39 protein-coding genes are annotated in these 40,459 nt (G+C 72.0%); 14 read left to right on the top strand and 25 right to left on the bottom strand.

Annotated elements, in window-relative coordinates:
- The coding region (locus tag ACFFJG_RS00630) for a hypothetical protein (protein ID WP_378516680.1) at positions 1-859 on the top strand (859 nt) is incomplete at its 5' end.
- Here ACFFJG_RS00630 and ACFFJG_RS00635 read toward each other — a convergent pair.
- The 10 genes from ACFFJG_RS00635 to ACFFJG_RS00680 all read right to left on the bottom strand — a co-directional run bounded on the left by ACFFJG_RS00635 (position 860) and on the right by ACFFJG_RS00680 (position 8,766).
- Positions 860-1,258: a hypothetical protein gene (locus ACFFJG_RS00635; protein ID WP_378516681.1), complete on the bottom strand. Its 399-nt coding sequence runs from the start codon at positions 1,256-1,258 to the stop codon at positions 860-862.
- 16 nt (positions 1,259-1,274) lie between these two features.
- The gene (locus tag ACFFJG_RS00640; protein ID WP_378516682.1) at positions 1,275-2,057 is read right to left on the bottom strand and encodes an aminoglycoside adenylyltransferase domain-containing protein; all 783 of its coding nucleotides are present in this window, start codon (positions 2,055-2,057) and stop codon (positions 1,275-1,277) included.
- Positions 2,058-2,178: 121 nt separating this feature from the next.
- Positions 2,179-2,559: a metal-sulfur cluster assembly factor gene (locus tag ACFFJG_RS00645; protein WP_378516683.1), complete on the bottom strand. Its 381-nt coding sequence runs from the start codon at positions 2,557-2,559 to the stop codon at positions 2,179-2,181.
- Positions 2,556-3,011, bottom strand: coding sequence for a Fe-S cluster assembly sulfur transfer protein SufU (gene sufU / locus ACFFJG_RS00650; protein ID WP_378516684.1), 456 nt, complete (start codon positions 3,009-3,011; stop codon positions 2,556-2,558). The genes ACFFJG_RS00645 and sufU overlap by 4 nt, the downstream gene beginning before the upstream one ends.
- Position 3,012: 1 nt before the next feature.
- Entirely contained in the window at positions 3,013-4,248 is a 1,236-nt protein-coding gene (locus tag ACFFJG_RS00655; protein WP_378516685.1) for a cysteine desulfurase, read from the bottom strand.
- Positions 4,249-4,309: 61 nt separating this feature from the next.
- On the bottom strand, positions 4,310-5,068 hold the full coding sequence (gene sufC / locus ACFFJG_RS00660; protein ID WP_378516686.1) for a Fe-S cluster assembly ATPase SufC: 759 nt from the start codon (positions 5,066-5,068) through the stop codon (positions 4,310-4,312).
- Entirely contained in the window at positions 5,065-5,400 is a 336-nt protein-coding gene (locus ACFFJG_RS00665) for a non-heme iron oxygenase ferredoxin subunit (RefSeq protein ID WP_378516687.1), read from the bottom strand. The genes sufC and ACFFJG_RS00665 overlap by 4 nt, the downstream gene beginning before the upstream one ends.
- A complete protein-coding gene (gene sufD, locus ACFFJG_RS00670; protein ID WP_378516688.1) occupies positions 5,397-6,581 on the bottom strand; it encodes a Fe-S cluster assembly protein SufD in 1,185 nt (394 codons plus the stop codon). The genes ACFFJG_RS00665 and sufD overlap by 4 nt, the downstream gene beginning before the upstream one ends.
- A gap of 47 nt (positions 6,582-6,628) precedes the next feature.
- Positions 6,629-8,074, bottom strand: coding sequence for a Fe-S cluster assembly protein SufB (gene sufB / locus ACFFJG_RS00675; protein WP_378516689.1), 1,446 nt, complete (start codon positions 8,072-8,074; stop codon positions 6,629-6,631).
- Entirely contained in the window at positions 8,071-8,766 is a 696-nt protein-coding gene (locus ACFFJG_RS00680) for a helix-turn-helix transcriptional regulator (protein ID WP_378516690.1), read from the bottom strand. Before ACFFJG_RS00680 ends, sufB begins: the two co-directional genes overlap by 4 nt.
- Positions 8,767-8,974: 208 nt before the next feature.
- Between ACFFJG_RS00680 and ACFFJG_RS00685 the strand changes: the two genes are divergently transcribed.
- From ACFFJG_RS00685 to ACFFJG_RS00705, 5 genes are all read left to right on the top strand, one after another.
- Positions 8,975-9,724: a laminin G domain-containing protein gene (locus ACFFJG_RS00685; protein WP_378516691.1), complete on the top strand. Its 750-nt coding sequence runs from the start codon at positions 8,975-8,977 to the stop codon at positions 9,722-9,724.
- Between the two features lie 64 nt (positions 9,725-9,788).
- Positions 9,789-10,727: an ABC transporter ATP-binding protein gene (locus ACFFJG_RS00690; RefSeq protein ID WP_378516692.1), complete on the top strand. Its 939-nt coding sequence runs from the start codon at positions 9,789-9,791 to the stop codon at positions 10,725-10,727.
- The gene (locus ACFFJG_RS00695; RefSeq protein ID WP_378516693.1) at positions 10,724-11,503 is read left to right on the top strand and encodes an ABC transporter permease; all 780 of its coding nucleotides are present in this window, start codon (positions 10,724-10,726) and stop codon (positions 11,501-11,503) included. Before ACFFJG_RS00690 ends, ACFFJG_RS00695 begins: the two co-directional genes overlap by 4 nt.
- Entirely contained in the window at positions 11,503-12,429 is a 927-nt protein-coding gene (locus ACFFJG_RS00700) for a COX15/CtaA family protein (protein WP_378516694.1), read from the top strand. The genes ACFFJG_RS00695 and ACFFJG_RS00700 overlap by 1 nt, the downstream gene beginning before the upstream one ends.
- A 137-nt stretch (positions 12,430-12,566) precedes the next feature.
- A complete protein-coding gene (locus ACFFJG_RS00705; protein WP_378516695.1) occupies positions 12,567-15,209 on the top strand; it encodes a hypothetical protein in 2,643 nt (880 codons plus the stop codon).
- On the opposite strand, the gene ACFFJG_RS00710 is transcribed toward ACFFJG_RS00705, so the two are convergent.
- The 3 genes from ACFFJG_RS00710 to ACFFJG_RS00720 form a co-directional block, all read right to left on the bottom strand.
- On the bottom strand, positions 15,190-15,708 hold the full coding sequence (locus tag ACFFJG_RS00710; protein ID WP_378516696.1) for a class F sortase: 519 nt from the start codon (positions 15,706-15,708) through the stop codon (positions 15,190-15,192). The two genes, ACFFJG_RS00705 and ACFFJG_RS00710, sit on opposite strands and share 20 nt — an antisense overlap.
- Positions 15,708-16,706 carry a hypothetical protein gene (locus tag ACFFJG_RS00715; RefSeq protein WP_378516697.1) on the bottom strand — a complete coding sequence of 333 codons (999 nt, stop codon included), beginning with the start codon at positions 16,704-16,706 and terminating at the stop codon, positions 15,708-15,710. The genes ACFFJG_RS00710 and ACFFJG_RS00715 overlap by 1 nt, the downstream gene beginning before the upstream one ends.
- A 158-nt stretch (positions 16,707-16,864) precedes the next feature.
- On the bottom strand, positions 16,865-17,845 hold the full coding sequence (locus ACFFJG_RS00720) for a heme o synthase (RefSeq protein WP_378516698.1): 981 nt from the start codon (positions 17,843-17,845) through the stop codon (positions 16,865-16,867).
- Between the two features lie 229 nt (positions 17,846-18,074).
- Here ACFFJG_RS00720 and tkt point away from each other — a divergent pair, with 229 nt between their 5' ends.
- The 8 genes from tkt (at position 18,075) to ACFFJG_RS00760 (ending at position 27,350) form a co-directional block, all read left to right on the top strand.
- Positions 18,075-20,171 carry a transketolase gene (gene tkt, locus ACFFJG_RS00725; RefSeq protein WP_378519431.1) on the top strand — a complete coding sequence of 699 codons (2,097 nt, stop codon included), beginning with the start codon at positions 18,075-18,077 and terminating at the stop codon, positions 20,169-20,171.
- A 50-nt stretch (positions 20,172-20,221) separates the two neighbouring features.
- A complete protein-coding gene (gene tal, locus ACFFJG_RS00730; RefSeq protein WP_378516699.1) occupies positions 20,222-21,337 on the top strand; it encodes a transaldolase in 1,116 nt (371 codons plus the stop codon).
- Entirely contained in the window at positions 21,334-23,001 is a 1,668-nt protein-coding gene (pgi, locus tag ACFFJG_RS00735) for a glucose-6-phosphate isomerase (protein WP_378516700.1), read from the top strand. Before tal ends, pgi begins: the two co-directional genes overlap by 4 nt.
- The gene (gene zwf, locus ACFFJG_RS00740; RefSeq protein ID WP_378516701.1) at positions 23,001-24,527 is read left to right on the top strand and encodes a glucose-6-phosphate dehydrogenase; all 1,527 of its coding nucleotides are present in this window, start codon (positions 23,001-23,003) and stop codon (positions 24,525-24,527) included. The genes pgi and zwf overlap by 1 nt, the downstream gene beginning before the upstream one ends.
- Before the next feature lie 25 nt (positions 24,528-24,552).
- Entirely contained in the window at positions 24,553-25,470 is a 918-nt protein-coding gene (locus tag ACFFJG_RS00745; RefSeq protein ID WP_378516702.1) for a glucose-6-phosphate dehydrogenase assembly protein OpcA, read from the top strand.
- Complete coding sequence (gene pgl, locus ACFFJG_RS00750) at positions 25,467-26,195, top strand: 6-phosphogluconolactonase (RefSeq protein ID WP_378516703.1); 729 nt, start codon at positions 25,467-25,469, stop codon at positions 26,193-26,195. The genes ACFFJG_RS00745 and pgl overlap by 4 nt, the downstream gene beginning before the upstream one ends.
- 153 nt (positions 26,196-26,348) lie before the next feature.
- Positions 26,349-26,615 (top strand): type IV toxin-antitoxin system AbiEi family antitoxin domain-containing protein, encoded by a 267-nt coding sequence (locus ACFFJG_RS00755; RefSeq protein WP_378516704.1) that lies wholly within the window; start codon positions 26,349-26,351, stop codon positions 26,613-26,615.
- Between the two features lie 15 nt (positions 26,616-26,630).
- Complete coding sequence (locus tag ACFFJG_RS00760) at positions 26,631-27,350, top strand: type IV toxin-antitoxin system AbiEi family antitoxin (protein ID WP_378516705.1); 720 nt, start codon at positions 26,631-26,633, stop codon at positions 27,348-27,350.
- 82 nt (positions 27,351-27,432) lie between these two features.
- Here ACFFJG_RS00760 and ACFFJG_RS00765 read toward each other — a convergent pair whose 3' ends face one another.
- From ACFFJG_RS00765 to ACFFJG_RS00820, 12 genes are all read right to left on the bottom strand, one after another.
- Positions 27,433-27,792 (bottom strand): RNA polymerase-binding protein RbpA, encoded by a 360-nt coding sequence (locus tag ACFFJG_RS00765; protein ID WP_378516706.1) that lies wholly within the window; start codon positions 27,790-27,792, stop codon positions 27,433-27,435.
- Positions 27,793-27,823: 31 nt separating this feature from the next.
- Positions 27,824-28,063, bottom strand: a complete 240-nt coding sequence (gene secG, locus ACFFJG_RS00770) for a preprotein translocase subunit SecG (RefSeq protein WP_378516707.1) — start codon at positions 28,061-28,063, stop codon at positions 27,824-27,826.
- Between the two features lie 44 nt (positions 28,064-28,107).
- Positions 28,108-28,878 carry a triose-phosphate isomerase gene (tpiA, locus tag ACFFJG_RS00775; RefSeq protein ID WP_378519432.1) on the bottom strand — a complete coding sequence of 257 codons (771 nt, stop codon included), beginning with the start codon at positions 28,876-28,878 and terminating at the stop codon, positions 28,108-28,110.
- Positions 28,879-28,916: 38 nt separating this feature from the next.
- Positions 28,917-30,131 carry a phosphoglycerate kinase gene (locus ACFFJG_RS00780; protein ID WP_378516708.1) on the bottom strand — a complete coding sequence of 405 codons (1,215 nt, stop codon included), beginning with the start codon at positions 30,129-30,131 and terminating at the stop codon, positions 28,917-28,919.
- Positions 30,132-30,135: 4 nt separating this feature from the next.
- A complete protein-coding gene (gap, locus tag ACFFJG_RS00785; protein WP_378516709.1) occupies positions 30,136-31,131 on the bottom strand; it encodes a type I glyceraldehyde-3-phosphate dehydrogenase in 996 nt (331 codons plus the stop codon).
- Positions 31,132-31,356: 225 nt separating this feature from the next.
- Positions 31,357-32,343: a DNA-binding protein WhiA gene (gene whiA, locus ACFFJG_RS00790; RefSeq protein ID WP_378516710.1), complete on the bottom strand. Its 987-nt coding sequence runs from the start codon at positions 32,341-32,343 to the stop codon at positions 31,357-31,359.
- A gap of 69 nt (positions 32,344-32,412) precedes the next feature.
- On the bottom strand, positions 32,413-33,381 hold the full coding sequence (locus ACFFJG_RS00795; RefSeq protein WP_378516711.1) for a gluconeogenesis factor YvcK family protein: 969 nt from the start codon (positions 33,379-33,381) through the stop codon (positions 32,413-32,415).
- 1 nt (position 33,382) lies between these two features.
- On the bottom strand, positions 33,383-34,261 hold the full coding sequence (rapZ, locus tag ACFFJG_RS00800) for an RNase adapter RapZ (protein ID WP_378516712.1): 879 nt from the start codon (positions 34,259-34,261) through the stop codon (positions 33,383-33,385).
- A gap of 2 nt (positions 34,262-34,263) precedes the next feature.
- Entirely contained in the window at positions 34,264-36,246 is a 1,983-nt protein-coding gene (uvrC, locus tag ACFFJG_RS00805) for an excinuclease ABC subunit UvrC (protein WP_378516713.1), read from the bottom strand.
- 58 nt (positions 36,247-36,304) lie between these two features.
- A complete protein-coding gene (locus tag ACFFJG_RS00810) occupies positions 36,305-38,488 on the bottom strand; it encodes a hypothetical protein (protein WP_378516714.1) in 2,184 nt (727 codons plus the stop codon).
- Positions 38,489-38,564: 76 nt separating this feature from the next.
- Entirely contained in the window at positions 38,565-39,017 is a 453-nt protein-coding gene (locus ACFFJG_RS00815) for a Rieske (2Fe-2S) protein (RefSeq protein ID WP_378516715.1), read from the bottom strand.
- 91 nt (positions 39,018-39,108) lie between these two features.
- A partial coding sequence (locus ACFFJG_RS00820) for a UvrA family protein (RefSeq protein ID WP_512700161.1) occupies positions 39,109-40,459 on the bottom strand: 1,351 nt, incomplete at its 5' end.

Consider the following 40,459-nt stretch of genomic DNA (forward strand, 5'->3'; position numbering starts at 1 on the left):
CGACGCCACTGCCCCCGGGGACGCGCCGACGACCACTGCGAGCGGACTGGTGCTGCCGGCGCCCCGCGGCCGCGACGACTACTCGACCTCGGACCCCCCGCGCTTCCACGTGCTCGCCGCCGACGGGCAGCTCGACCTCGCGCCGTGGACGATCTGCTACGCCTCCGGCTGCGCGGACGGCGGGCCGTCGGACACCCCGCCGCCGGTCGGCGCCCCGCCGGAGCTCACCCTCGGCTTCGACCTGCCGGGCTGGACGTTCCAGGCGACGTTCCGCGAGCACGGGACCCGCGCCGGGTGCGGCCGCCAGGTGACGGTGCCCGTCGAGGCCACCGGCGAGCGGACCTTCCGCGTCCTGCCGGCGGGGCCGTCCGGCGACTGGGACGTCGACCTGTTCGGACGCGGGCCGACGGGCGGCGACGCGGTGACCACGGTGCGGTGGCGCACGCCGGTCGAGGGTGCCTACCCCGACGCCGCGACCGGCCAGGCGTCCGTGCTGGCCGACGACGACGGCGAGCTCGACTCGTACGGTCTCGAGCTGTTCGTGTCCGACCTCGACCGCGACCACCCGGAGGCGCGCGCCGAGGTGGTCGTCACGTCTGCCTCCGGCCGGTCGGTCACGCTGCCCCTCGGAGCCCCGGACGAGTGCCACTCCGAGGGCTTCCTGTCCTTCCGCGCGCCCGCCGCCCTCGGACGCAGGGCGACCGTCTTGGGCGAGGGACCGTTCGCGTACGAGGTGCGGCTGGTGCTGGCCGGCACCACGTACACCGGTCGGGGCACGTGGCCCGACGACACCACGGAGGAGATCACGCCGGCCGTCCCGCTGACGTGGACGCCGGCGCTCCCGGTCTACCGCGGCTGATCAGGCGCGGTGCACGACCCGGAACGACTCGACGACCTCGCCCCCGGCGATGACGACGTCGGTGACCTCGAGCAGGGCCCGGGGCACCCCGGAGCCGTCGCACAGGATGGACAGCGTGCCGGCGCGGGGCAGGTCGCCGTCGTAGTCGGCCTCGTCGGCGGTCGTGCTGCCTCCGTCCTCGGCCAGCACCTGCTCGACGAAGGCGTCGGACTCGGACGCGTCGCCCCACGCCCACGCGGGCGGCGGCACGGACTCGAGGGCCGTGGGACCGAAGTACGTCGGCGCCGCGTTGAGCTTGGCGCGCACCCGGGCGACGTCCCAGAACGTGCGCAGCTCCTCGTGGTCGAAGTCGACCTCGCCGAGGTCGACGTGGTCGGGGCCGGCCGTGGAGTCGCTCATGCCGCGAGCCTAGTCGTCAGGCGACCGACGCCACGTGCGCGGCGAAGGCGCGCGCTGCTTCCATCGACCCGGGCCGCGGCTCGGCGTGGGGGTCGAACCCGCAGTCGCGGTCGGCCAGCACCTGCTGGAGCAGCGGCCGCCAGCGCGGCTCCCCGTGCACCATCGACCACCGCAGGGCGTCGCGCTTGCTCGCCACCTCGCCGGTGCGCACCGTGTAGAGGCTCCGGGCAGCCTGCACGACGAGGTAGCGCTGGCACCACGCGATGCGCGGGGGGCACCACGCCAGCACGTCGTCGGTGATCGTGGCCAGGCTCGCACGGGCGTGCTCGCGCAGCACCTCGGCCGGCACCGGGTCCATCAGCTCGGCCGGGCACGGGCCGACGAGCGTGATGCCGTGCTCGCGCAGGATCCACCGGGTCCACGGCTGGTTGCAGTGCTCGGACCACTCCGGGGTGTCGGACCCGTGGTCGACGAAGAGCCACTCCCGGCCGAGGCCCGCGGTGGTGCGCAGGTCGGCCGCCACGGCGTACGAGCCCTCGAGGTGACGGTTCCAGTGGCCGTCGCGGCGGGGCAGGTCGTGGTGCAGCGCGCGCAGCGCGGCCTCCTGCTCCGCGTCGGGGCGCTCCCGCACGACCACGACGAAGTCGCAGTCGCTGTGCAGGTCGCCCGCGCCGAGCGCGAAGGAGCCTTGGAGGTACGCGCCGACGAACGCGTCACCCAGAGCCGCCTGCGCGCCCCGGACGAGGTCGTGCAGGACGCCGTTGAGCTCGGCGTAACGCGTGGGGTGGGGGTTGAGCACGCTGGGAGTGTGCGCTCGGCGGCCCCCCGGCCGCCACGGGTTATCGGGGCGTCCTCAGACGCCCGCCGGCGGTCTCCCCGGATGTCCGGGGATCTCGGGACGGCGCCGAGCGCCGGCGAGGTCAGACGTTGAAGCCGAGGGCCCGCAGCTGCTCGCGGCCGTCCTCGGTGATCTTGTCCGGACCCCACGGCGGCATCCAGACCCAGTTGATCGCGACGTCGCCGACGAGGCCCTCGAGGGCCGACTCGGTCTGGTCGGTGATCACGTCGGTGAGCGGGCAGGCCGCCGAGGTGAGCGTCATGTCGAGGACGGCGTTGCTGTGCTCGTCGAGGTGCACGCCGTAGACCAGGCCGAGGTCGACGACGTTGATGCCGAGCTCGGGGTCGACGACGTCCTTCATCGCCTCGGTGACGTCCTCCACCGTCACGGTGGCCGTGCCGCCACCGGATGCCTGGGGCACCTCGGGCAGGTCGGAGTGGTCGGGCTGCGTGGACTCGCTCATGCGGTCCCTCCTTCGGTCCGGGCCTGGCTGGTCGCGTCCTTCCACGCCATCCAGGAGAGCAGTGCGCACTTCACGCGCGCGGGGAACTTGGCGACGCCGGCGAAGGCGATCCCGTCCTCCAGGACGTCCTCGTCGGGCTCGACCTGCCCCTTGCCCTGCATGAGCTCGAGGAAGGTCTGGTGGATCGACATCGCCTCGTCGACCGGCTTGCCGATCACCAGGTCGGTGAGCACGGAGGCCGACGCCTGCGAGATCGAGCAGCCGACGCTGTCGTAGGACACGTCCTCCACCACCCCGTCGGCGAGGTGCACGCGCAGCGTGATCTCGTCGCCGCAGGTCGGGTTGACGTGGTGCACCTCGGACTCGAACGGGTCGCGCAGGCCCTTGTGGTGCGGGTTCTTGTAGTGGTCCAGGATGATCTCCTGGTACAGGCTGTCGAGGTCGGTGCTCATCTCAGTCCACCTTGAAGTACGTCCGGGTCGCGTGCAGCGACTCCACCAGCGCGTCGATCTCCGCCGGCGTCGTGTAGAGGTAGGACGACATCCGCGTCGAGCTCTGCACGCCGTAGCGCGCGTGGGCCGGCTTCGCGCAGTGGTGCCCGGCCCGCACGGCCACGCCGCGGGAGTCCAGCACCTGGGCGATGTCGTGCGGGTGCACGCCCTCGAGCTCGAACGAGATCGCCCCGCCGCGCTGGGTCGCGTCGAGCGGCCCCAGCACCGTCAGCCCGGGCACGGACTGCAGTCCCTCCAGGGCGTACGCCGTGATGGTCTGCTCGTGCCGGTGGATCGCGTCGAGCCCGATGTGGCCGAGGTAGTCGACGGCCGCGCCCAGCCCGATCGCCTCGACGATCGGCGGCGTGCCGGCCTCGAAGCGGTGGGGCGAGCGGGCGTAGGTCGAGCGGGCCATGGTGACCGTCTCGATCATCTCGCCACCGCCGTGGAAGGGCGGGAGCGCGTTGAGCAGCTCCTCGCGTCCCCACAGCACGCCGATGCCGGTCGGGCCGCACACCTTGTGGCCGGTGAAGACCAGGAAGTCGCAGTCAACCTCCTGCACGTCGACGGGCAGCTGCGGCGCCGCCTGCGAGGCGTCGACGACCGACACGGCTCCCGCCGCGCGAGCCCGCGCCACCAGGTCGGCGACGGGGTTGATCGTGCCCAGCATGTTGGAGACCCACGTGAAGGCCACGACCTTGGTGTGCTCGTCGACGAGCTGGTCGGCGTTGCTCATGTCGAGCCGGCCGTCGTCGGTCAGCCCGAACCAGCGCAGCTCGGCGCCCGAGCGCTCGCACGCCAGCTGCCACGACACGATGTTGGAGTGGTGCTCCATCTCGGTGATGACGACGTTGTCACCCGGGCCGAGCTCGATCGTGCGGGCCAGCAGGTTGAGCGCCTCGGTGGCGTTCTTGGTGAAGACCACCTCGTCGCGCGAGGGCGCGTTGAGGAAGGCCGCCACCTTGTCGCGGGCACCCTCGTAGGCCTCGGTCGACTCCGCGCCGAGCTGGTGCATGGCGCGCGCGATGTTGGCGTTGTGCCGCTCGAGGTGGTCGACCATCGTGTCGATGACGACCTGCGGCTTCTGCGAGGTGTTCGCGCTGTCGAGGTAGACCAGCGGCTGCCCGCCCGCGAGCGTGCGCTCGAGGATCGGGAAGTCCTTGCGGATCACGTCGAGATCCGGGAGCAGTCCTTCCATGGTCAGTCCTTTCCAGTCAGCCGTCGGTGGTCGAGGTGCGAGCGCAGAGAGCCGCGAGACCTCAGGCGTTGGCCTTGAGGAAGCGGTCGTAGCCCTCGGCCTCGAGCTGCTCGGCGAGCTCCCTGCCACCGGACTCGGCGACCTTGCCGTCGACGAAGACGTGGACGTGGTCGGGCTCGATGTAGCGCAGGATGCGGGTGTAGTGGGTGATCAGCAGGACACCCTTGCCCTCCTGCTGCCGGAAGCGGTTGACGCCCTCGGAGACGATCTTGAGCGCGTCGATGTCCAGGCCGGAGTCGGTCTCGTCGAGGATCGCGACCTTGGGGTCGAGCAGCTCGAGCTGGGCGATCTCGTGGCGCTTCTTCTCGCCGCCGGAGAAGCCCTCGTTGACCGAGCGCTGCGAGAAGGTGGAGTCGAGGTTGAGCCGCTCGAGCGCGCCGTTGACGTCCTTGACCCAGGTGCGGAGCTTGGGGGCCTCGCCGTCGATCGCGGTCTTGGCCGTGCGCAGGAAGTTCGCCACGGACACGCCGGGGACCTCGACGGGGTACTGCATGGCGAGGAACAGGCCGGCGCGGGCACGCTCGTCGACCGACATCGCGAGGACGTCCTGGCCGTCGAGGGTCACCGAGCCGCCGGTGACGGTGTACTTCGGGTGACCGGCGATGGAGTACGCCAGGGTCGACTTGCCGGAGCCGTTGGGACCCATGATCGCGTGGGTCTCGTTGTCGTCGATGGTGAGGGTGACGCCCTTGAGGATCTCCTTGGGGCCGTCCTCGGTGTCGACGGTGACGTGGAGGTCGGTGATGACGAGCTTGCTCATGCGGGGGTGACTCCGTTCAGGGTGGTCTCGGTGTCGACGTAGACGACGCCGTCGCGTACGTCGACCGGGAAGGTGGCGACCGGCTCGGTCGCCGGGAGGTTGGTGGGCTTGCCGGTGCGCAGGTCGAACATCGAGCCGTGCAGCCAGCACTCGATCTGGCAGTCGGCCACCTCGCCCTCGCTGAGGGCGACCTCGGCGTGGCTGCAGGTGTTCTCGACGGCGAAGACCTCGTCGCCGTCGCGCGCGACCGCGAGGTCGTAGCGGCCGAGGGTGACCGCCAGCGCCTGGTCGGCGGGCACCTCGTCGAGGGCGCAGGCGCGCTCGAAGCTCACGGTGCGAGCTCCTTGAGCACGTTCTTGGCGAGCTCGGCCTCGACCGTCGTGGTCAGCCGCTCCTCGATCGAGGGCACGCCGACCTTGCGGATGAGGTCGTTGAAGAACCCGCGCACGACGAGGCGCTGGGCCTCGGCCTCGGAGACGCCGCGCGCCTGCAGGTAGAACAGCTGCTCGTCGTCGAAGCGCGCGGTGGTCGAGGCGTGGCCGGCGCCCTCGATCTCGCCGGTCTCGATCTCGAGGTTCGGCACCGAGTCGGCGCGGCAGCCGTCGGTCAGGACGAGGTTGCGGTTCTCCTCGTAGGTCTCGATGCCCTCGGCGACCTTGCGGATCAGGACGTTGCCGATCCACACCGTGTGCGCGCCCTCGCCCTGCAGCGCGCCCTTGTAGACGACGTTGCTGCGGGTGTGGGGCGCGTTGTGGTCGGCGAAGAGCCGGTGCTCGATGTGCTGGCCCGCGTCGGCGAAGTAGAGGCCGAGCAGCTCCGCCGACCCGCCGGGGCCGTCGTAGGTGACGTTGGCGTCCATGCGGACCACGTCACCGCCGAAGGAGATCGCGGCGTGCTTGTAGGAGGCGTCGCGACCCACGAGCGCCTGGTGGTGGGCCAGGTGCACGGCGTCGTCGTCCCAGTCCTGGATCGAGACGACCGTGACGTCGGCGCCGTCACCGACCACGATCTCGACGACCGCGGCGACGGCCGCGCTGCCGGTGTGGTTGACCACCACGACGGCCTTGCTGTGCGCGCCGAAGCGGAACACCAGGTGGCCACCGGCGGTCTCCTCGACCCCGAGGCCGGCCACGTCGAGGACCAGCGGCTCGGAGACCTCGGTGTCGGCGGGCACGTCGACCAGGACGGTGGCCGGCACCTCCGCCAGCACGCGCGCCGCGAACCGGGTGTTGGGCACCAGGCCGCTCACGCCGCGCAGGGCACGGGCCTCGTCGCCGGTGACGACGGACACCGAGACGCCGGAGGGCTCGTTCCAGCTGAGCTTCGACGTGCGGCCCCCGAGGTCGGCGTCGGCGTGCAGGCCGTGGAGCCGCTTGAGGGGCGAGAAGCGCCAGATCTCCTCGCGCCCGGTGGGCACGGGGTGGTCGGCGACGTCGAAGGAGCCCACCGGGTTGAGGTGGCTCTCGATCTTGTCCTGCTCCAGCGCGGAGCGGACGGAGTCGGTGACGGTCAAGGTTCTTCTTTCTACGGTCGTACGTCGGTGGGGCGGGGCGACGGCGGTCAGCCGACCGCGCCCTCCATCTGCAGCTCGATCAGGCGGTTGAGCTCGAGGGCGTACTCCATCGGCAGCTCCTTGGCGATCGGCTCGACGAAGCCACGCACGATCATCGCCATCGCCTCGTCCTCCTCCATGCCGCGCGACATGAGGTAGAAGAGCTGGTCGTCGGAGACCTTCGAGACGCTCGCCTCGTGGCCCATCGACACGTCGTCCTCGCGGATGTCGACGTAGGGGTAGGTGTCGGAGCGGCTGATCTGGTCGACGAGCAGCGCGTCGCACAGCACGTTGGACTTCGAGCCGTGGGCGCCCTCGTTGACCTGGATCAGGCCACGGTAGGAGGTGCGGCCGCCACCGCGGGCCACCGACTTGCTGAGGATGGAGGAGGAGGTGTGCGGAGCGGCGTGCACCATCTTGGCGCCGGCGTCCTGGTGCTGGCCCTCGCCCGCGAAGGCGATCGACAGGGTCTCGCCCTTGGCGTGCTCGCCCATCAGGTAGACGGCGGGGTACTTCATCGTCACCTTGGAGCCGATGTTGCCGTCGACCCACTCCATCGTGGCGCCGGCCTCGCAGGTGGCGCGCTTGGTGACCAGGTTGTACACGTTGTTCGACCAGTTCTGGATGGTCGTGTAGCGCACCCGGGCGCCCTTCTTGACCACGATCTCCACGACGGCCGAGTGCAGCGAGTCGGAGGAGTAGATCGGCGCCGTGCAGCCCTCGACGTAGTGCACGTAGGAGTCCTCGTCGGCGATGATCAGCGTCCGCTCGAACTGGCCCATGTTCTCGGTGTTGATCCGGAAGTAGGCCTGGAGCGGGATGTCGACGTGGACGCCCTTGGGCACGTAGATGAACGAGCCGCCCGACCACACCGAGGTGTTGAGCGCGGCGAACTTGTTGTCACCGACCGGGATGACGGTGCCGAAGTACTCCCGGAAGAGGTCCTCGTGCTCCTTCAGCGCGGTGTCGGTGTCGACGAAGATGACGCCCTTCTCCTCGAGGTCCTCGCGGATCGAGTGGTAGACGACCTCGGACTCGTACTGGGCGGCGACGCCGGCGACGAGGCGCTGCTTCTCCGCCTCGGGGATGCCGAGCTTGTCGTAGGTGTTCTTGATGTCCTCGGGGAGCTCCTCCCACGAGGTGGCCTGCTTCTCGCTCGACCGCACGAAGTACTTGATGTTGTCGAAGTCGATCGTGGACAGGTCGGAGCCCCACGTGGGCATGGGCTTGCGGTGGAAGAGCTTGAGGCCCTTCAGGCGCAGGTCGAGCATCCACTGCGGCTCGGACTTCTTGGAGGAGATGTCGCGCACGACGTCCTCGTTGAGGCCGCGGGTCGCGGCCGCACCGGCGTCGTCGCTGTCGGCCCAGCCGAACTCGTACTTGCCGATGCCCTTGAGCTCCGGGTTGAGCCGCTCGATCTCTGTCGAGCCGTCCGTGTCAGCGATGGAGGTCATGCCTTCTCCTTCTTCGGGGTCTGGGGGATGCAGGTGGTGCAGACGCCGTCGCCGTGGGCGATGGTCGCGAGCCGCTGGACGTGGGTGCCGAGGACCGCGCCGATGGCCTCGGTCTCGGCCTTGCACAGCTGGGGGAACTCGTGGGCGACGTGGGCGACCGGGCAGTGCTGCTGGCACAGCTGCTCCCCCACGCTGATGCCGTTGACCGGGGCGAGGTCGCGCACCGAGGCGGCGTAGCCGTTCTGGCTGAACACCCGGGCGAGCGCCTCGGCGGGCGACAGGTCGGGGTCGGCGGCGACGACGGCGGCGTAGTCGCGCTCCACGAACGCCACCCGGCGGCGGGCGAACTCGAGCACGCCCTCCTCGCCCTGCGACTCGGCGAGGAACCGCAGCGCCTGCACGGCGAGGTCGTCGTACTGGGCCTCGAAGCTGTCGCGGCCGGCCTCGGTGAGGGCGAAGACCTTCGCGGGGCGGCCGCGGCCCCGGGCGCCGTAGACCTTCTGGTCGCGCGCCTCCACGACGCCGTCCTCGGTGAGCTGGTCGAGGTGGCGGCGCACGGCGGCGGGCGTCAGGTCGAGCCGTGCCGCGAGGGCTGCTGCGGTCGAGGGCCCGTTCTCCAGGATCGTGCGGGCCACGCGGTCGCGCGTGGGCGCGTCCCCCTCGGGGTGCGCCGCCGTCCTGGTGAATTCCACAACGACAGTGTGACGTTATTGCGGGGGGTCCTTCAAGGAAGGGTCGCCTAAGTCACCGGCACCCCGCACGCGACCCCACTTCTGGGGAAGTCGTCCGCACCGTCGCGACGCACGGCACGACGGTAGTTGGCTGGGCCAGGGACGTGGACGACCCGCCCACGTCCCGTCCAGGACGGATCCGGTGAGGATCCAGGAGGGAGACGGGGAGATGAGGAGAACAGGACCCGCACTCGGGGCCGTGGCGGCCGCCGCGGCGCTGGGGGGCCTGGTGCTCACGGCGCCCACCGCCAGCGGCGTCGGGGCGGTGGCCAGCGCCCGTGCGGCACCGGTGACCGTGCTCGCGCTCGAGCTCGACGAGCCCGCGGGAGCCACGACCGCGGCGGACTCGTCGGGGATGGGCCACGACGGCGCCATCGGCAGCCACGTCCGGATGAACGGCTCGTACGCCGACTGGGACCGGCACCCGCCGGACGCCGGCATCTACTACGGTGCCGCGCACCTGATCATGGTCCCGGACGCGGCCGACGGCTCGCTCGACCCGGGCAGCGGCAACTTCTCGGTCGAGATCCGCTACCGGACCACCGACAAGTTCGGCAACGTGATCCAGAAGGGACAGGCCAAGGACGCGGGCGGCCAGGTGAAGTTCCAGCAGCCCAAGGGCGTGATCAGCTGCATGTTCAAGTCACCGAGCGGACAGGCGGCGATCGGCTCCAAGACGCCGCTGAACGACGGCCAGTGGCACGTCGTGCGGTGCGACCGGACCTCGAGCGACGTGACCATGTACGTCGACGGCGTCCTGCGCAACCGGATCCGCAAGCCCACCGGCACCATCGACAACAAGAAGCCGTGGACGCTCGGCGGCAAGTTCGACTGCGACACCAGTGACCCGACGGTCGGTGCCGACAGCTGCGACTACTTCCCCGGCGACATCGACTACGTCCACATCACCAAGGGGTGAGCGCGCGGCCCCGGAGGCGGGGACCGCGCGTGGGTCGTGGGTGGCCCGCGCCTAGACTTCGCTCGTGCCACCCGCGTCCCCTGCCGTCGAGATCGACGGCCTGGTGATGGCCTACGGCGACAAGGTCGCCGTCGACGGGCTGAGCCTCACCGTCGAGCGCGGCTCGGTCACCGCCGTCCTCGGCCCCAACGGCGCCGGCAAGACCACCACCCTCGAGACCTGCGAGGGCTACCGCGCCCCCCAGCAGGGCACCGTCCGGGTGCTCGGGCTCGACCCCCAGCGCGACCGGGCCGACCTGCTCCCCCGCATCGGCGTGATGCTCCAGGCGGGCGGCGCCTGGAGCGGCGTGCGCGCCCGGGAGATGCTCGACCACGTGGCCTCGCTCCACGCCCGCCCCCTCGACACCCAGCTGCTCAGCGACCGGCTGGGCCTGGCCGACTGCGGGCGCACCCCCTACCGCCGCCTGTCCGGCGGCCAGCAGCAGCGGCTCGGCCTGGCGATCGCGCTGGTCGGGCGTCCCGAGCTGGTCTTCGTCGACGAGCCCACCGCCGGCATGGACCCGCAGGCGCGCCGCACGACGTGGGAGCTGCTGGAGGAGGTCCGCGCCGACGGCGTGACCGTCGTGCTGACCACCCACCACATGGACGAGGCCGAGCGGCTCGCCGACCGGATCCACATCATCGACCGGGGCCGGGTGATCGCGACGGGCACGCCCGCCGAGCTGACCCGCGGTGGCCGCTCGGCCACGATCCGCCTCGTGGTCAACCGCCCGTTCCCCGAGGGCGCGCCCGAGTCGCTGCGGGCCGAGCTCGGCCCCGACACCGAGGTGCGCCAGCTCGACGAGGTCAGCATGCTCATCCACGGGCCGGCCGACTCGACCACCCTCGGCCTCGTCTCGCGGTGGTGCGAGGACCACGACGTGCTGCCCGAGTCGCTCCACCTCGGCCAGCGCACCCTCGAGGACGTCTTCCTCGACCTGACCGGACGGGAGCTCGCCCCGTGAGCACCTTCACCCCGGCGCCCGGTGGCGCACCCCTCGCCCGGATGGTGCGCGCCCAGGCGCGCATGGAGACGCGGCTGATGCTCCGCAACGGCGAGCAGCTCCTGCTGGCCGTCGTGATCCCGGTCATCGTGCTGGTCGCCGGCGTCGCCGGGGCCGGCCGCATCGGGATCGACCTCGAGGGCCACCGCCCGGTCGACGTGCTGACCCCGGGCGTGCTGGCGCTCGCGGTGATGTCCACGGCGTTCACCTCGGTGGCGATCGCGACCGGCTTCGAGCGCCGCTACGGCGTCATCAAGCTGCTGGGCTCCTCCCCCCTCCCCCGCCACGGACTGCTCCTGGGCAAGGTCCTGGCGCTGCTCAACGTCGTCGCCCTCCAGCTGGTGGTCGTGGTCGTCGTGGGGCTGGCCCTCGGCTGGCGCCCGTCGCTCTCGCACCCGCCGACGTCGTTGCTGGCCCTGGTCCTGGCGGTCGCGCTCGGCACCGCCGCGTTCGCCGCGCTGGGCCTGTTCGTGGCGGGCGTGCTGCGCGCCGAGGCCACCCTGGCGCTGGCCAACCTGGTGTACCTCCTCCTCATGGCCGGTGGCGGCGTCGTGCTGCCGACCAGCTCCTACGGCGCGGCGTCGTCGGTGATCGCCTGGCTGCCGTCGTCGGCCCTGGGCGAGGCCGTCCGGGCGGCCCTGCTCGACGCGCACGTCGACGTACGCTCGTTGCTGGTGCTCGCGGCCTGGACGGCCGTCGGCACCGCGCTCACAGCCCGGACCTTCAGGTGGGAATGATGTCTGCCCTGCTCGACCGGCTCTCCCGGTACCTCTGGCCCCTCGCCGTCGCCAACCTCGTCGCCAACATCGGCATCGTCGTCACCGGCGGCGCCGTCCGGCTGACCGGGTCGGGCCTCGGCTGCCCGACGTGGCCACGCTGCACCGACGGCTCCTACGTGCCGCACTCCGAGCTCGGGGTGCACGGCGCCGTCGAGTTCGGCAACCGGATGCTCACCTTCGCGCTGACCGCGGTCGCGGTCGCCTGCTTCCTGGCGGCCCTGGGGGCACGCCACCGGCGCGCGACCCGGCTGTCCTTCGTGGTCGGCCTCGGCATCCCGCTCCAGGCCGTGATCGGCGGCATCACCGTGCTGACGGACCTCAACCCGTGGATCGTCTCGGGCCACTTCCTGCTGTCGATGGCCATGGTGATGGTGTGCGTCGCGCTGCTCGACGAGCTCCGCAGCCCCGAGCGCGGCACCGCACCGCCCCTGCCGCGGGCGCTGGCCTGGGCGAGCCTGGCGGTCGGCTGGGTGGTCCTCTACCTCGGCACCGTCGTCACGGGCGCCGGACCGCACGCCGGCGACACCGACTCACCGCGCAACGGCCTGGACCCCGCGACCGTCTCGCACCTGCACGCGTACACCGTCTACGCGCTCGTCGCCCTCACCGTGTCGCTCCTGGTCGTCGCCCTGCGCGGTGGCCACCACTGGCTCGCGACGGTGACCGGCCTGGTGCTGCTCGTCGAGGTCCTGCAGGGCGCGCTCGGGTGGCTGCAGTACGCCCTGGACCTCCCGGTGCTCCTGGTCGCGCTGCACATGCTCGGCGCCGGCCTGCTCGCCGCCGGGCTGGCTCGCACGGCCCTGGCGGTGCTGCCGCACCGCGCTGCCGCCGAGGCGCGGCCCGACGGTGAGCCGCAGCCGCAGGCGGCCACCCGGCTCCACTAGGCCGCACCACCCGGCCGGGTCCCCCGGGAGGCGCGAACGGGCCAGATCGGCGCGATGACGGTGCAGCCGCACCGCCGCGCACCCACAATCCCCGCATGAACACATCGCACACGTCTGATCCACGTGACGGTAACGTCATGACCGTCCGTCCGACGTGGCGCGAGAACCGGACGCTGGCGGCCGTGCTCGCCGCTGCGGTCATCGGAGCCTCCGGCATCGCGGTCGTGACCGCGGTCCTGCCGCAGGTCGACCTCGGGCCGGCGTGCGGGCGCGGGGCCGAGATGGTCGTCGTCGACGGCGCCACGGCGTGCACCCACGCCGACGTGCCACCGCCCGGCGTCGACATCGACGAGCCCGTCTCCACCGCCGAGCTGCACGCGCGCGAGGGCGTGGGCGCCAACGCGGTGGCGGTCGCCGAGGAGCTGGGCGTCGTCGCGACCCCGGCGGTCGCGGTCTCCTCCCCCGACGTCAGCTGCGACGGCGACGGCCAGTCGGGCTACCGCACCCAGGCGATGTACGTCGTCGAGGCCGGGGCGGCCAACCGCTACGACCAGGTCAAGGGCGACATCCAGACCTGGGCGGCCGGCGTCGACGACGTCTTCAACCGCTCCGCGGCGCTGACCGGTGGCGTGCGCCACGTGCGCTACGTGACCGAGCCCGCGGGCGCGGGGTGCGTGGCCAAGGTCCTCAACGTGACGGTCCCGTCCGGGTCGATGGTGAGCTTCAACGCGACGATGAACGCGGTGCGCGCCCTCGGCTTCGACCGCCCGGAGCGCAAGTACCTCATGTGGACCGACACCTTCGGCAAGGGCATCTGCGGCATCGCGCTGCGCTACACCTCCGACGTCGACAGCCAGGGCAACCCCAACAACGGCTCCTACCCGCAGTACGCCCGCGTGGACTCCCCGTGCTGGGGCCACGGCGACGGCACCAACGAGAGCTCCATCGAGGCCCACGAGCTGATGCACACCCTGGGCGGCGTCTCTCCTGCCGCCCCGCACGGCACGTCCCAGAGCCACTGCTACGACGAGTCCGACACCATGTGCTACGCCGACGGCGGCGGCAAGGTGATGCAGCAGGTCTGCGACCGCTCGCGTGAGTACCTCCTCGACTGCAACTTCGACGACTACTACTCCACGTTCCCCGACCCCGGCTCCTGGCTCGACACGCACTGGAACTCCGCGGACTCGCGCTTCCTGATCGGCGGGGGCGACAACGCCCAGCCCGGCCGCCCGACCGTCCTCGGGGCCGTGCTCGGCGTCAACAACCCGGCCGTGCCCGGGCTGGCCACGCAGGCGAGCGTCACTCCCGCCCTGCCCGACGGGCGGACCCTGACGTCGGTGGCGTGGCGCGCGGCCCGCTCCGACTGCTCGTTCAGCGACCCCACCGCGGTGCAGACCGACGTCACCTGCAACGCGAACAACGCGGCGGGGACCTCGATCACCGTCACGCTGACCGACAGCTCGGGTGCGACCAAGGTCGTCACCAGCCCGCTGACCTTCTCGAGCGCAGCCCGGACCGTGGGCGTGCGGTCCGTCGTCGCCGGCCAGCCCGCCACGACGAGCCCCACGGCGTCGGCCTGCACCTCCGCGCCCACCCCGGTCCAGGCGTACTTCTACGACGTCGCCACCGACCAGCCGGTGAAGGGCCTGCCCGCCACGATCACCCGCACGACCGGCACGCTGCGCACGCTCCTGGCCGCGACGAGCGACACGACGGGCTACGCCACGGCGAGCGCGACGATGTCGACGGCCACCACCTTCTCGACGACCAACAAGGCGCTGCCCGCGTGGCCGGCCGCGGCACCGTCCACCCAGGCCGTGGCCGTCGCCAAGTGCGCCGTCCAGCTGACGGCCGACCTCGACGCGACCACCCGGTGGTACGGCCAGACGGTCACGGTGACCGGCACGGCCACCCGGGTCGTGGGCGGAGCTCCCCTGGGGGTGGCGGGGCTGTCCGTGCCCGTCACGCTCACCAGCACGTCCGTCGTCAGCGGCCGCACCACCACGACCACCACCTCGCTCGGGACGGCCAGGACGGCCGCCGACGGCTCCTTCTCGCTCGTCGCCACGCCGACGAGGTCAGGCGTCGTGAAGGCCTCGGTGCCGGCGAGCGTGTCCTACGAGCCGAGCGTCGTCGAGGCCGGGATCGTCACGGTCCGGGTGCCGACCTCCACGCTGAGCGCCGCCGTCGACAAGACGTCGGTGGGCTACGGCCAGACCGTCACCGTCACGGGCCGGCTGCTCACCGACACCGGGTCGCCGACCCCCGTCGCGGCCGCCACCGTGTCGGTCAAGGTCACCGCCCCCGGCAAGGCGCCCGTCGTCGTCGCGAGCGGCCGGACCGCTGCCGACGGGACCTTCCGCGTGCCCGTCCTGCTCCGGACGTCGGGCGACCTCACGGTGTCGTACGCCGGCTCGGCCGGCGTCCCGGCGGCCACCGTGGCGGTGGCACCGGTCACCGCCGGGAGCTGGGCGCCCACGGTGACGACGCCGGTCGCCGCACCCACGCTGGCACCGCCGGGCGCGGCTCGCACCCTGACGGGCGTGGTGACCCGGACCTTCAACGGGGCCACGGAGCCGGCCCGCTCGCTGCGGCTCACCGTGTCGGTGCAGCCCGTCGGCGGCCTGGCCACCACGACCACGGTGACCACGACCGCGACCGGCGCGTACACCGTGCGGGTCTCGCCGCGGGTCACGACGACCTACACGGTGCGGGTGCTCGGCGTGGCAGGGCACCTGGACGCCGCTGCTGCCCCCGTCACGGTGCGGGTGGGCTGAGGCGTCGGCCGGGCTGGTCGCCCGGTCCCAGCTTGCGGGCGAAGACCACCGTGCGGCGGGAGTAGTCGTCGGCCTTGCAGGCGACGAGCACGATGCGCGGCGGGCCGGAGACCGAGTAGAGCGCGCCCATCCGGCGGGTGGCCGCCCAGTACTCCCGGCGCACCACCTCGAAGCGGCAGCCGCCGACGCTGACGCGGTCGCCACGGCGCAGCCGGCCCCACCGGTCGGCGACACCGTTGCCGGCGCGCCAGGCGTGACCGGCGTAGACGGTGCTGCCCGAGGGGTCGCAGGGCGGGTCGCCCTGCGACCAGGTGTAGACGGTGCCCCGCACCTGGTCGCCGACGGCGAGGGTGTTGTGGCGGCTCGGCACCGCCACCACCCTCGCGTCGGTGCCGGTGCGAGGGATCCGGAGCCGGTCAGGGGCGGCCTGGGCCGTCCCCTGACCGACCACGGGAGAGGCGAGCAGGATCGCCGCCACCGCGAGTGCGGTGCGTCGCATCAGCGACCGGTGTCGGGAGCGACCTCGGGCGCCTGCGAGCAGGCACGCGCGGAGTAGCGCACCTTCCACACCTGGCGCCCGCGCAGCTCGACGGTCTCGTCGGCCGAGGTGGCGCGGATGGTGATCCGCCGGGAGTGGGCGCGCAGCCAGACGCCCTGGCGCACGACCTTGCCGTTGACGGTGTAGACGACGCCCGACCGCTTGCCGACCTTGAAGAGGTCGCTCGCGCGACCGCACTTGTCGATGGAGCGGGCAGCGGCACGCACGACGCGGACCTGGGCGGGCAGCACCTCGGGCGGGGTGACCACCGGCGGGGTGACCACCGGCGGGACGGGGGTCGGGGTGGGCGTGGGCGTCGGGGTGGGCGTCGGGGTCGGGCAGACCTCGTTGCTGTCGGCCGGCACCGGGTAGGTGACGGAGGTCTGGCCGTTGCTGAAGACGTAGCCCTGCTGGGCGGTCACGGTGACGCTGCCGTCGGGGTTGGGCACGGCGGTCCAGGGACCGGTCGGGACGGTGCCGTAGTGGGCGTTGCCCGGACCGCACTCATCGACGACGGGGATGGTGGGCGCGTCGACCTTGGTGACGTTGCACGCGTCGGAGAACGCGGCGACCGCGATCGCGCCCGAGTTGGTGGCGGTGACGTCGTTGGTCCAGCGGGTCGACAGCGTCAGCGTCAGCGGCGAGCCGGGCTTGGCGGTCACGGTCTCGGTGTAGCTCTTCGCCTCGGCGGGGCCCAGCCAGCTGCCGACGGGCACGACGGCCCGGTTGGAGGCGGTGATCCGCTCGGCGCGCTGCTCGCTGTTGACGACGCGCCAGGTGACCAGCCAGCCGCCCCCGTCACGGCAGGAGACGGCTCCGGTGATCGTGTTGTGGTGCGCGCTCGACGGCGCGGCGAGACCGATGACGGCGAGACCCACGGCGACGGCCAGGGTCACCACCCGCGAGGCGGTCCGGGTGACCGAGCCCCCACGGCTCAGGTCGGTGTGCGGTGCAGGCATGGTGAAACAACCCCCAGGACGAATCGGGGAGACCGAGCGCCTCCCTCACGCCCGATTCAACGGGACGCGCGCGGAAAGGACCCGGCATGGGATCTCAAGCATTCCTCTATTAATTGTCAAGTACCGGACGTTTCCCCCGGATTGCGCTAACGCGCGTATCACCTGACGAGGAGTGGGTCCAGCGCGACCGCGACGAAGAGGAGGGAGAGGTAGAGGTTCGAGGCGTGGAACAGCCGCATCGGGTTGATCTCGGAGAGCACCTCGGAGGAGCGGGTGCGGGCCCACATCCGGTGCGCCTCGAGGAGGAAGACGCCGCCCAGGACCGCCGCGGCGACCGGGTAGAGCAGGCTGGTGCCGGCCACCGGCCACAGCACCAACGACGTCGCGACCATCACCCAGCTGTAGAGCACCACCTGACGCCCGACCTCGGCGGCGGGCCTGACGACCGGCAGCATCGGGACGTCGACGTTGCGGTAGTCCTCGCGGTAGCGCAGGGCCAGCGCCCAGGTGTGCGGCGGCGTCCAGAAGAACACCACCATGAAGAGGACCACCGGGGTCCAGGCGAGCCGGTCGGTCACCGCGGTCCACCCGATCAGCGTGGGGAAGCACCCGGCGATGCCGCCCCAGACGATGTTCTGGGTGGTGCGCCGCTTGAGCAGCATCGTGTAGACGAAGACGTAGAACGCGATCGCGGTCACCGACAGCGTCGCCGACAGGCGGTTGACGCCGAGGTAGAGGACCACCGTCGAGGCGATCCCGAGGACGAACCCGAAGACCAGCGCCGCGGTGGGCGACACGATGTGGCGGGGCAGGGCGCGACGCCGGGTCCGCCGCATCTGCTCGTCGATGTCGCGGTCGTAGACGCAGTTGAATACCGACGCCGAGCCGGCGGACAGGGCCCCGCCGAGGACGGTCCACACCACGGTCGAGAGCTCCGGCACGCCGCGGGCGGCGTAGAACATGACGGGCACCGTGGTGAGCAGCAGCAGCTCGATCACCCGCGGCTTGGTCAAACCGACGTAGGCCGCGACCACGTCGCGCCAGGTCTTCGGACCCGCGGGGACGGCGCCGTCGACAGTGCCGTCGTCGGAGGTCGGCTGCCGGTCGGACGCAGCGGCGTGCGGGCCGGCTTGGGACACGGTGGGGACCTCTGGTGGACGGGGGCGGATGGGACGCGGACGTCAGGGAACCGGAGGGGACACGCCGCGGTCGGGACCAGCGTCCGGCACCACCCTCAGGCGGGGTCGAGTCTACTCGGCCACGGCGATAGGCTCGCAGTCGAGGCCGTCCCGGCAGCTGTGATCCCGGCTGCACCCGGCCGTCCCTGGCACCACCACGAGAGGAACCGCGTTGACCGAGAAGTCCGCCCTGCCCGCCACCCTCGAGTGGGACGACACCGACGCGTTGGCCGTCGACACCGCGCGCGTCCTCGCGATGGACGCGGTCCAGAAGGTCGGCAACGGCCACCCCGGCACCGCGATGAGCCTCGCCCCCGTGGCCTACCTGCTGTTCCAGAAGGTCATGCGCCACGACCCCGCCGACCCCGAGTGGGTGGGCCGCGACCGCTTCGTGCTCTCCTGCGGCCACTCGAGCATCACCCTCTACACCCAGCTCTTCCTCGGCGGCTTCGGCCTCGAGCTCGACGACCTCAAGGCGCTGCGCACCTGGGGCTCGAAGACCCCCGGCCACCCCGAGCTCGGCCACACCGCCGGCGTCGAGGTCACCACCGGCCCGCTCGGCCAGGGCGTCGGCAACGCGATCGGCATGGCCATGTCGGCGCGTCGCGTGCACGGCATGCTCGACCCCGACGCCGCCCCCGGCGAGAGCCTGTTCGACCACCAGGTCTACGCGATCGCCTCCGACGGCGACCTGCAGGAGGGCGTGAGCTCCGAGGCCAGCTCGATCGCCGGCACCCAGAAGCTCGGCAACGTCACCGTCATCTACGACCGCAACCGGATCTCGATCGAGGGCGACACCGACATCGCCTTCACCGAGGACGTCGCGGCCCGCTACGCGGCCTACGGCTGGCACGTCCAGACCGTCGACTGGACCAACGGCGGCACCGAGTACGTCGAGGACGTCCAGGCGCTCTACGCCGCCATCCGCAACGCCCACGAGGTCACCGACCAGCCCTCGATGATCGTGCTCGACACCGTCATCGCCTGGCCCGCCCCGAACGCGCAGGGCACCGAGGCGGCGCACGGCAGCGCCCTCGGCGCCGAGGAGGTCGCGGCCACCAAGAAGGTGCTCGGCTTCGACCCCGAGCAGACCTTCGAGGTGCCGGCCGGCGTCCTCGAGCGGACCCGCGACCTGCGCGAGCGCGGGGCCGCGTGGGGCGCCGCGTGGGACGAGCAGTACGCCACCTGGTCCGAGGCCCACCCGGAGTCGGCCGAGCTGCTCCACCGCCTCAAGCGCCGCGAGATGCCGACCGAGCTCGCCGCGACCGTGCCCGTGTTCCCCGCCGACGAGAAGGGCGTGGCCACGCGCTCGGCCTCCGGCAAGGTGATCAACGCCCTCGCGCCGCTGCTGCCGGAGCTGTGGGGCGGCTCGGCCGACCTGGCCGGCTCCAACAACACGACCATCACCAGCGCCCCCTCCGTCGGCCCCGAGGTCGCCGAGATCGGCGACTGGAGCACCGACCCCCACGCCGGCCGGGTGCTCCACTTCGGCATCCGCGAGCACGGCATGGGCGCGATCATGAACGGCATCGCGGCCGACCGGCTCACCCGCGTGTTCGGCGGCACGTTCCTCACCTTCTCCGACTACATGCGCGGGTCCGTGCGCGTGGCGGCGCTGAGCAAGCTGCCCGTCACCTACGTCTGGACCCACGACTCGATCGGCCTCGGTGAGGACGGCCCGACCCACCAGCCGATCGAGCACCTGGCCGCGCTGCGCGCGATGCCCGGCCTCGACGTCGTACGCCCCGCGGACGCCAACGAGACCGCCGCGGCGTGGCAGGCGATCCTGTCCCACACCGACCGTCCCGCGGCGCTCGCGCTGACCCGGCAGAACGTGCCGGTCTTCCCGCGCGGCGAGCAGGGCTTCGGCTCCACCGAGGGCGTCGAGCGCGGGGCGTACGTCCTGCTCGACGCCGAGAAGGGCACGCCCGACGTGATCCTGATCGGGACCGGCTCGGAGGTGCAGCTCGCGGTGGAGGCGCGCACGTTGCTGGCTGCCGACGGGATCGACGCCCGGGTGGTGTCGATGCCGTGCCTGGAGTGGTTCGAGGAGCAGGACGAGGCCTACCACGACCTGGTCCTCCCGCCCACCGTCAAGGCCCGCGTCTCGGTCGAGGCCGGCGTCAAGCAGGGCTGGCGCGAGATCGTCGGCGACCAGGGCCGGATCATCTCGATCGACCACTACGGCGCCTCGGCCGACTACGCCCGCATCTACGCGGAGTTCGGCATCACCGCCCAGGCCGTGGCCGACGCGGCGCGCGACACCGTCGCCGTCGTCCAGGCCTGACCCTCGTCCTCGCAGCACCCTTCCCACAGCCCCATCACAGGAGGCATCACATGAACGACCGTCTCAAGGCCCTGGCCGACGCCGGGGTGTCCATCTGGCTCGACGACCTGTCCCGCGAGCGCCTGGAGACCGGCAACCTCGCCGAGCTCGTGCAGTCCAGCAACGTCGTCGGGGTGACCTCCAACCCGGCCATCTTCCAGAGCGCGCTGGCCAAGGGCGAGCGCTACGACGCCCAGGTCCGCGAGCTGGCCGGCCAGGGCGCAGACGTCGACCGCGCGACCCTCGTCATCACCACCGACGACGTGCGCGAGGCGTGCAAGGTGATGCGGCCGGTCTTCGACGCCACCGACGGCGTCGACGGCCGGGTGTCGATCGAGGTCTCCCCCGGGCTGGCGCACGCCACCGACGACACCGTCGCGGAGGCCGCCACCCTCTACAAGACCGTCGGCGAGCCCAACGTGATGATCAAGATCCCCGGCACCAAGGAGGGCTGGCCCGCGATCACCGAGACGATCGCCGCCGGCATCTCGGTCAACGTCACGCTGATCTTCGGCCTCGAGCAGTACCGCAACGTGATGGAGGCCTACGTCGCCGGGCTCGAGCAGGCCGCGGACAACGGCCACGACCTCGCCGACATCCACTCCGTCGCCTCGTTCTTCGTCTCGCGGGTGGACACCGAGATCGACAAGCGCCTCGACGCCACCACCGAGGGGCCGGGCACCGACGGCTCGCTCAAGGGCAAGGCCGGGGTCGCCAACGCCCGCCTGGCGTTCAAGATGTACGAGGAGTTCTTCGCCGGCCCGCGCTGGGAGGCGCTCGAGGCCAAGGGGGCCCGCAAGCAGCGCCCGCTGTGGGCCTCGACGGGCGTGAAGAACCCCGACTACGACGACACGATGTACGTCGTCGACCTGGTCGTGGAGAACACCGTCAACACGATGCCCGAGGCGACCCTCGACGCCGTCGCCGACCACGGCGAGGTCCGCGGTGACCGCGTGCGCCCGTTCTACGACGACGCCCAGGCCCACATGGCCGCGCTCGCCGAGGCCGGCATCGACTACGACGACGTGATCGAGGTGCTGCTCAAGGAGGGCGTCGACAAGTTCGTCGTCGCCTGGGACGAGCTCCAGTCCACGCTGGGCGCGTCGCTCGAGGCCGCGCGGTCGTGACCGACCGGCCGGTGGATCCGACGTCCACGCCGGCCTGGGCGGAGCTGTCCGCGCTCGCGGACGGCTTCGCCCCCGACCTGCGGGGCTGGTTCGACGCCGACCCCGAGCGCGTCACCGCGCTCGCCCGCACGGCCGGCGACCTCCACGTCGACCTGTCGCGCACCTTCCTGCACGGCGACCTGCTCGAGCACCTGCTCTCCCTCGCGGAGCAGACCCGGGTGCTCGAGCGGCGCGACGCGATGTTCGCGGGCGCGCACGTCAACCCCACCGAGGACCGGGCGGTGCTCCACACCGCCCTGCGCCTGCCGGCCGACGCCTCGCTGGAGGTCGACGGCCAGGACGTCGTGCGCGACGTCCACGAGGTCCTGCAGCGCCTGTACGCCTTCGCGGACCAGGTGCGCTCGGGCGAGTGGACGGGCGTCACCGGCCGGCGCATCGAGACGGTCGTCAACATCGGCATCGGCGGCTCCGACCTCGGCCCCGTGATGGCCTACGAGGCGCTCGCGCCCTACCGCCAGGACGGGCTCACCTGCCGCTTCATCAGCAACATCGACCCCACCGACGCCGCGCAGTCGCTGGAGGGCCTCGACCCGGAGACCACGCTCTTCATCGTCTCGAGCAAGACGTTCGGCACCCTGGAGACGCTGACCAACGCGCGGCTGTGCCGCGCCTGGCTCCTCGAGCACCTGCCGGCCGACGCCGACCGCGACGCGGCGGTCGCCCAGCACTTCGTCGCGGTGTCGACCGCGCTCGACAAGGTCGCCGACTTCGGCATCGACCCCGACAACGCCTTCGGGTTCTGGGACTGGGTCGGCGGCCGCTACTCCATGGACTCCGCGATCGGGCTCTCGATCGTGGTGGCCATCGGGCCCGAGCGGTTCGCCGAGATGCTCGCCGGCTTCCACACGATCGACGAGCACTTCCGCACCGCTGCGCCGGCCGCCAACGTGCCGCTGGTGCTCGGCCTGCTCAACGTCTGGTACGGCACGTTCCTCGGTGCCCAGACCCACGCGGTGCTCCCCTACGCCCAGCAGCTGCACCGCTTCCCGGCGTACCTCCAGCAGCTGACGATGGAGTCCAACGGCAAGAGCGTGCGGTGGGACGGCTCGCCGGTCACCACCGACACCGGCGAGGTGTTCTGGGGCGAGCCCGGCACCAACGGCCAGCACGCGTTCTACCAGCTCATCCACCAGGGCACCCGGCTCATCCCGGCCGACTTCATCGCCTTCGCCACACCGGCGTACCCCCTTGTGGACTCCGGGCCCGACGGCGACACCGACGTGCACGAGCTGTTCCTGGCCAACTTCCTCGCCCAGACCCGCGCGCTCGCCTTCGGCAAGACCGCCGACGAGGTGCGCGCCGAGGGGATCGACGACGACCTCGTGAGCGCCCGCACCTTCCCGGGCAACCGTCCGACGACCTCGATCATGGCGCCCGCCCTGACCCCGTCGGTGCTCGGCCAGCTCGTCGCGCTCTACGAGCACACCACGTTCGTGCAGGGCGCGGTGTGGGGCATCGACAGCTTCGACCAGTGGGGCGTCGAGCTCGGCAAGCAGCTCGCCCAGAAGGTCACGCCCGCCGTCGCCGGCGACCCGTCGGCGATCGACGAGCAGGACCCTGCCACCCGCGCCCTCATCGCCTACTACCGGGAGCACCGCAGCTGATGACGCCGACCACCAACCCGCTTCGCGACGCCCAGGACCGCCGGCTCCCCCGCATCGCGGGACCCTGCGGCATGGTGCTCTTCGGCGTCACCGGAGACCTCTCGCGCAAGAAGATCATGCCGGCGATCTACGACCTCGCGAACCGCGGCCTGCTGCCGCCCGGGTTCAGCCTCGTCGGCTTCGCGCGCCGCGACTGGGCCGACCAGGACTTCGCGCAGATCGTCCACGACGCGGTGCGCGAGCACGCCCGTACGCCGTTCCGCGAGGAGGTCTGGAACCAGCTGTCGGAGGGCTTCCGGTTCGTCCCCGGCAACTTCGACGACGACGTCGCCTTCGACCAGCTCCGCCGCACGATCGAGGAGCTCGACCAGCTGCGCGGCACCGGCGGCAACATGGCGTTCTACCTGGCCATCCCGCCCGGCTTCTTCGGCACCGTGGTGGGCCAGCTCAAGGAGCACGGCCTCGCCGACCACGGCCCCGACCAGTGGCGTCGCGTCGTGGTGGAGAAGCCGTTCGGCCACGACCTGGAGTCCGCGCGCGAGCTCAACGACATCCTCGGCGACGTCTTCCCGTCGGGCTCGATCTTCCGGATCGACCACTACCTCGGCAAGGAGACGGTGCAGAACATCCTGGCGATGCGCTTCGCCAACAACATGTTCGAGCCGATCTGGAACTCCAACTACGTCGACCACGTGCAGATCACCATGGCCGAGGACATCGGCATCGGCGGCCGCGCGGGCTACTACGACGGCATCGGGGCCGCCCGCGACGTCATCCAGAACCACCTGCTCCAGCTGATGGCGCTGGTGGCGATGGAGGAGCCGATCGCCTTCGACGCCGAGAGCCTGCGGATCGAGAAGCAGAAGGTCCTCGCCTCGGCCAAGCTGCCCGCACGCCTCGACCTCACCACCGCCCGCGGTCAGTACGCCGCCGGCTGGGCGGGCGGCGAGAAGGTCAACGGCTTCCTCGAGGAGGAGGGCATCAAGTCCACCTCCACCACCGAGACGTTCGCGGCCATCACCGTCAACGTCGACACCCGGCGCTGGGCGGGCGTGCCGTTCTACCTGCGCACCGGCAAGCGGCTCGGGCGCCGCGTGACCGAGGTCGCCGTGGTGTTCAAGCGCGCGCCGCACCTGCCGTTCACTCAGACCGCCACCGAGGACCTCACACAGAACGCCCTCGTGATCCGGGTCCAGCCCGACGAGGGCATGACGATGCGCTTCGGCTCGAAGGTGCCCGGGACCGCCATGGAGATCCGCGACGTCAACATGGACTTCGCCTACGGCGGGTCCTTCACCGAGGCCAGCGCCGAGGCCTACGAGCGGCTCATCCTCGACGTGCTGCTCGGCGACCCGCCGCTGTTCCCGCGCCACGAGGAGGTCGAGCTCTCCTGGAAGATCCTCGACCCCGTCCTCGACCACTGGGCGAGGAAGGGCAAGCCCGAGGCGTACGACTCCGGCACCTGGGGCCCGGCCTCCGCCGACGCGATGCTCGCCCGCGAGGGCCGCACGTGGCGGCGGCCATGACGACGACCTGCGAAGGAGCCCACCGATGATCGAGCTCACCGACACCACGTCGGCCAAGATCGCCGCCGAGTTCGTCCGCGCGCGCACCCGCGCCGGCAGCCCCGCGATGGGCATGGTGATGACGCTGGTCATCGTCGCTCCCGAGGAGGACGCCGCCGAGGCGATGCAGGCCGCCAAGCGCGCCTCGCGCGAGCACCCGTCGCGGGTCCTCGGCGTGATCCTCGGCGACGCCCGCGGCGCCGCCCACGTCAACGCCCAGGTCGGCAGCGGCGACGGGTGGGGCGGCGAGACCGCCCTCATCCGGCTCAAGGGCGAGGTGGTCAAGCACGCCGAGTCCGTCGTCCTGCCGCTGCTGCTGCCCGACTCCCCCGTGGCGATCTGGTGGCCGACGCAGGCCCCGCAGGACCCTGCCAGCGACCCGCTCGGCTCGCTGGCCCAGCGACGGATCACCGACGCGGCCGCGGTGTCGCGCGGCAAGGCGACCGCCATGCTCACCCAGTGCCGCAGCTACGCCCCCGGCAACACCGACCTCGCCTGGACCCGGCTGACACCGTGGCGGGCGCTGCTGGCGGCCGCCCTCGACCAGCACCCGCTCAAGGTGACCCGCGCCAAGGTCACCGCCGAGAAGATCAGCCCCAGCGCCGACCTGCTGGTGGCGTGGCTGTGTGACCGGCTCAAGGTGGTCGTCGACCGCGGCACGTCCGACGGCCCCGGCATCACCGAGGTCACCATGGAGACCAAGCAGGGGCCGATCCGCATCGCCCGCACCGACGGGCGCCTGGCGACGTTCTCCTCGCCCAACCGGCCCGACCGTCCCGTCGCGCTCAAGCGCCGCGAGGTCCCCGCGCTGCTCGCCGAGGAGCTGCGCCGCCTCGACGAGGACGACACCTACGCCGCCACCGCCGCCAAGCTGGTGCGCCTGCACGACGGGGCGAAGAAGTGAGCGCCCCGGTGGAGGTCCGTCGGCACGACGACGCCGACCTCCTGGTCGGCGACGTCGCCTCCGCCCTGCTCGACCGGCTCGAGGCCGCGCAGGCCCGCGGCGAGGTCCCGCAGATCGGCCTGACCGGCGGCACGATCGCCGACGCGCTGCACCGCGAGCTCGCCCGCCGCGCCGCCGACTCCTCCGTCGACTGGTCGAGGGTCGTGTTCTGGTGGGGCGACGAGCGGTTCGTCGAGGCCGCCTCGCCCGACCGCAACGCCCGCCAGGCGCGCGAGGCGCTGCTCGACCACGTCGGGGTCGACCCCGCCCACGTCCACGAAGTGCCCGCCAGCGACCAGGTCGCCACCGCCGAGGAGGCCGCCGAGGCCTACTCCCGCGCGTTGCGCGAGCACGGCGCCGGCTTCTTCGAGGTGCTCATGCTCGGGATCGGGCCCGACGGGCACTGCGCCTCGCTCTTCCCCGGGCACCCGGCCGTCCACGCCACCGACGCGATCGCCGTCGCCGTCCACGACTCCCCCAAGCCGCCGCCCGACCGGGTCACCCTGACCTTCGAGGCGATGGAGCGCTGCCGCGCCGTCTGGTTCATCGCCAGCGGCGACGGCAAGGCCGACGCCGTCGCCCGCGCGCTCGCCGACGAGGGCTCCGTCGAGGAGACCCCCGCCCGCGGCGTGAGCGGCGAGGAGACCGTCTGGTGGCTCGACGAGGACGCCGCCTCCTCCCTCTGACCCACCCGCGAGCTGACGCATCTGCACGCGCGCGGCGCGCCGAGCTGGCGCATCTGCACGCGACAGCACCGCCGAGCTGACGCGTCTGTACACAGCTCTCCACAGGTGCCGACATCGTGGATTACCGCCCGCCGCTGCGGGAATCGTGCGGTGATGCACCTCGACACCTGGCTGCAGAGCCCGTTCCTCGACCGCACGTTTCCGCTGCCGATCAACGAACCGTTCACCGCGGCGACGGCGCTCGAGAACGGCATCAGTCGCCGCGACCTCGCCCGGCTGGTCGAGGTCGGCCTGCTACGGCACCCCATCAAGAACTGCTACGTGCCGGCATCGCTGCCCGACGACATCCCGACGAGGTGCGCGTGCCTCCGGCTCGTCGTGCCGCCCGACGCGGTGGTCGTCGAGCGTCATGCCGGCTGACTGCAGGGGGCGCAGATGTTGCTCATGCCGGGTGAGCACCTGAGTGCGCGTCCCATCACAATGGACCTCCCACTCGGCCGCGGGCGCCTTCGCAACAAGCTGGCCGACGGCGGCCAACGGCACCTCCTTGCGCGTGACGTCGTCGAGCTCCACGGGCTACGAGTGACCACCCCGTTGCGAACGGCGCTCGACCTCGGGCGGCAACGCTGGCCCGAGCCGGCCATCACTGCTCTCGACGCGCTCCTGCGCATCCGCTCCTTCACGAAGGAAGAGCTCCTGACCGAGCTGGACCGTTTCCGAGGCATGCGATGGGTGACCACGTTACGACAGGTCGCGCCGCACGCCGACGGACGGTCGCAGTCCGGAGGCGAGAGCGTCATCCGCTGGCACTGGCTACAGCTCCCCGTCCCGCCGCCCGAGCCGCAGGTGGAGGTGCGATCGCATGGCCGACTCGCCTTCGTCGACGTCGGGCACGCCGTGCTGCGCGGCGGCGTCGAGTACGACGGCGACGAGTGGCACACCGAGACCGCCGACCGTGAGCACGACCGCATCCGTCGCACATGGTTGGATGAGGACGAAGACTGGCTCATCGAACCGCTCGTCTGCGCGGACGTCTACGGACCGAGGCAGCGCGTCGACGAAGCAATCTTCCGTGTCGTCCGCGAGGCGACGCACCGGGCCCGGGCACGCCACCACCGCCCGTCGATGCACACGCGTCAGGTCGACAAGTTCTAAGCGTGCAGACGCGTCAGGTCGACAAGTTCTAAGCGTGCAGATGCGTCAGCTCGGTGCCCTCTGCGTGTGCAGATGCGTCAGGTCAGAAGATGATCTCGCCGGCCTTGCGGCGGCTGCGGAGGAGGGCGACGGCCTCGTCGAGGATGTCGGCCGCCTCGGTCTCGCTGCGACGCTCCTTCACGTAGGCCAGGTGCGTCTTGTAGGGCTCGATCTTCGGCGCCGGCGGCGGGTTCTCGCTGTCGAGGCTCGCCGGGAGGCCGCACTTGGGGCAGTCCCACGACTCGGGCGCGGCGGCCTCGATCGCGAAGGTGACCACCGAGCGGTGGTCGTGGCTGCAGAAGTACGTCACGGTCTGCCGAGGAGCGGCGTCGCCGCGCTCGGCCTCACCCATCGGGCCAGCCCCGACGCGACTACCGCGGATTGCGTTCCCACCACCAGCCACGAGGACTCCTTCGGATCAGAATCGGAGAGGATCAGTTGCCGCCGTAGGCCTTGAGGAGGCCCAGGGCGACGATGCAGGCAAACCAGATGACACCGACACCGACCGTGAAGCGGTCGAGGTTGCGCTCAGCCACCGACGATCCGCCGAGGCTGCTGGTGACGCCGCCACCGAACATGTCGGACAGGCCACCGCCGCGCCCCTTGTGCAGGAGCACCAGCAGGATCATGATCGCGCTAGCGACGACGAGCAGGATGGTGAAGAGCAGAATCACGTGCCGAAGCCTACGTCACGGCGCGGGCGAACCGGTGAGCGGCCTCACAGCACCGGCATGTCGCGGAACCGGCAGATGCCGCCGAACTCCTCGACCTGGAGGCTGGCGCCCCCGACGAGGCAGCCGTCGACGTCGGCCTTCTCCATGATGCCGGCCACGTTGGCCGCCTTGACCGAGCCGCCGTAGAGGATCCGGAGGCCGTCGGCCGCCGCGTCCCCGTGGACCTCGCGCACGCGCTCGCGGATGGCCGCGCAGACCTCCTGGGCGTCGTCGGGGGTCGCCACCTCGCCGGTGCCGATGGCCCAGACGGGCTCGTAGGCGACGACGAGGCCGGCGACCTGCTCGGCCGTGAAGCCAGCGAGCGAGCCGTCCACCTGGGTGAGCGTGAACGGCACGTGCTCGCCCGCCTGGCGCACGTCGAGGCCCTCCCCGACGCACACGATCGGGACGATGCCGGCCTGCAGGGCCTTGTGGGCCTTGGCGTTGACCAGCTCGTCGGACTCCTGGTGGTACATCCGTCGCTCGGAGTGGCCCACGACGGCGTAGGAGCAGCCGAGCTTGGCGAGCATCCCCGCGGAGATCTCACCGGTGTAGGCGCCGCTGTCGTGCACCGAGACGTCCTGGGCGCCGTAGCGGATCGACAGGCGGTCGCCGTCGACCAGCGTCTGCACCGAGCGGATGTCGGTGAAGGGCGGGACGACGACGACCTCGACGGCACCGAAGTCATGCCGCTTGTCCGACAGCGTCCAGGCGAGCTTCTGGACCAGCACCACCGCTTCCTGGTGGTTGAGGTTCATCTTCCAGTTGCCCGCCATCAGCGGGGTACGTCCGGTGCGCGACACAGCAGCCACGATCAGTCCCTCTCGAGTACGGCGATGCCCGGGAGCTCCTTGCCCTCCAGGAACTCCAGCGACGCGCCACCGCCGGTGGAGATGTGGCCGAAGGCGGCCTCGTCGAAGCCCAGCGTGCGGACCGCGGCGGCGGAGTCGCCACCGCCGACCACCGAGAGCCCGTCGACCTTCGTCAGCGCCTCGGCGACCGCACGGGTGCCGTCGGCGAAGGCGTCGACCTCGAACACGCCCATCGGTCCGTTCCAGAACACGGTCCGCGCGTCGGCGAGCGCCGCCGCGAAGGCCGCGGACGACTCCGGTCCGATGTCGAGGCCGAGCGCGTCGGCCGGGATCGCGTCCGCGGCGACGACCCGGGGCTCGGGCTCGCGGTCGCTGGAGGGGAACTCCGTGTCGACGACGACGTCGGTGGGCAGCACGATCTCCACCCCGCGGTCCGCCGCCTCGGCGAGGTAGCGGGTGCAGGTGTCGAGCTGGTCCTCCTCGAGCAGGCTCTTGCCGACCTCGTGGCCCTGGGCCTTGAGGAAGGTGAAGACCATGCCGCCGCCGATGAGGATCTTGTCGGCCTTGTCGATGAGGTTGTCGATGACGCCGAGCTTGTCGGAGACCTTGGAGCCGCCGAGCACCACGACGTAGGGACGCTCGGGGTGCTCGGTCAGCCGTCGCAGCACGTCGACCTCGGCGGCCACCAGGCCTCCCATGGCCGACGGCAGCCGGAGCGCGACGTCGTACACGCTGGCCTGCTTGCGGTGCACCACGCCGAAGCCGTCGGAGACGAAGGCGTCGGCGAGCTGCGCGAGCTGGTCGGCGAAAGACGAGCGCACCGCGTCGTCCTTGCTGGTCTCGCCGTCGTTGAACCGGACGTTCTCGAGCAGCGCGACGTCGCCGTCACCCAGCCCCTCGACCGTCTCGGTGGCGCTCGACCCGACCGTGTCGGTGGCGAAGGCCACCGGCCGGCCGAGCAGCTCGGAGAGCCGCTCGGCCACGGGCCGCAGCGAGTACGCCGGGTCGGGCTCGCCCTTGGGCCGGCCCAGGTGGGCGGTCACGACCACCCGGGCGCCGGCCTCGGCGAGCTGCTTGATCGTGGGCACGCTCGCCCGGATCCGGCCGTCGTCGGTGATGGTGGTCCCGTCGAGCGGCACGTTGAGGTCCGAGCGGACCAGGACGCGCTTGCCCCTCAGGTCACCCAGCGACTCGATGCCTGCAGTCTTCTCGGCCATCGGCTCAGAGGGAGGAGCCGACGTGCACGATGAGGTCGGCGAGGCGGTTGGAGTAGCCCCACTCGTTGTCGTACCAGCCGAGCACCTTGACCTGGTTGCCGATGACCTTGGTCAGCGGGGCGTCGAAGATGCAGGAGGCCGGGTCGGTGACGATGTCGGTGGAGACGATCGGGTCGGTGGAGTACTTGAGGAACCGGCCGTCGGCCGCCGCCTTGACGATCTCGTTGACCTCGTCGACCGACGTCTCGCGCGAGGCCTCGAAGGTGAGGTCGGTGGCCGAGCCGGTCGGGACCGGGACGCGCATGGCGTAGCCGTCGAGCTTGCCCTTGAGCTCGGGCAGCACCAGGCCGATGGCCTTGGCCGCACCGGTCGAGGTCGGGACCATGTTGAGCGCGGCGGCACGGGCGCGACGCGGGTCCTTGTGGATGTTGTCCTGGAGGTTCTGGTCGGCGGTGTAGGCGTGGATCGTGGTCATCAGGCCCTTGGTGATGCCGAGACCGTCGTTGAGCGCCTTGGCCATCGGCGCCAGGCAGTTGGTGGTGCACGAGGCGTTGGAGATGACCGTGTGCTGCGACGGGTCGTAGAGCTCGTGGTTGACGCCCATCACGATGGTGATGTCCTCGTTGGAGGCCGGCGCCGAGATGATGACCTTCTTGGCACCCGCGTCGACGTGGGCCTTGGCCTTGGTCGCGTCGGTGAAGAAGCCGGTGGACTCGACCACGACGTCGACGCCGAGGCTGCCCCACGACAGCGCAGCCGGGTCGCGTTCGGCGGACACGGCGATCTTCTGGTCGCCGACGTAGATCGAGGTGTCGTCGCTCGTCACGTCGGCGTCGAGGCGACCGAGGATCGAGTCGAACTTCAGCAGGTGGGCGAGCGAGGCGTTGTCAGTGAGGTCGTTGACGCCGACGATCTCGATGTCGGCGCCCGAGGCGCGCACGGCGCGGAAGAAGTTGCGGCCGATGCGGCCGAAGCCGTTGATGCCTACGCGAACGGTCATGGGTGTGGTGCCTCCTGGGTGGGGGGCCTTCGGTGACCCCGTGGACAGCTCTGGCCTTCGGTGACCAGCATCACCGACCCTATCGGGTGCCGATGACGGCTCCGAGCGCGGTCTCCCGCGGTACGGACCGGTAACTTTGGAACGATCCAAGACCGGGGCCAGCCTCGCGCGCCGAGGTGCCCCGGCGCAAGGGTCGTACGTCCCGGGCCGGGCAGAACGGCGGCGTCAGCCCTCGTCGACCAGCATGTCGGGCGTGAGCGAGGCCTCCGTGTCTGGGATGCCGAGCTCCTCGGCGCGCTTGTCGGCCATCGCGAGCAGGCGGCGGATGCGCCCGGCGATCGCGTCCTTGGTGAGGACCGGCTCGTGGAGCTGGCCGAGCTCCTCGAGGGAGGCCTGCTTGTGCTCGAGGCGCAGGTGGCCGGCCTGGCGCAGGTGGTCGGGGATCTCCTCGCCGAGGATCTCGAGCGCGCGCTCGACGCGAGCACCGGCGGCCACGGCGGCGCGGGCCGACCGGCGGAGGTTGGCGTCGTCGAAGTTCGCCAGGCGGTTGGCGGTGGCCCGCACCTCGCGGCGCATCCGGCGCTCCTCCCACGCCATCAGCGACTCATGGGCGCCGAGGCGGGTGAGCAGGGCGCCGATGGCGTCGCCGTCGCGGATCACGACCCGGTCCACGCCGCGGACCTCGCGGGCCTTGGCGGCGATCCCGAGGCGGCGGGCGACGCCGACGATGGCGAGCGCGGCCTCGGGGCCGGGGCAGGTGATCTCGAGGGACGACGAGCGACCGGGCTCGGTCAGCGAGCCGTGGGCGAGGAACGCGCCGCGCCACGCGGCGACGGCGTCGCAGCCGCCTCCGCTCACCACGGCGGGCGGCAGCCCCCGCACCGGACGTCCGCGCCCGTCGAGCAGGCCGGTCTGGCGGGCGAGCGCCTCGCCGTCCTTGGTCACCCGGACGATGTAGCGGCTGCCGCGGCGGATGCCGTTGCCCTGCACCATCACGACGTCGGAGGTGTGGCCGTAGACCTCGGAGATGTCCTTGCGCAGGCGGCGCGCCGCGGCGCCGGTGTCGAGCTCGGCCTCCACGACGATCTTGCCGCTGACGATGTGGAGACCACCCGCGAAGCGCAGCATCGAGGCGACCTCGGCCTTGCGGCAGCAGGTCTTGGTGATCTGGGTGGAGGCGAGCTCTGCCTTCACCTGCGCCGTCATAGCCATGGCCCGAATCCTGCCATGCGGGTCAACGACCCTCGCCGGGTTCGTCGCGGCGGCCTCCGCCGACGTGACTCAGGCCTCGTCGACGATGCGGCGGAACGCGTCCGCGAGCCGGTCGGGGTCGTGCCGCGGCTCCCCCGGCACGCTGATGTCGGCCACCACGAGCCGGGCTCCGCGGTCGTGCACGACCTTCTCCAGCAGCTCGCGCTCGCCGCCGAGGGAGGCGGTGTCGGCCAGCACGGTGTGCACCGTGAGGTCGGGGGCGTGCTCGAAGAGCGCCGAGAGGTGGTCCTGGGGCCCGAAGCCGGTCGTCTCCCCCGCCTGGGCCTCGAGGTTGAGCACGACGACCAGCCGGCCGTCGGTGTCGGCGAGCGCCCGGCGCAGGCCGGGCACCATCAGGTGCGGGATGACCGAGGTGAACCACGACCCGGGCCCGAGCACCACCCACTCGGCGGCCAGGATCGCCTCGACCGCCTCCTCGCACGCCTGCGGGTCCTCGGGGACGAGGGCCACCGACTCGATCTGGCCTGCCGCGGTGGCGACCTCGACCTGGCCGCGGACCACCGTCACCGCCGACGGGTCGGCGGGGTCTCCTCCCCGCACCCGGGCGCTGATGTCCATCGGGGTCGTTGCCATCGGCAGCACCCGACCGTGGGCGCCGAGCAGCCTGCCCACCCAGTCGAGCGCCCGGACAGGGTCGCCCATCAGCTCCCAGAGCGAGACGATGAGCAGGTTGCCAACGACGTGGCCGTTCATCTCGCCCTGGCCCGCGAAGCGGTGCTGCACCACCTCGGCCCAGGTGCGGCCCCACTCGTCGTCGCCGCACAGCGCGGCCAGCGCCATCCGCAGGTCGCCCGGGGGCAGGACGCCGAACTCGCCGCGCAGGCGCCCGGAGGAGCCGCCGTTGTCGGCGACGGTCACCACGGCCGTGAGCTCGTCGAAGGTCAGGTCGTCGTGAAGGCGGCGCAGGGCCGAGAGGCTCGCGGCCAGCCCGTGCCCGCCGCCCAGCGCCACCGCGGCCTGCGCGGTCTCGCGGGCCACGTCACTCCCTGCCGAGGTCGCGGTGGGCGGTGCTCACGTCGTGCCCGGCCTCGCGCAGCCGGGTCGCGATGGCCTCGGTCATCGCCACGCTGCGGTGCTTGCCGCCGGTGCAGCCGACGGCGACCTGCATGAAGCGCTTGCCCTCGACGAGGTAGCCCTCGGCCACCGTGCGGAGAACCGGGAGGTACTGCTCGAGGAACTGCCCGGCGCCGGGCTGAGAAAGGACGTAGGCGGCGACGTCGGGGTCGCGACCGTTCTGCGGGCGCAGCTCGGGGATCCAGTGGGGGTTGGGCAGGAAGCGCATGTCGGCCACCCAGTCGGCGTCGACGGGGATGCCGTACTTGAAGCCGAAGCTGATCACGGTCACCTTGAGCCGGGTGGTGGCCTCCGTGCCGAACAGCCCCGCGATCCGGTCCTGGAGCTGGTGGACGTTGAAGGTCGAGGTGTCGAGCAGGACGTCGGCGTCGCCGCGGATGTCGGCCATCACCTCGCGCTCGCGCCGCAGGCCGTGCACCAGCCGGCCACCCGCCTGGAGCGGGTGCGGGCGACGGGCGGCCTCCTGGCGGCGCACCAGCACGTCGTCGGACGCCTCCAGGAACAGCAGGGTGGTCGGCCGTCCGGTGACCTGCTGGTGCCGGTTGGCCTGGAGCGAGTCGAAGAAGGAGCCCGAGCGGACGTCGACGACCACCGCGATCGGCTGCGCGATGCCGCGGCTGTCGTCGACCAGACGCACCACGTCGCGCACCAGCGTCGGCGGCAGGTTGTCGACGACGAAGTAGCCGAGGTCCTCGAGCTCCTTGGCGGCCGTGCTGCGTCCGGCACCGGTCATGCCGGTGACGATCACCAGCTCGCCGGGGGTCGGCTCGCTCGGGTGGGACATGGCTACTCCTCCTCGAGGATCTCGCCGGTGGCCGTGTTGACCACAGGTGCGCTGGGTGCAGTCTTGCGGCTCGTGTCGGCCTTCGCGACCGCGTCCTTGATCGCCTCCGCCGTGCGGGGACCGATGCCGGGCACGAGCGCGATCTCGGCGGGCTCGGCCTCGCGCAGCTTCTTCAGCGACCCGAAGTGCTTGAGCAGCGTCTTGCGCCGCACCTCGCCGAGGCCCGGGACGTCGTCGAGCAGGCTCTCCACCATCGACTTGGACCGGCGGCTGCGGTGGTGGGTGATGGCGAAGCGGTGGGCCTCGTCGCGGATCCGCTGGAGGAGGTAGAGACCCTCGCTCGTGCGGGCCATGATCACCGGGTCCTCCTCGTCGGGGAGCCAGACCTCCTCGAGCCGCTTGGCCAGGCCGCACACCGGGATGTCGGCCATGCCGAGCTCGGAGAGCGCCTGCCGGGCGGCCGCCACCTGCGGCGGACCGCCGTCGACGACGACCAGCGCCGGGACGTACGCGAACTTCCGGGGCCTCCCCGTCTCGGGATCGACGAGCATCGGTCCGGAGTCGGTGGTGACGGTCTCGCTCCTGGCCTGCTCGTCCTGCAGCCGCTTGAAGCGGCGGGTGATCACCTCGTGCATCGACGCGACGTCGTTCTGGCCGTCGACGCCGCGGATGACGAACCGGCGGTACTCGGACTTGCGGGCCAGCCCGTCCTCGAAGACGACCATGGAGGCGACGACCTCGGTGCCCTGGAGGTTGGACACGTCGTAGCACTCGATGCGCAGCGGCACCTCGTCGAGCGAGAGCGCCTGCTGGATCTCCTCGAGCGCCCGGTTGCGGGTGGTGAGGTCGCTGGCCCGCTTGGTCTTGTGGAGCGCGAGGGCCTGCCCCGCGTTGGTGGCGACCGTCTGCTGGAGGTCGCGCTTGTCGCCGCGCTGCGGCACCCGGATCGCGACCTTGCTGCCGCGCCGCTCCCCCAGCAGCTCCTCGAGCACGTCGTGGTCGGGGGGCAGGGCCGGCACCAGCACCTCGCGCGGGATGGAGTCGCCGCCCTCGCCGCCGTAGAGCTGCAGCAGGAAGTCCTGGACGAGCTCGGGCGTGCCGCCCTCGTCGGTGCGGTCGGCCACCCAGCCCCGCTGGCCGCGGATCCGCCCGCCCCGGACGTAGAAGATCTGCACCGCGACCTCAAGCGGGTCCTCGGCGAGGGCGATCACGTCGGCGTCGGTGCCGTCGCCGAGGACGACCGCCTGCTTCTCCAGCGCCTTGGTCAGCGCGCCGAGGTCGTCGCGCAGTCGCGCGGCCTTCTCGAAGTCGAGCGCCTCGGACGCGGCGAACATCTCGCGCTCGATGCGCCGGGTGAAGGCCGCGGTGTTGCCGGCCATGAAGTCGCAGAAGTCGTCGACGATCTCGCGGTGCTGCTCGGGCGTCACGCTCCCCACGCACGGGGCCGCGCACTTGTCGATGTAGCCCAGCAGGCAGGGTCGACCGATCTGCGCGGAGCGCTTGAAGACGCCGTTGCTGCACGAGCGCATCGGGAACACCCGCAGCAGCAGGTCGACGGTCTCGCGGATCGCCCAGGCGTGGCTGTAGGGCCCGAAGTAGCGGGTCCCCTTGCGCTTGGCGCCGCGGCCGACCATCACGCGGGGGAACTCCTCGCCCACGGTGACGGCGAGCCAGGGGTAGGACTTGTCGTCGCGGTACTTCACGTTGAACCGCGGGTCGAACTCCTTGATCCAGCTGTACTCGAGCTGGAGGGCCTCGACCTCGGTGTCGACGACGGTCCACTCCACGCTCGCGCCGGTGGTCACCATCGTGGCCGTGCGGGGGTGGAGGTTGCCGATGTCCTGGAAGTACGACGACAGGCGCGGGCGCAGGCTCTTGGCCTTGCCGACGTAGATCACGCGGCCCTTGGCGTCGCGGAAACGGTAGACGCCGGGCTTGGTCGGGATCGACCCCGGAGCGGGTCGGTAGGAGCTCGGCGATGCCACCCGGCAACCCTACGGGCGGCCCCCGACAGCGGGGGCCGCCCGGGTCGGCGGAGGGCCGCTACTTCTTGATCTTCACCGCACGCGACCTCGCGCTGGCCGGCTTGAACCCCTTCTTGGAGCCGGTGACCCGCACCGAGACCTTGTCGCCGCGCAGCGCGCGGGTGACCTTCAGCTTCTTGCCGTGCGCCCCGCGGATGGCGCGCTTGCCGGAGAACCACTGATAGCGGAACTTCGTGCCGCGGGTCCACCCGGGTGTGCGGGCGACGAGGCGCTTGCCCACCTTGGCCTTGCCGCCGACCTTCGGCCGCGGGGAGGCCAGCTTGCCGATCCGCACCTTGCCGGTGGCGTTGGATCGCGCCTTGTCGTCGGTCGCGAAACCGGCCGCGCGCGGCCGCTCGGTGACCTGGATCCGCTTGCCGCGGTCACGCACGGTGAGCCGGTACGTGGCCTTCGTCGCGCCCTTGATCTTCTTGCCGTTGCGCGTCCAGGTGTAGACGGGGGCGAGGTCGGCGGGGCGGTTGCCGTAGTAGTCGACCCAGTCGAGGCCCACGACCGACAGCACGGAGCCGACCCGCTTCTTCCCGGTGATCTCGGGGAGCTTGCGCGTCGGGAGCGCGTACCACTGGGCGGCCGCGACCTGCTGCGGGGTGCTGGTGCGCGCGACCGGGTTGTGGCCCACGGCGTACGCCGTGACGGTCACGCTCAGCTGGCGGCCGGCCATCGCCGGCGTGGGACGGAACGTCGAGTCCTCCGCGTTGGCGATCGGCTGCCCGTCGAGGAGCCACTGGTAGCGGTAGCCGGCAGGCGCCGGGCTGAAGCCGGTGCCGGAGGCCGACACGTCGCGCAGCGCGGTCGGCGAGGTCATGACCGCGGTGCCGCCCGCGACCGTGGGCACGTTGGTGTTGCGGCCGACCGTCACGCTGCCGCCGTTGGCGGAGACGCTGAGCGTGCCGCCGGCGTTGGTCCAGGTCTCGCCCCCGGTCAGCACGCCGTCGTTGCCGGGGACCGGCAGCAGGAAGGCGCCGCTGGAGTCGTTCTCCCGCTCGATGGTGACGCCGCCGGCGTAGGTCTGGCCGTAGGCGGTGGTGTAGTTGCAGGCGCCGGAGGCGTAGCAGGTGCCGGCGTCGTCGCCCGAGCCGTTGCGCAGGTCCACGAAGTGGCGCTTGCCGGTGTCGGGGTCGATGAAGACGACGCTGCGCAGGCCGGCGTTCGACGAGCGCGGCGCGAGGGTCCAGGCACCGCCCCCGCTGCCGTCGACGACCTCGCCCGCGCCGATGATGCCCTGCTCCCAGCGGTAGACGGTGCCGAGCACCGGCGTGCGCGCGGTGCCGTCGTCGGCCCCCATCACCTCGTAGAGGTCGCCGTACTCGGCGCGGATGTTGTTGGCGTGCTGCAGGCCCAGGTTGTGGCCCCACTCGTGGTTGAGCGTCGACAGGGTCTCGGCGGGCGTCTGCGCAGCCACGATGGCAGGGCCGCCGTTGGCGAACGAGGTGCCGAGGCGGGCACGACCCGTGGTGCCGCCGCCGCAGCCGTCGGGGACCATGATCACGAGGTGGTTGGGCGAGGCGCCCGAGAAGTCGACGCCCGGGTAGGCCTGTGCGGCGACGTTCTGCGCGATCGCGTCGAAATCGGCGCCTCCGTTGCCGAGGCCGCAGCCACCGGCGGCCGAGCCGGCCCCCGCGGCGACCGCGGCGACCCCGGTCACGGTGGTGAACGACGGGACGAGGCCGCCGGACTCACGCACCCAGTAGGCCTGCGAGCCGGTGATGGTGTCGAGCACCTGCTGGTCGGTGAGCCCGATGGTGCCGAAGTTCGTGATCTTCGCGACGTACGTCGTGTGCGCGCTCGGGCCGGGAGCCGGCGCGCGCTCGGAGGTGCGCGCCTCCAGCACCCGCATCGGCGTCCCGGCGGTGGAGGCGCGCCGCAGCGCGGACGCGCGCGGGGCGCCGGTCAGCTGCCGGTCACCGGACGTGCCGGGGACCGCGAGGGTGCCCGTGAACCGCGACAGCGGCTCGGCGTCGACGGCGCCCGACAGCGCGACCGAGCGGCCCGAGGGCAGCAGGACCGAGTACCGGTCGGGCGTGCCGTCCTCCCCCGCCAGCACGACGAGCGTGCCGGTGACCTCGACGGTGTCGGGCGACCCCGCGGGCGCGGCGGTCGACGGGACGGGCGTGGCGAGCGCGGCGGTGACCGCGGCCACCACCGCCGTCGTCAGGCGTGCTCGGGCAAGGCGTGGTGCCATGTGGTGCTCCCCCATTTCGTGCCCCCGGCCGGGGCACCCTCGGGGGGAGTCTTTCGCACCTGCGCCCCGTTCAAACTCACGCCTTGGTGATGGAGTCCCCGTCGACCGTGATCTCGACGGCCTCGAGGCCCGACGTGGCGGGGCCGTCGAGGACGGAGCCGTCCTCGAGGGAGAACTTGCTGCCGTGGCACGGGCACGGGATGTCGCCCACCGTGCTCGACTGGACGGCGCACCCCTGGTGCGTGCAGATGGCCGAGAACGCCTTGAAGTCACCCTCGGTCGGCTGGGTCACGACGACCTTGGCGGCCTCGACGACGAAGCAGCCCCCCACGGGGACGTCGGCCGTGGTGGCGAGCGCCGAGGGCGCCGCGTCGCCGGAGCCGCCGTCGGAGCTCGCAGCGCCCGAGCCGGACGGGTCGGAGGCGGTGTCGCCACCGTCGTCCGAACCGCCGCAGGCGGCCAGCAGGGGCACTCCGGCCGCGACCGCGGCGGTTCCGGTGAGGGCACGACGTCGGTTGATGGCTGTCATGCGGCGAGACTAGCCAGCCGTGCTGTGAACCGGCTGTGAACCTGCCCGGACCGGCGCGGACCCCGCCCCCGGCGGGGCCCGCGGCCCGGTGTCAGCCCTTCTTCGCCGCGGTCTTGCGCGTCGTCGTCCGCTTCGCCGCCGCCTTCGTCGCGGGAGCCTTCTTCGCCGCAGCCTTCTTCGTCGCTCCCTTGCCGGTGGCGACCGCGGCCGGCGCGCGCCGCGGCTTGCCGGGCTGCTGGGCGCCGCGACCCTCGAGGATCGGCGCCAGGAACGTCCCGGTGTGGCTCTCCGGGACCGCGGCGACCTCCTCCGGCGTGCCCTCCGCGACGACGACCCCGCCGCGGGAGCCGCCCTCGGGACCCATGTCGATGAGCCAGTCGGCGGTCTTGATGACGTCGAGGTTGTGCTCGATCACCAGGACGGTGTTGCCCTTGTCGACCAGGCTCGACAGGACGCCGAGCAGCTTGCGGATGTCCTCGAAGTGCAGGCCGGTCGTGGGCTCGTCGAGGACGTAGACGGTGCGACCGGTCGACCGCTTCTGCAGCTCGCTGGCCAGCTTGACGCGCTGTGCCTCGCCGCCGGAGAGTGTCGTGGCGGGCTGGCCCAGCCGGACGTAGCCCAGGCCCACCTCCTCCAGCGTGGTCATGTGGCGGGCGATCGCGGGGACGGCGGCGAAGAACTCCGCGGCCTCCTCGATCGGCATGTCGAGGACCTCGGCGATGGTCTTGCCCTTGTAGTGGACCTCGAGCGTCTCGCGGTTGTAGCGGGCGCCGTGGCAGACCTCGCAGGGGACGTAGACGTCCGGGAGGAAGTTCATCTCGATCTTGATGGTGCCGTCGCCGGAGCACGCCTCGCAGCGCCCGCCCTTGACGTTGAAGGAGAAGCGGCCCTGGAGGTAGCCCCGCATCTTGGCCTCGGGCGTGGAGGCGAAGAGCCGGCGGATGTGGTCGAAGACGCCGGTGTAGGTGGCCGGGTTGGACCGCGGCGTGCGGCCGATCGGCGACTGGTCGACGTGGATCACCTTGTCGACGTGCTCGAGGCCGGTGATCTTGGTGTGCCGGCCCGGGACGGTGCGGGCGTTGTAGATCTGCTTGGCCAGCGAGGTGTAGAGGATGTCGTTGACGAGCGTCGACTTGCCCGAGCCCGAGACGCCGGTGACCGCGCAGAACACGCCCAGCGGGAAGCTCACGTCGACGTCGCGCAGGTTGTGCTCGCGCGCACCGTGGACGGTGAGCTCCCGGCCGACCGTGCGGGGACGCCGGACGGCCGGGACGGGGATCTCGCGGCGACCGGAGAGGTACTGGCCGGTCATGGAGTCGGGGTGGGTCAGCAGGTCGGCGACGGTGCCCGAGTGGACCACCTGGCCGCCGTGCTCGCCGGCACCGGGACCGATGTCGACGACCCAGTCGGCCACCCGCACCGTGTCCTCGTCGTGCTCGACG

Origin of the sequence: Nocardioides zeicaulis (assembly GCF_042432345.1) — a bacterium.
Classification (GTDB): domain Bacteria; phylum Actinomycetota; class Actinomycetes; order Propionibacteriales; family Nocardioidaceae; genus Nocardioides; species Nocardioides zeicaulis.

Bases quoted from the DNA above. Each gene is read 5' to 3' on its own strand.
- ACFFJG_RS00745 (WP_378516702.1), top strand. From the start codon at position 24,553: ATGATCGAGCTCACCGACACCACGTCGGCCAAGATCGCCGCCGAGTTC.
- ACFFJG_RS00655 (WP_378516685.1), bottom strand. From the start codon at position 4,248: ATGGAAGGACTGCTCCCGGATCTCGACGTGATCCGCAAGGACTTCCCG.
- ACFFJG_RS00705 (WP_378516695.1), top strand. From the start codon at position 12,567: ATGACCGTCCGTCCGACGTGGCGCGAGAACCGGACGCTGGCGGCCGTG.
- rapZ (WP_378516712.1), bottom strand. From the start codon at position 34,261: ATGTCCCACCCGAGCGAGCCGACCCCCGGCGAGCTGGTGATCGTCACC.
- gap (WP_378516709.1), bottom strand. From the start codon at position 31,131: ATGACCGTTCGCGTAGGCATCAACGGCTTCGGCCGCATCGGCCGCAAC.
- ACFFJG_RS00645 (WP_378516683.1), bottom strand. From the start codon at position 2,559: ATGAGCGAGTCCACGCAGCCCGACCACTCCGACCTGCCCGAGGTGCCC.
- ACFFJG_RS00810 (WP_378516714.1), bottom strand. From the start codon at position 38,488: ATGGCACCACGCCTTGCCCGAGCACGCCTGACGACGGCGGTGGTGGCC.
- ACFFJG_RS00760 (WP_378516705.1), top strand. From the start codon at position 26,631: ATGTTGCTCATGCCGGGTGAGCACCTGAGTGCGCGTCCCATCACAATG.
- sufB (WP_378516689.1), bottom strand. From the start codon at position 8,074: ATGACCTCCATCGCTGACACGGACGGCTCGACAGAGATCGAGCGGCTC.
- ACFFJG_RS00635 (WP_378516681.1), bottom strand. From the start codon at position 1,258: ATGAGCGACTCCACGGCCGGCCCCGACCACGTCGACCTCGGCGAGGTC.
- ACFFJG_RS00815 (WP_378516715.1), bottom strand. From the start codon at position 39,017: ATGACAGCCATCAACCGACGTCGTGCCCTCACCGGAACCGCCGCGGTC.
- ACFFJG_RS00755 (WP_378516704.1), top strand. From the start codon at position 26,349: ATGCACCTCGACACCTGGCTGCAGAGCCCGTTCCTCGACCGCACGTTT.
- zwf (WP_378516701.1), top strand. From the start codon at position 23,001: ATGACGCCGACCACCAACCCGCTTCGCGACGCCCAGGACCGCCGGCTC.
- ACFFJG_RS00700 (WP_378516694.1), top strand. From the start codon at position 11,503: ATGTCTGCCCTGCTCGACCGGCTCTCCCGGTACCTCTGGCCCCTCGCC.
- tpiA (WP_378519432.1), bottom strand. From the start codon at position 28,878: ATGGCGGGCAACTGGAAGATGAACCTCAACCACCAGGAAGCGGTGGTG.
- sufC (WP_378516686.1), bottom strand. From the start codon at position 5,068: ATGAGCAAGCTCGTCATCACCGACCTCCACGTCACCGTCGACACCGAG.
- tal (WP_378516699.1), top strand. From the start codon at position 20,222: ATGAACGACCGTCTCAAGGCCCTGGCCGACGCCGGGGTGTCCATCTGG.
- whiA (WP_378516710.1), bottom strand. From the start codon at position 32,343: ATGGCTATGACGGCGCAGGTGAAGGCAGAGCTCGCCTCCACCCAGATC.
- sufU (WP_378516684.1), bottom strand. From the start codon at position 3,011: ATGAGCACCGACCTCGACAGCCTGTACCAGGAGATCATCCTGGACCAC.
- ACFFJG_RS00715 (WP_378516697.1), bottom strand. From the start codon at position 16,706: ATGCCTGCACCGCACACCGACCTGAGCCGTGGGGGCTCGGTCACCCGG.
- ACFFJG_RS00780 (WP_378516708.1), bottom strand. From the start codon at position 30,131: ATGGCCGAGAAGACTGCAGGCATCGAGTCGCTGGGTGACCTGAGGGGC.
- ACFFJG_RS00685 (WP_378516691.1), top strand. From the start codon at position 8,975: ATGAGGAGAACAGGACCCGCACTCGGGGCCGTGGCGGCCGCCGCGGCG.
- ACFFJG_RS00710 (WP_378516696.1), bottom strand. From the start codon at position 15,708: ATGCGACGCACCGCACTCGCGGTGGCGGCGATCCTGCTCGCCTCTCCC.